The sequence below is a fragment of the Glycomyces artemisiae genome, from assembly GCF_003002955.1.
GTDB lineage: Bacteria > Actinomycetota > Actinomycetes > Mycobacteriales > Micromonosporaceae > Glycomyces > Glycomyces artemisiae.
The window spans coordinates 1-57,008 of the sequence record NZ_PVTJ01000008.1; the positions used below are offsets into that span (position 1 = coordinate 1).

50 protein-coding genes (1 of these 50 running past the window's edge) are annotated in these 57,008 nt (G+C 72.3%); 29 read left to right on the plus strand and 21 right to left on the minus strand.

From position 1 onward, the window contains the following. Positions 1-267: 267 nt before the first annotated feature. The 4 genes from B0I28_RS19325 to msrB form a co-directional block, all read right to left on the minus strand. Positions 268-1,332 (minus strand): TIR domain-containing protein, encoded by a 1,065-nt coding sequence (locus B0I28_RS19325; RefSeq protein ID WP_106365495.1) that lies wholly within the window; start codon positions 1,330-1,332, stop codon positions 268-270. 593 nt (positions 1,333-1,925) lie between these two features. Continuing rightward, positions 1,926-4,409, minus strand: a complete 2,484-nt coding sequence (gene hrpB / locus B0I28_RS19330) for an ATP-dependent helicase HrpB (RefSeq protein WP_106365760.1) — start codon at positions 4,407-4,409, stop codon at positions 1,926-1,928. 287 nt (positions 4,410-4,696) lie between these two features. Continuing rightward, positions 4,697-6,262, minus strand: coding sequence for a serine/threonine-protein kinase (locus B0I28_RS19335; protein ID WP_106365496.1), 1,566 nt, complete (start codon positions 6,260-6,262; stop codon positions 4,697-4,699). 133 nt (positions 6,263-6,395) lie between these two features. Continuing rightward, entirely contained in the window at positions 6,396-6,800 is a 405-nt protein-coding gene (gene msrB / locus B0I28_RS19340; RefSeq protein ID WP_106365497.1) for a peptide-methionine (R)-S-oxide reductase MsrB, read from the minus strand. Positions 6,801-6,902: 102 nt separating this feature from the next. On the opposite strand from msrB, the gene B0I28_RS19345 reads away from it, so the two are divergent. The 6 genes from B0I28_RS19345 (at position 6,903) to B0I28_RS19370 (ending at position 14,097) form a co-directional block, all read left to right on the plus strand. Next, positions 6,903-7,931, plus strand: a complete 1,029-nt coding sequence (locus tag B0I28_RS19345) for a lactonase family protein (protein WP_106365498.1) — start codon at positions 6,903-6,905, stop codon at positions 7,929-7,931. 71 nt (positions 7,932-8,002) lie between these two features. Next, entirely contained in the window at positions 8,003-8,617 is a 615-nt protein-coding gene (locus B0I28_RS19350; protein ID WP_106365499.1) for an acyl-CoA-like ligand-binding transcription factor, read from the plus strand. Between the two features lie 156 nt (positions 8,618-8,773). Next, positions 8,774-11,014 carry an MMPL family transporter gene (locus B0I28_RS19355; protein ID WP_106365500.1) on the plus strand — a complete coding sequence of 747 codons (2,241 nt, stop codon included), beginning with the start codon at positions 8,774-8,776 and terminating at the stop codon, positions 11,012-11,014. A gap of 71 nt (positions 11,015-11,085) precedes the next feature. Next, on the plus strand, positions 11,086-11,793 hold the full coding sequence (locus tag B0I28_RS19360) for a DedA family protein (RefSeq protein WP_106365501.1): 708 nt from the start codon (positions 11,086-11,088) through the stop codon (positions 11,791-11,793). A gap of 108 nt (positions 11,794-11,901) precedes the next feature. Beyond that, a complete protein-coding gene (locus B0I28_RS19365; protein ID WP_106365502.1) occupies positions 11,902-12,390 on the plus strand; it encodes a MarR family winged helix-turn-helix transcriptional regulator in 489 nt (162 codons plus the stop codon). Between the two features lie 45 nt (positions 12,391-12,435). Further along, complete coding sequence (locus B0I28_RS19370; RefSeq protein WP_181245864.1) at positions 12,436-14,097, plus strand: DUF2264 domain-containing protein; 1,662 nt, start codon at positions 12,436-12,438, stop codon at positions 14,095-14,097. A 10-nt stretch (positions 14,098-14,107) separates the two neighbouring features. On the opposite strand, the gene B0I28_RS19375 is transcribed toward B0I28_RS19370, so the two are convergent. Together B0I28_RS19375 and B0I28_RS19380 are read right to left on the minus strand one after the other, a co-directional pair. After that, positions 14,108-15,328, minus strand: a complete 1,221-nt coding sequence (locus B0I28_RS19375; RefSeq protein ID WP_106365504.1) for an ROK family transcriptional regulator — start codon at positions 15,326-15,328, stop codon at positions 14,108-14,110. Positions 15,329-15,367: 39 nt separating this feature from the next. Next, the gene (locus tag B0I28_RS19380) at positions 15,368-16,609 is read right to left on the minus strand and encodes an ROK family transcriptional regulator (RefSeq protein ID WP_181245865.1); all 1,242 of its coding nucleotides are present in this window, start codon (positions 16,607-16,609) and stop codon (positions 15,368-15,370) included. A gap of 139 nt (positions 16,610-16,748) precedes the next feature. Here B0I28_RS19380 and B0I28_RS19385 point away from each other — a divergent pair, with 139 nt between their 5' ends. The 8 genes from B0I28_RS19385 to B0I28_RS19420 all read left to right on the plus strand — a co-directional run bounded on the left by B0I28_RS19385 (position 16,749) and on the right by B0I28_RS19420 (position 26,240). Next, the gene (locus B0I28_RS19385) at positions 16,749-18,425 is read left to right on the plus strand and encodes an ABC transporter substrate-binding protein (protein WP_106365506.1); all 1,677 of its coding nucleotides are present in this window, start codon (positions 16,749-16,751) and stop codon (positions 18,423-18,425) included. Between the two features lie 34 nt (positions 18,426-18,459). After that, positions 18,460-19,449: an ABC transporter permease gene (locus tag B0I28_RS19390; protein ID WP_106365507.1), complete on the plus strand. Its 990-nt coding sequence runs from the start codon at positions 18,460-18,462 to the stop codon at positions 19,447-19,449. A gap of 12 nt (positions 19,450-19,461) precedes the next feature. Further along, positions 19,462-20,481, plus strand: coding sequence for an ABC transporter permease (locus B0I28_RS19395; protein ID WP_106365508.1), 1,020 nt, complete (start codon positions 19,462-19,464; stop codon positions 20,479-20,481). Further along, on the plus strand, positions 20,478-21,356 hold the full coding sequence (locus tag B0I28_RS19400; protein WP_106365509.1) for an ABC transporter ATP-binding protein: 879 nt from the start codon (positions 20,478-20,480) through the stop codon (positions 21,354-21,356). The genes B0I28_RS19395 and B0I28_RS19400 overlap by 4 nt, the downstream gene beginning before the upstream one ends. Next, positions 21,353-22,264: an ABC transporter ATP-binding protein gene (locus tag B0I28_RS19405; RefSeq protein WP_106365510.1), complete on the plus strand. Its 912-nt coding sequence runs from the start codon at positions 21,353-21,355 to the stop codon at positions 22,262-22,264. The genes B0I28_RS19400 and B0I28_RS19405 overlap by 4 nt, the downstream gene beginning before the upstream one ends. Positions 22,265-22,319: 55 nt before the next feature. Beyond that, a complete protein-coding gene (locus B0I28_RS19410; RefSeq protein ID WP_106365511.1) occupies positions 22,320-24,848 on the plus strand; it encodes a glycoside hydrolase family 2 protein in 2,529 nt (842 codons plus the stop codon). Positions 24,849-24,989: 141 nt separating this feature from the next. Beyond that, the gene (sigJ, locus tag B0I28_RS19415; RefSeq protein WP_106365512.1) at positions 24,990-25,874 is read left to right on the plus strand and encodes an RNA polymerase sigma factor SigJ; all 885 of its coding nucleotides are present in this window, start codon (positions 24,990-24,992) and stop codon (positions 25,872-25,874) included. A 12-nt stretch (positions 25,875-25,886) separates the two neighbouring features. Continuing rightward, a complete protein-coding gene (locus B0I28_RS19420; protein WP_106365513.1) occupies positions 25,887-26,240 on the plus strand; it encodes a DoxX family protein in 354 nt (117 codons plus the stop codon). 3 nt (positions 26,241-26,243) lie between these two features. On the opposite strand, the gene B0I28_RS19425 is transcribed toward B0I28_RS19420, so the two are convergent. Then, positions 26,244-26,984: a TetR/AcrR family transcriptional regulator C-terminal domain-containing protein gene (locus B0I28_RS19425; RefSeq protein ID WP_106365514.1), complete on the minus strand. Its 741-nt coding sequence runs from the start codon at positions 26,982-26,984 to the stop codon at positions 26,244-26,246. An 82-nt stretch (positions 26,985-27,066) separates the two neighbouring features. Here B0I28_RS19425 and B0I28_RS19430 point away from each other — a divergent pair, with 82 nt between their 5' ends. After that, a complete protein-coding gene (locus tag B0I28_RS19430; protein WP_106365515.1) occupies positions 27,067-27,738 on the plus strand; it encodes an SRPBCC family protein in 672 nt (223 codons plus the stop codon). On the opposite strand, the gene B0I28_RS19435 is transcribed toward B0I28_RS19430, so the two are convergent. Continuing rightward, a complete protein-coding gene (locus B0I28_RS19435) occupies positions 27,713-28,162 on the minus strand; it encodes a hypothetical protein (RefSeq protein WP_106365516.1) in 450 nt (149 codons plus the stop codon). The two genes, B0I28_RS19430 and B0I28_RS19435, sit on opposite strands and share 26 nt — an antisense overlap. Positions 28,163-29,827: 1,665 nt before the next feature. Beyond that, on the minus strand, positions 29,828-30,406 hold the full coding sequence (locus tag B0I28_RS19440) for a TetR/AcrR family transcriptional regulator (protein WP_106365517.1): 579 nt from the start codon (positions 30,404-30,406) through the stop codon (positions 29,828-29,830). A gap of 105 nt (positions 30,407-30,511) precedes the next feature. Here B0I28_RS19440 and B0I28_RS19445 point away from each other — a divergent pair, with 105 nt between their 5' ends. Beyond that, positions 30,512-31,711: an MFS transporter gene (locus B0I28_RS19445; protein WP_106365518.1), complete on the plus strand. Its 1,200-nt coding sequence runs from the start codon at positions 30,512-30,514 to the stop codon at positions 31,709-31,711. Here the strand turns inward: B0I28_RS19445 and B0I28_RS19450 are convergent. Genes B0I28_RS19450 through B0I28_RS27995 form a run of 4 tightly spaced genes read right to left on the minus strand, consistent with a single transcriptional unit; the run spans position 31,698 to position 36,533 of the window. After that, positions 31,698-33,200: a molybdopterin-dependent oxidoreductase gene (locus tag B0I28_RS19450; protein WP_219926865.1), complete on the minus strand. Its 1,503-nt coding sequence runs from the start codon at positions 33,198-33,200 to the stop codon at positions 31,698-31,700. The genes B0I28_RS19445 and B0I28_RS19450 overlap by 14 nt on opposite strands. Positions 33,201-33,256: 56 nt before the next feature. Then, complete coding sequence (locus tag B0I28_RS19455) at positions 33,257-34,402, minus strand: trans-sulfuration enzyme family protein (protein ID WP_106365519.1); 1,146 nt, start codon at positions 34,400-34,402, stop codon at positions 33,257-33,259. 47 nt (positions 34,403-34,449) lie between these two features. After that, entirely contained in the window at positions 34,450-35,229 is a 780-nt protein-coding gene (locus B0I28_RS19460) for an MTAP family purine nucleoside phosphorylase (protein ID WP_106365520.1), read from the minus strand. Beyond that, a complete protein-coding gene (locus B0I28_RS27995; RefSeq protein WP_181245866.1) occupies positions 35,226-36,533 on the minus strand; it encodes a glycosyltransferase family 2 protein in 1,308 nt (435 codons plus the stop codon). Before B0I28_RS27995 ends, B0I28_RS19460 begins: the two co-directional genes overlap by 4 nt. A gap of 113 nt (positions 36,534-36,646) precedes the next feature. Between B0I28_RS27995 and B0I28_RS19470 the strand changes: the two genes are divergently transcribed. Genes B0I28_RS19470 through B0I28_RS19485 form a run of 4 tightly spaced genes read left to right on the plus strand, consistent with a single transcriptional unit; the run spans position 36,647 to position 40,896 of the window. Further along, a complete protein-coding gene (locus B0I28_RS19470; RefSeq protein WP_219926866.1) occupies positions 36,647-37,336 on the plus strand; it encodes a response regulator transcription factor in 690 nt (229 codons plus the stop codon). Further along, on the plus strand, positions 37,336-38,571 hold the full coding sequence (locus B0I28_RS19475) for a sensor histidine kinase (protein WP_106365522.1): 1,236 nt from the start codon (positions 37,336-37,338) through the stop codon (positions 38,569-38,571). Before B0I28_RS19470 ends, B0I28_RS19475 begins: the two co-directional genes overlap by 1 nt. After that, entirely contained in the window at positions 38,568-39,845 is a 1,278-nt protein-coding gene (locus tag B0I28_RS19480; protein ID WP_106365523.1) for a hypothetical protein, read from the plus strand. Before B0I28_RS19475 ends, B0I28_RS19480 begins: the two co-directional genes overlap by 4 nt. Positions 39,846-39,864: 19 nt before the next feature. Beyond that, positions 39,865-40,896 carry an SDR family NAD(P)-dependent oxidoreductase gene (locus B0I28_RS19485; protein ID WP_106365524.1) on the plus strand — a complete coding sequence of 344 codons (1,032 nt, stop codon included), beginning with the start codon at positions 39,865-39,867 and terminating at the stop codon, positions 40,894-40,896. Here the strand turns inward: B0I28_RS19485 and B0I28_RS19490 are convergent. Genes B0I28_RS19490 through B0I28_RS19505 form a run of 4 tightly spaced genes read right to left on the minus strand, consistent with a single transcriptional unit; the run spans position 40,893 to position 45,557 of the window. Then, a complete protein-coding gene (locus B0I28_RS19490; RefSeq protein WP_106365525.1) occupies positions 40,893-41,945 on the minus strand; it encodes a hypothetical protein in 1,053 nt (350 codons plus the stop codon). The genes B0I28_RS19485 and B0I28_RS19490 overlap by 4 nt on opposite strands. A gap of 10 nt (positions 41,946-41,955) precedes the next feature. Then, positions 41,956-42,798 (minus strand): class I SAM-dependent methyltransferase, encoded by an 843-nt coding sequence (locus B0I28_RS19495; protein WP_219926867.1) that lies wholly within the window; start codon positions 42,796-42,798, stop codon positions 41,956-41,958. A 48-nt stretch (positions 42,799-42,846) separates the two neighbouring features. After that, on the minus strand, positions 42,847-44,601 hold the full coding sequence (locus tag B0I28_RS19500; protein WP_106365526.1) for a hypothetical protein: 1,755 nt from the start codon (positions 44,599-44,601) through the stop codon (positions 42,847-42,849). Next, positions 44,598-45,557, minus strand: coding sequence for an alpha/beta fold hydrolase (locus B0I28_RS19505; RefSeq protein WP_106365527.1), 960 nt, complete (start codon positions 45,555-45,557; stop codon positions 44,598-44,600). The genes B0I28_RS19500 and B0I28_RS19505 overlap by 4 nt, the downstream gene beginning before the upstream one ends. 87 nt (positions 45,558-45,644) lie before the next feature. Here B0I28_RS19505 and B0I28_RS19510 point away from each other — a divergent pair, with 87 nt between their 5' ends. Beyond that, on the plus strand, positions 45,645-46,313 hold the full coding sequence (locus tag B0I28_RS19510) for a TetR/AcrR family transcriptional regulator (protein WP_106365528.1): 669 nt from the start codon (positions 45,645-45,647) through the stop codon (positions 46,311-46,313). Here the strand turns inward: B0I28_RS19510 and B0I28_RS19515 are convergent. After that, positions 46,197-47,192 (minus strand): helix-turn-helix transcriptional regulator, encoded by a 996-nt coding sequence (locus B0I28_RS19515; protein ID WP_106365529.1) that lies wholly within the window; start codon positions 47,190-47,192, stop codon positions 46,197-46,199. The genes B0I28_RS19510 and B0I28_RS19515 overlap by 117 nt on opposite strands. A gap of 151 nt (positions 47,193-47,343) precedes the next feature. On the opposite strand from B0I28_RS19515, the gene B0I28_RS19520 reads away from it, so the two are divergent. Then, positions 47,344-48,360 (plus strand): zinc-dependent alcohol dehydrogenase family protein, encoded by a 1,017-nt coding sequence (locus B0I28_RS19520; protein WP_106365530.1) that lies wholly within the window; start codon positions 47,344-47,346, stop codon positions 48,358-48,360. 122 nt (positions 48,361-48,482) lie between these two features. Continuing rightward, positions 48,483-49,469: an aldo/keto reductase gene (locus tag B0I28_RS19525; RefSeq protein ID WP_106365531.1), complete on the plus strand. Its 987-nt coding sequence runs from the start codon at positions 48,483-48,485 to the stop codon at positions 49,467-49,469. Between the two features lie 7 nt (positions 49,470-49,476). Here the strand turns inward: B0I28_RS19525 and B0I28_RS19530 are convergent, their stop codons facing one another. Next, positions 49,477-50,391, minus strand: coding sequence for an NADP-dependent oxidoreductase (locus B0I28_RS19530; protein WP_106365532.1), 915 nt, complete (start codon positions 50,389-50,391; stop codon positions 49,477-49,479). Between the two features lie 77 nt (positions 50,392-50,468). Continuing rightward, positions 50,469-51,047 (minus strand): dihydrofolate reductase family protein, encoded by a 579-nt coding sequence (locus B0I28_RS19535; RefSeq protein ID WP_106365533.1) that lies wholly within the window; start codon positions 51,045-51,047, stop codon positions 50,469-50,471. Between the two features lie 313 nt (positions 51,048-51,360). Here B0I28_RS19535 and B0I28_RS19540 point away from each other — a divergent pair, with 313 nt between their 5' ends. From B0I28_RS19540 to B0I28_RS19550, 3 genes are all read left to right on the plus strand, one after another. After that, positions 51,361-51,765: a hypothetical protein gene (locus tag B0I28_RS19540; protein WP_106365534.1), complete on the plus strand. Its 405-nt coding sequence runs from the start codon at positions 51,361-51,363 to the stop codon at positions 51,763-51,765. A gap of 130 nt (positions 51,766-51,895) precedes the next feature. Beyond that, positions 51,896-52,525, plus strand: coding sequence for a ClpP family protease (locus B0I28_RS19545; RefSeq protein ID WP_106365535.1), 630 nt, complete (start codon positions 51,896-51,898; stop codon positions 52,523-52,525). Further along, positions 52,522-53,121 (plus strand): ClpP family protease, encoded by a 600-nt coding sequence (locus tag B0I28_RS19550; protein ID WP_106365536.1) that lies wholly within the window; start codon positions 52,522-52,524, stop codon positions 53,119-53,121. Before B0I28_RS19545 ends, B0I28_RS19550 begins: the two co-directional genes overlap by 4 nt. Before the next feature lie 3 nt (positions 53,122-53,124). On the opposite strand, the gene B0I28_RS19555 is transcribed toward B0I28_RS19550, so the two are convergent. Then, positions 53,125-53,514, minus strand: a complete 390-nt coding sequence (locus B0I28_RS19555; protein ID WP_106365537.1) for a helix-turn-helix domain-containing protein — start codon at positions 53,512-53,514, stop codon at positions 53,125-53,127. Positions 53,515-53,687: 173 nt separating this feature from the next. Here B0I28_RS19555 and B0I28_RS19560 point away from each other — a divergent pair, with 173 nt between their 5' ends. The 3 genes in view from B0I28_RS19560 to B0I28_RS19570 are tightly spaced (at most 27 nt apart) and all read left to right on the plus strand, a layout consistent with a single transcriptional unit that may run on beyond the window. Next, entirely contained in the window at positions 53,688-53,897 is a 210-nt protein-coding gene (locus tag B0I28_RS19560; RefSeq protein WP_106365538.1) for a heavy-metal-associated domain-containing protein, read from the plus strand. Continuing rightward, positions 53,897-54,883, plus strand: coding sequence for a heavy metal-binding domain-containing protein (locus B0I28_RS19565; RefSeq protein WP_106365539.1), 987 nt, complete (start codon positions 53,897-53,899; stop codon positions 54,881-54,883). Before B0I28_RS19560 ends, B0I28_RS19565 begins: the two co-directional genes overlap by 1 nt. Before the next feature lie 27 nt (positions 54,884-54,910). Continuing rightward, positions 54,911-57,008: the 5' portion of a heavy metal translocating P-type ATPase gene (locus B0I28_RS19570; protein WP_106365540.1), read on the plus strand. It continues 146 nt past the right edge of the window; 2,098 of the gene's 2,244 nt are visible here — the first part of the coding sequence; its start codon is at positions 54,911-54,913; the stop codon falls past the right edge of the window.

Here is a 57,008-nt window from a genome sequence, read left to right on the forward strand (position 1 = left end):
GACCCCTCCCCAAAGCCGACCGGACCCTGCAAACCGTGCTCAAACTCCAGATGTATCGGCGTCACTCGAAAGAGGCTTTTGCATGAGCTTTCAGGACGCCACCGAGTGGATCAGGCTCAGCGGCGCCGGGCTCGAAGCAGTGATGAAGGCCGCGAAGGCCGACTCGACCGCCCTCTACCGTGACCTATACGCCAAGCCTTTCGGATTACGAAGGCTCGCTGCGGCTCCCGCAAAAAGGTCTAAGCGCGGGGGACCGCTGAGGGCATCCTATCGAATCGAGCGCCTGAGCCGCCGCATAGCGGAATCAAACCTTGCGGTCGATTCGGGAGAGATCTCGAGTTTGATTGAAAGGGTAAGATGGATGCTCTCGCCAGCGATAAGTCGTGAATGCATTGTATCGGCAATCTCACGGAACTCGTAGACGAAGCTTCGGAGTCGGTCAATAGGCTGATCGGCGTAGAACGCGAGGGCTCTCAGTGCGTCTCGAGCTTCGTTGGACCTAGTAGCGTAGCTTCGAAGCCTCCATGCCCAGTCCATGAACTGCTCGTAGACCGAAACGTAGCGATCCGCCATGTGGATAATCTGATGCACATCCCCCGGTTCTCCTGGCGCACCAAATGCAGATTGCTGAATTCGGTTGCTTAGGACGTTTTCGAAGTTCTCCGTTGTGCTCAGTACGATGGCAGCTTCGTGATCGAGAATTCTCCCGACTTCCGATATCTCTATGAATTCGGTCGGTTTGGAATAGCCCATGGAATAATCGAGATACTTGCCGTGGAGACTTTCAATCCCTTTGACCAAGGAGTAGGAATAGAGAAGGAATTCCCATCCATCTGGACGTTCGCCTACAAGCGTCGCCGCTTCGTGCTCGTTTCGAGGCACGTATCCGTTGAATTGACCAGATCCACTTGCGGGGGAATCGCTCAGCTTCTGTCGGATGGCGTTGGCGATACCGTTTACACCAAGTCTTTCTCCATCAAGATAGCTAATTGTCGGTCGCACTCCGGGGAGTGTTGTTCGATCTAGCTGAACTGGAAGCATGTACGGCGTTGGCTGATCTAGAGCGCGAACAAGAACGCTTCTTCTCTCAAGTCGGGTCCACGGCTTTGCTGCGTAGTGTCGCGATACGAATACAACCGCGAATCGAGATCGCTCCTCGTAAATTTTCGGAAAGTACTCGGTAAGCTCCTCGCCCCAAAGTGAGACCTCTTCGTCTTGATCGTAAAATACCTTATATCCGGCATCTTTTACCTGAGCTACAACTTCCTGAACGAATTGACGGTCCTCTCCCGCGAAGGAGACGGCGATATCGTAGTCAAATTTCTGGTCCATCTCGCGATTATGGCCGATCCATCGTCGTGGTGGGGTACCGACCTTGCACTGAAAGACTTGGGGTGATTGAGGTTGTATCAGTTTAGTGAGATACAGGTTTCACGCGGTCTTGATGAGACCCTAGGTGCTTCGATGTGAGGAGGACACAGCGATGGTTGGAGGTGGCGGCGCAAACCATGAGAGTGAGGTCCGGGCTCGCGAGCGGGTTGAGACAGGGGGGTGGTCGGCGACTTAGAGCCTGCGCCGCAGGCTCTTGGGATCAAGCGGAAGGTTGCGGAACGGCTCGCTCGTGAAGGTGAGTTCCGACTCCGATCCGGAAGATCGGCGGGCAGTCCTGGGACAGTTAGGGAACTGCTCGACTTCCTTGATGGGGTCGAGCCGGAGGGTCGGGTTCTGGGGGAGATGGACGGGCGCTGACCGGAAATGGCAGTCGGTCCTGCTACCACGGTGCTATCACAGAGCCGGTGATTGACTCAGGGGCGAACCGGAGTTGGCCCCTGAGCTGTGTATCTATATGTACTCCCGAGCGGATTCGAACCGCCGTTTCCGCCTTGAGAGGGAATGAACGGGCTCGGGTGCTGTCGCGTTCTGATTCACCGGCCGGGGCCCGCCTCTCGGAGTCGCCGGTTCGTCCATGCGGTCGGCTCTGCGCCCGCCGGGTCCTCGGGCCACGGGTGCTTGGGGTAGCGGCCGCGCATCTCGCCGCGGACCTGCGCGTACGGTCCCGCCCAGAACGACGCCAGGTCGGAGGTCACCGCGAGGGGCCGCCCGGCCGGGTCGAGCAGATGGGCCTGGACCTGGACGCCCGCGATCTGCGGGATCTCCTTGGCGCCGAAGAACAGCTGGAGTTTCATCTTGAGGACCGGGGTGCCGCTCGTGTAGTCGACGGCGGCCTCGGAGCCGTTGGCGAGGCGCAGCCGGACCGGCGCGGTCCGGTCGAGGTCCTCGGACCACGGCACGAGGTTCCGCAGCGCGGCCGCGGTGTCGATCCGCTCCAGGTCGCGGCGGCGCCGCGCCCGGTCCCACCACGGTTCGAGCCAGTCGGTGCCCCCGAGCAGCGCCGCGTCGGACACGTCGGGCCACGGGTCGCCGACCTCCTTGCGGCAGAACGCCATCCGCTCCCTCATTCGCCGCGCCGCGTCGGACCACTGGAGCAGCCCGAGCCCTTCGCGCCGCAGCCCTTCGAGGAGAGCGGCGCGCACGAGCGCCGGGTCGGGGTCCCGCACAGGTTCCGAGGCGTCCTCGATGGCGCCGACCATGCGGACGGACCGCGCGGCCACGTCACGCCGCTCGGGGTCCCATTCGACCCGTTCCACCAGCTCCTCGCCGACGAGTTCGCGGGCCAGGCCGCCGTCGATCGGGACGGCCGCGCGGATCACCGCGGCGGCGCGGCCGGGGGAGCGGTCGGCGTCGGCGATGGCGAGCCATTCGCTGCCGGTGAGCGAGGAGCCCTCGGCCGCGACGGCGCCGGTGCCTCCGGCGGTGAGCCACTGGCCGCCGCTGCGCTTGGCGACCCGCTCGGGGAACGCGAGGGCGACCACCGTGGCCGCCGCCTCGTCGTCGCCCACGTGCCGGTCGATGTCCGGGACGGCGCGGGCGAGGCGCCTCACCTCCTGCTCCCACTGCCGGTCCCGGCCGCTGCGCAGCTGCCGCCACTGCGCGAGGAGGTCGTCCCCCTTGCCGCGCTTGTCGAGTCCGAGGAGCGCGGCCACCTCCGCGGCCTTCGCGGACCCGACTCGCGCGGCCCCGTCCACGAGTGCCCGCGCGAGCCGCGGGTGCAGCCCGGCCTTGGCGAGGACCCGCCCGCGGTCGGTCGCCGCGCCATCGCTGTCGATGGCGCCCAACGCGATCAGCGTGGCCTCGGCGGCCTCGACGGCCCCGGCGGGCGGGCGCCCGGGGAGGGCGAGGTCGTCGACCGCGGTGCCCCAGCACGCGGCCTGGAGCCGGAACGCGGTGAGGTCCGCAGCGGCCACGTCAGGGACGGGCTGGGCGGCCCGGCGCAGGTGCTCGGCCTCGCTCCAGGCCCGCCACACGGCGCCGGGTCCTTCGCGCCCGGCGCGGCCCGCGCGCTGATCCGCCGCGGCCCGCGAGGCGGGCGCCGTGGTCAGTCCGGGGAGCCCGCGGGCGTGGTCGACGACGGGGCGGCGCACCAGCCCGGCGTCGACGACGATCCGCACGCCGGGGACCGTGAGGCTCGACTCGGCGATGTCGGTGGCGAGGACGACGCGGCGGCGCTCGCCCGCGCGCATGGCCCGGTCCTGCTCCGCGGGCGGCACCGAGCCGTGCAACTGATGTATATCGGCATCGAGGTGCCCGAGTCGCTCCGCGACGCGGCGGATCTCGGCGGCACCGGGGAGGAACACGAGAGCGTCGCCGTTGTCGGCGGCGAGGGCCCGGTCCACGAGGTGCGCGACGTGGGCGAGGAACCGCGGGTCGACGCGCATCCCGTCCGGGGGCTTCAGGCGCTCGCGCGGGGGCTCCCAGTGCATGGCGACGGGGTGGCGCATGGGCTCGGAGGCGACGGCGGGCGCGGGGCCGGCGTCACCGGCGAGGAGGCCGGTCCACAGGTCCACGTCGGCGGTCGCGGAGGCGGCGACGAGGCCGAGGTCGGGGCGCAGGACCTGGCGGGACTCGATGAGGAACGCGCAGGCGGTGTCGGTTTCGAGGTGGCGCTCATGGCATTCGTCGAGGACGACGAGGTCGGTCCCGGGCAGCTCGGGGTCGGCGAGGAGCCGGTTGAGCAGGACCCCTGTGGTCACGACCTCGATACGCGTCTGCGCGGACCGGCGCGTCTCGCCGCGGATCTGGAACCCGACGCGTTCGCCGGTCCGCTCGCCGAGGAGCGACGCCATCCGCGCGGCCGCCGCGCGGGTCGCGAGCCGCCTGGGCTCGGCGACGAGCACGCGCCGCGGCGGCCCGTCCCCGATGAGCCCGGCCAGCGCGAGCGGCGCGAGCGTGGTCTTTCCGGTCCCGGGCGGCGCGGCGAGCACCGCGGTCCCGGTGCGCGCCACGGCATCGAGGAGCGCGGGCAGCGACGCCCGGATGGGCAGGTCGGGCAGGACGGGCGGTTGCGGCATGCCGCCCATTCTCGCCGAGCCCGCCGCGGCGGCGGGCCGCGGCCGGGAGGTGTGTGCGGTGCAATGTGAACGGAGGTTCCAGATAAATCGGACATCCGGAGGCGCCCCCGGTTCAACGGTGCCACGAGGGTGCGACGTTCGGGCCGAGCGTGGCGCGGCGCCGAATGTGAACGGAGGTTCCCGGGCAAACCGGGCGCGCGGAAGCGCCCCCGGTTCAACGGTGCCAGGGGGGTGCGACAACGGCCGCGACCTGCCTCGCAGGTCGCGGCTGCTGCGGTGGTCGGGGCTCAGCCCAGGTTGCCGTCGGGGCAGGAGTCGTCGTTGGCGACGTAGGCGAGCACGATCGGGGTGTCGTAGGTGATGTCCTCGCCGCTCTCGGGCTCCTGGTAGAGGACTTCGCAGGTGTCGTGGTCGGAGCTCTCGGGGGCGGTCGGTTCGGCGGTGGCGTTCTGGAAGCCGTCGCTCGCGAGCTGGTCGAGGGCGTCGTTGACGTCCCAGCTGCGGAAGTCGTCGAGTTCGACGAGGTCCTCCTCCTCGGAGGTCTGCTCGTCCTCCTCAGATGTCTGCTCCTCTTCCTGGTCCTCGTCGTTGTTGCCGGAATTGTCCTCTTCTTCGGCGGTGGTCTCCTCGGGGGAGTCCTCCTCCGAGGCCTCCGCCGTGGTGGTCGGGTCCTCCGCGGCGCCTGCCGGGTCGTCCTGGTCGCCCTTCCAAGGGGCCCAGAGGAGGACGGCGATGAGGATCACGGCCAGGCCCGCGGTGACGATGAGGATCGGGCCGGTCGGGTTGCGCTTGGCCTGCTCCATCTCGCGCGGGGGCGGCAGGGGCCGCTCGGGGGCGCCGCCGGTGCGGTACTGGCCGGTGCCCGCGCCGGGGCCGTAGTCGTCCTGGAACGACTGCTGCTGCATGGGGCTGGTGTGCGCGGCGACGACGCCCGCGCCCATGGCCGCGCCGCCCGCGGCCGGGGTCATCACGCGGGTGGACTGGGCGGGCGGCGGGGGCGGGGGAGAGGCGAGGAACGCGGTGGTGCCGCCGCCCGTGCCCCCGGCGCGGCACACGCGGGCGAGCTCGGCAGCGGACGCGAAGCGCTGGCGCGGGTCCTTCGCGAGGCAGCGCATGATGATGTTCGCGACCGGCGGCGGGACGTCGGGAGGCAGCGGCGCGGGCGTGCCGGTCAGGTGCCCGGCGATGGCCGCGGTCGGCTCGTTCCCGGCGAACGGCGGGCGCCCGGCGAGGGCCTCGTAGCCGACGATGCCGAGCGAGTACAGGTCGGTCGCGCCGGTGAGCTGCGCGCCCTGGAGCTGTTCAGGGGAGGCGTACGCGAGGGTGCCCATGACGGTGCCGGTCTCGGTGAGCCCGGCGCCGCCCTTCGCGGCGGCGATGCCGAAGTCGACGATCTTCACCGACCCGTCGGTGTCGACCAGGAGGTTCCCAGGCTTGATGTCGCGGTGGATGATGTGGGCCTGGTGCGCGACGTCGAGGGCCTCGGCGGCGGAGGCCATGATCTTCAGGGTCTCGTTGGGGGACAGGCGCCTGCGCTCGCGCAGGACGTTGTCGAGGGCCTTCCCGCGCACGAGCTCCATGATGAGGTACGACACGAGCCCCTCGGGAGCGTGCTCCTCGCCGTAGTCGTAGAGCGCGACGATCCCGGACGACTGGAGCTGGGCGACGGCCTGGGCCTCCTGGTGGAAGCGGGCCCGGAAGCGGTCGTTGCCCGACAGCCCGGAGTGGAGCAGTTTGACGGCGACGACGCGGTTGAGCCGGGTGTCGGTGCCGCGCCACACCTCGCCCATGCCGCCCGCGGCGAGGCGTTGCTCTAGGCGGTAACGGCCAGCGATCAGGTTCCCGGGTTCCACCCTCGGCCTCTTTCGTTCATCGGGAGCAGGGCACGAAGGTGAGCTTAGTCGTGCGCCGCCTCCCCGCCCGCACGCGGCCGGGGGCGCCTGAACGGAGGATGGATCCCGTTGGCGCCGAAGACGAACGGTCCTTCTACGCCTGGTCCTCCGCGGGCTCCAGGGTCAGGCTGATCGAGTTGATGCAGAAGCGGGCGTCGTCGGGGTTGTCCCAGCCCTCGCCGTAGAACACGTGCCCCAGGTGGGAGTCGCAGTTCGCGCAGCGCACCTCGGTGCGGCGCATGCCGAGCGTGTTGTCCTCCAGCAGCTTCACCTTGTCGCCCGCGAGCGGGGTCCAGAACGAGGGCCAGCCGCAGCGGGAGTCGAACTTCGTCTCGGAGGCGAACAGCTCGGAGCCGCACGCCCGGCACCGGTACACGCCGCGGCGCTTCTCGTCGACGTACTCGCCGGTCCACGGCGCCTCGGTGCCGCCCTGGCGCAGCACCTTGTACTCCTCGCGGGTCAGCTTCTCGCGCCACTGCGCGTCGTCCTCACGTCCCATGCGACCCAAGTCTAGGCCGTGGAATCCGTGTCGGCCCGGGACGCGCGACACCCGGAGCCCGAGCCCGCGCCGCCGCCCGGCGGGGCCGCTAGGATCGGGCCCATGCGGTACCTCCTTGGCGACTACACCACTGAAGGCGGCCCGGGCCTCGTCGCGGCCGGGCCCGACGGGCTCGGCGAGCCGGCGATGGTGGTGAACCCCTCGTGGGTCCACGTCGGCCCCGAAGCGGTCTACACCCTCACCGAGACCGAGCCCGGTTTCGCCGGGGCCTGGCGCATCGGCGACGACTTCGCGCTCGACCGCGCCGGGCAGGGCCGCTCCACCGGCGGCAACAACCCCTGCCACGCCACGGTCGACCCGTCGGGGCGCTGGCTCCTGGTCGCCAACTACGGCGCCGGGGACGGCTCGGGCGCCTCGGTCGCGGTCCTGCCGATCGGCGAGGACGGCACGCTCGGCGAGGCCGCCGACGAGTTCCGCCTCTCCGGGACCGGCCCGCACCCCGACCGCCAGACCGGCCCGCACGCGCACCAGGTGGTGTGCCACGACTCGCGCGTCCTCGTCGTCGACCTCGGCTCGGACCGCATCCACGCGCTCGACCTCGGCGAGGACGGGAAGCTCACCCCCGCCGCGACCACGCAGCTCGAACCCGGCTTCGGCCCGCGGCACCTCGCGTTCGTCGGCGACCGCGCCGTCATCGCCGGGGAGCTCGCGAACGCGTTCGCCGTCGGCTCCTGGGACTCGCGCGCCGCGACGTTCTCCTTCGGCCCGGCCGTGCCGCTCCCCAGCGGCGAGGCCGTCGACTACGCGGCCATGCCGGACATCGGCCTCGACGAGGCCGCCCCCGAGGCGCTCCCGGCGGCCGTCGTCCCCGACCCCGAGCGCGGGCTCGTCTACATCACCGTGCGCGGCCCCGACCAGCTCGCCGTCGTCGACCCGGCCGCGAGCGCGCTGGTGCGCTCGGTCCCGGTCGGCGGGGCCTGGCCGCGGGACGCGGTCCTCACCTCGGACGGGACGCTGCTCGTGGCGTGCCAGCACAGCGGCACCGTCACGAGAGTGGACCCGACCGGCGAGCGCGCCCCGGTGACCGAGTGGTCCGTGCCCGGCGTCACTTGCGTGGCCCCCCTCTCCTGAAAACTGCATGCTCTGCAAAATTTCACCTCGGGCATCTTGTAAACACTGAGCACCCCGGTTAGGGTTACCCCATGACCGCACCGACCGGGCTCCGCGAACGCAAGAAGGCCGCCACCAAGGCGGCCCTCTCCGCGGCGACCTTCCGGCTCGCGATCGCGAAGAACGGCATCGGGAACGTCACGGCCGACGAGATCGCCGCGGACGCCGGCGTCTCGACCCGCACCTTCCACAACTACTTCCCCTCCAAGGAAGCCGCGCTCCTCTACGACTTCAACGAGACCACCAGTGCGCTCCTCGACGACCTGCGCGATCGCGTGAAGTCCCAGCCGGTCTGGGACGCGATCCGCGACGCGGCCATCGCCATGCACTTCGACGAGAAGTTCGACATCGAGATGATGCGCTGCCGCGAGCAGCTCATCCACGAGTCGCCCTCGCTCATCAAGGAGCAGTCGGGCCAGTTCATGGCCCTGTTCAAGGAGGCGATCGGGATCGTCGCCGACGCCACCGGCACCTCCGTCGACGACCTGTACCCCCGCCTCGTGCTCGGCAGCGCCCTGGTCTGCATCAAGACCACGACCGAGCACTGGCTGGCCGACCCGGAGGGCCGGTCCCTCCCCGAGGCCATCGCCGAGGGCTTCGCCGTCCTCGAACGCGGCATCACCCGGCCGCCCGTCCAAGGGAACTGACACCGCCCGCGGACCCCAGAGCACAACTGAAGAACAGGCAATACCAGGAAACCCGCCGCCGACGACGCCGTCGGCGAACACCACCCGACCGGTCCCGCCGCCACACACCCGACTCCTAGGCGGGGCCGGCCAATCATCCGATTGGAGCACCCGACCGTGGCCACCTTCCTCTACCGTCTCGGCAGAGGGTCCTATCGACTGCGCTGGCTCGTCCTCGCCGTCTGGGTCCTCGTCGTAGGCGGCGTCGGCGCCGCAGCCGCCACCCTTCAGCAGGAGACGAACCCCGAGTTCGTGCTCCCCGGCACCGAGTCGCAGGAGGCGTTCGACCTCCTCGAAGAGCGCTTCCCCGAGATGGACGCCGACGGCGGGTCCGCGCAGATCGTCATCCAGTCCGAGGACGGGCAGGCCCTCACCGCGGAGGCGAACGCGGCGGCCATCGCCGACCTCGCCGCCGTCATGGAGGACTCCCCGCAGGTCGCGTCCGTGACCAGCCCCCTCGCCACCGGCCCCGACGGCACCCCGATCGGGATGCTGTCGGCCGAGGACCAGACCATCGGCGTCATGCAGGTGACCTACGCCGAGCCCTCCATGGAGCTCGACGAGGACACCGTCGCCTACCTTGAGGACGCGGTCGCCGACGCCGAGGACCAGGGCATCCGCGTGGAAGTGGGCGGCGACGTCCTCCAGGCGATGCCGGAGACCAGCGCCACCGAGCTCATCGGCATCGGCGTGGCCCTCATCGTCCTGGTCATCACGTTCGGCGCGCTCCTGGCCGCCGGGCTCCCGATCATCACCGCGGTCCTGGGCGTCATGCTCACCACCGCGGGCATCCTCGCCGCGACGTCGTTCATGAACGTCAGCGAGTCCACCGGCACGCTCGCGTCGATGATCGGCCTCGCCGTTGGCATCGACTACGCGCTGTTCATCCTCTCGCGCTACCGCGGCGAACTCGCCAAGGACGGCCGCGTCGAGGACAAGCGGGCCCGCGCCGAGGCCATGGGCCGCGCCGTCGGCACCGCCGGGTCGGCCGTGTTCTTCGCGGGCCTCACCGTGATCATCGCCCTCCTGGGCCTGTCGGTCGTGAACATCCCGTTCCTCACCGAGATGGCCGTGGCCGCCGCGGTCACCGTCCTCATCGCCGTGGTCATCGCCGTGACCCTGCTGCCCGCGTTCGCCGGGTTCGCCGGGAAGCGGATCTTCACCAAGCGCCAGCGGCGCCGCATCGCCGAGGGCGTGCACGGCTCGAAGCCGAACGGCGGCAAGCGCTGGGCCGGGTTCATCACCCGCCACCCGGTCCTGGTGGCCCTGGTCGGCATCGTGGGCCTCGGCGCGCTCGCCTACCCGGCGACCGACCTGGAGCTGGGCCTGCCCGACGCGGGCTCCTCCTCGGAGGACACCACGCAGCGGCAGGCGTACGACCTCATCAGCGAGGGCTTCGGCGCGGGCTTCAACGGCCAGCTCATGATCGTGGGCGACCTCGACGACGGGGTCGACGCGGCCACCGCCGCCGCGGACGTCACCGCGGAGCTGAACGAGATCGACGGCATCGCGATGGTCGGCCAGGCCGTCCCCAACCAGGCCGGCGACACGCTCCTGGTCACCGTGATCCCCGAGACCGCGCCCGCGGACGAGGCCACGAACCAGCTCGTGCACGACATCCGCGGCGTCCTCGCCGACGACGCGGACGCGGACTGGTCGGTGACCGGCGCGACCGCGCTGAACATCGACATCTCCGACAACCTGAACGACGCGCTGCTGCCGTACATGCTCATCGTCGTGGGCCTGGCCGCGCTGATCCTGCTGCTGGTGTTCCGCTCGCTGCTGGTGCCGGTGCTGGCGACGCTCGGGTTCATGCTCAGCGTGTTCGCGGCCCTGGGCGCGCTCGTCGCGGTCTTCCAGTGGGGCTGGGGCGCGGAGCTGTTCAACGTGGACCAGCCGGGCCCGATCATGTCGATGATGCCGATCCTCATGATCGGCCTCGTGTTCGGCCTCGCCATGGACTACCAGATCTTCCTGGTCACGCGCGTCCGCGAGGCGTACGTGCACGGCGCGAGCCCCAAGGAGGCCATCGCGGAGGGCTACGGGCACTCCTCGCGGGTCGTCGTGGCGGCGGCGCTCATCATGATCTCGGTGTTCGCGGCGTTCATCTTCAGCGCCGAGTCGCTCATCGCCTCGATGGGCTTCGCGCTGGCCGCGGCGGTCGTGTTCGACGCGTTCGTGGTCCGCATGGCGATCATCCCGGCGGTCATGGCCCTGGTGGGCCGCGGCGCCTGGTGGCTCCCGAAGTGGCTGGACCGGATCCTGCCGAACGTGGACGTCGAGGGGGAGCGGCTCCAGCAGCGGCTCGCCTCCGACGCGCCCGATGACGAGCGCGAGCTCGTCGGAGCGTCCAAGTAGCCGAAGCCCGGAGGGGACTCGGGCCGACCCCCGGCCCGGGTCCCCGCGGGTGTCGGTGAACGGGGGACCCCATGACGGTCTTCTTCTTGGCGCTGCTGATCCTCATCGGCATGATCACCGCGGACTTCTTCGCACCCGTGCTCCCGAGCGCGACGCTGGTGACGGCGGCGGCGGGGCTCGTGTTCGGGAACCCGTGGCTGATCGGCGTGCTCCTGGTGGGCGCGGCGTCCTCGTCGTGGTTCGGCGAGTTCATGGGCTACAAGGTGTTCCGCGCGGTGCGGGCCGGGCTGCGGCGGCGCCCGCCCCGGTTCGTCGCGCGCCTCGCGGAGCGCTCCGTGATGGGGGCGGTGCTGAAGCTGGAGAAGCTGCTCCAGGGCAGCGTGGCGAAGCACCCCTACCGCACGACGATCATCGCGCGCTTCCTCCCGGCGGGGCGCACGACGCTCGCGTGGATCGCGGCGGGGGCGGGCGGGGCGCCGTACGGGCGCATGGCCGCGCTCGGCGGCGTCCTGTGGGCGGTGTACACCGTCAGCCTGGGCCTGCTCATCGCGTGGATCGCGGGGCCGGGCCTCCAGTCGCTGCTGGGGTCGGTCCTCACGGTGCTCGCGGTCGGCCTCATCCTCGGCTGGGTCGCCAGGCACTGGCAGCAGTCCCACGCCGACGAGGCCGAACCCGAAGCGCCGCTTGCGATCGAGGCGGCCCCGGCGGCCGAGCCCGGGACGGTCGCGTTCACCGCGGAGGCCGAGCCGGGGGAGTGCCCTCCGGCGCAGGCCGCGTGACCCATGAGCCCTGCGGGCCGGTCCTGACGGACGGGCCCGCAGTGTGCTCTGTGGAGTGTGGCCGGCCAACAATACTGTTGGCCGGCCAACGATTGATACGCTGCCCGGATGGAACCCCTCCGCACCACCGCCGTGACGTCCGGCGCCGACGCGTGCGGCGACGAGCAGCCCGCCGGGCGGATCGGCCACGCCCTCTTCCGCGTCTCACGCGTCCACCGCGCCGCCGCGGGCCGCCTCCTGCGCGAGATCGGCCTCTACCCCGGCCAGGAGGTCATGCTCGGCCGCCTCGCCGACCACGGCGACACCCGCCAGTCCCGCCTCGTCCTCGAACTCGGCATCGACCCCTCCACCGTCACCAAGATGCTCCAGCGCCTCGAACGCACCGGCCTCGTCGAGCGCCGCCCCGACCCCGGCGACCGGCGCGTCTCCGTCGTCGCCATCACCGCCAAGGGCCGCGACCTCCTCGACCGCATCGAGGACTGCTGGCGGCGCCTCGACGAGATCACCTGCGCCGGATTCGACGACGCCGACCGCGACCGCCTCGCCGCCGTCCTCGCCCGCCTCGAACACAACCTCGGCGCCTGCCAGGAGGACTGACGCCGGGGTTGCAGGACCGCCCGCGCGTTGATAGCGTCTGCCAGCGTGACTTCACCGCAGCGCACGTTCGGGCCCTTGGACCAGACCCACGCCGGATGGGGCGCCGCGGCGCTGGCCATAGGAAGGCCCGCCGTCGAACTGGCCGTGCAGGGCCCGGGCGCGATGCCCGTCACCATGTCGAACCACTCCCACCGCGAGAACTGGTTCGAACTCCTCACCCGCCCCCTGTGGGGCCTCACCGCCGCCAAGGACCACGTCCCCGACACCGTGTGGGAGCCCCTCGCCGCGGCCCTCGCCCGCGCCCTCGACGACGAGGACGACTGGTACATCGGCGACGCCGCCCGCGGCGGCCAGCGCATCGTCGAGGCCGCCTCCGTCGGCTGGGGCCTCGCCGCCGCCCCCGAGAAGCTCTGGGAACCCCTCGCCCCCAAGGCGAAGGACAAGGTCGCCGCCTGGCTCGGCCGGGCGTACACCGCCGAGGTCGCCGACACCAACTGGCACTACTTCCCGGTCTTCGCCGGGCACGGCCTCGCAGTCGTCGGCGTCAAGACCGACCCGGCCGTCGCCCGCGCCCACCTGGAGCGCATGGGGGAGATGCTCCTCGGCGACTCGGTCTTCGAGGACGGCCCCGGCGGCCGCGTCGACTACTACAACCCCTTCGCGTTCCACACCTACGCGCTTCTGCACTACAAGCTCTCCGGCGACGACCGCTACGTGCCGAACGCCGCGGCCTTCGCGAAGCGCTTCGGCTCCTGGTTCGCCGCCGACGGCGCCTCCGTCCCCTACGGCCGCAGCCTCGGCTACCGCTTCGCCCAGTCCTCGCTGTGGGGCGCGCTGGCCGCCGCCGACGTCGAGGCCGTCCCGTGGGCCGAGGCCGCCGGGCACGCCCGCCGCCACCTCGACTGGTGGTGGCGCCGCCCGATGCTCGACCCCGAAGGGCGCCTGACGGTCGGCTACTCCTACCCCAACGACGCCGTCGTCGAGCAGTACCTCACCGCCGGGTCCCCGTGGTGGGCCACGAAGGCGTTCATCGGGCTCCTGGCCGGGCCCGCGCACCCGTTCTGGACCGCCGACGAGGCCGTCCCCGGCCCGGTGATCGAGCCGCACAAGGCCGCCCGCGCCGTCCATGTGCGCGACCGCGCCGGGCACGTGACGCGCCTGAACGGCCAGGCCTGGCACCCGTGGGCCCGGGGCGGCCAGGCGGCATACGGGAAGTTCGCGTACTCGACGCTCGCGGCGTTCTCCCACGCCGTCGCCGGGCCCGGCCTCGAAGCGGCCGTGCCCGACGGGGCCCTGCACCTCTCGGAGGACGGGCGGCACTGGCGGGGCCGCGAGGACTCCGACGACGGCGTGATCGACGAGAACGGCGTCCTCACCGTCGACTGGCAGCCGTGGGAGGACGTGTCGATCACGACCTCCCTCGAAGCGGCCGTGGACGGCTGGCACGCCCGCGTCCACGTGATCGACACCGGGCGCTGCTCTACACCGGGGAAGGCGGCTGGTGCGTCCCGAAATCGGGGCACGTCGCGCAGGTCGGGGAGTCGAAGGCCCTCGTCACCAGCCAGGGCCTGCGCACGGAGATCATCGACTCGGGGACCGGGCGCGAGGCGGGCCTCATCGAGCCGATGCCCGGCACGCACCTGTACTGGCCCGCAACGGTCCTGCCGGTCCTGCGGGGCGTCCTCGAACCGGGGAAGTACGTGCTGAAGTCTCTGATCTACCTCGGCACGGAGTGAGCGGTCGGCAGCTCCGGGTTCGGTGACTCCAGGAGGTTGCGCAGGACCACCGCGGCGCCGCCGAGCGCGGCGGCCTGCGCGACGTCCCCGGCGAGTTCGACCTCCACGGTGTGGACGTGCCGCATGAACACCGACCGGTTCAGCCACTCGTCCAACACGTCCCGGTAGGCCTGCCCCGACTCGGCGAACGCCTTTCCGGCGAGCACCACCCGGCCCACGTCGAACATGTTCACGAGCGTGACCGTGGCGACCGCGAGGCGCTGCGCGGAGTCGGCGATGAGCGCGGCCGCGGCCGGGTCGCCCTCGCGGGCGGCGCGGCCGACCCGGTTGAAATCGGTGAGCGTGTCGGTGCCCAGGCCGAGCCGGGCCGCGAGCTGCGGGTCCTCCATAGCGCGCTCCACGACGGGGCGCGGCCCGGCCACGGGGTCGAGGCAGCCGCGGTTGCCGCACGGGCAGTCCTCGCCGAGCGCGTCGACCGATATGTGGCCCAGCTCGACGCCGTTCGAGGTCACGCCCCGGTACGGGTGGCCGTCGAGGATGACGCCGCCGCCGATGCCGCCGGACATGAACACGACCGCGAAGCTCGACCCCGACCCGCCGAGGGTCTGCACGCCGATCCCTGCGGCGGTCGCGTCGTTCTCCAGCGCCACGGGCAGGCCCGTCGCCGCCGCGAGCGTCTCGGCCAGCGGGTAGCCGGTCCACTCCGGTGTCGGGTGCGGCGTGATGACCACGCCCGCCTCGCGGTCCTGCGGGCCGTACGTCGCCAGGCCGATGCCGAGGACCTTGTCGCGCGGCACCGCCGCGTCCTCCAGCATGGCCCGCACGTGCCCGGCCAGGTCGGCGACGACCGACGCGAGCGGCCGCTTCCCGGACCCGGGCATGTCGTGGCGCACCACGACCCGCCCGGCCAGGTCGACCACGACGGCCACGGCCGCGAACTGGTCGAGCTGGACGCCGACCATGTAGCAGGCGTCGTCGCGGATGCCGATGAGCCGCCTGGGGGTGCCGCGGTTGGCGGGCACGGTGCCGACCTCGTGGACCAGGCCGAGCGCGGTGAGCTTGCGGACCGCGTGCGTCATGGTCGCCTGCGTCATCCCGGTGGCCTCGGCCAGCTCCACGCGGCTGGCGGCCCCGCGCTCGCGGATGAGGTCGAGCACCACCGCCAGCGTGGGCAGGCGGGTGTCGGCGCCGAACGAGCGCAATGCGGGCTCCTTACTCGGGGTGCACGGGCGGGTATCACCTTACTGGACGGGTCCGGCCGGGGACGCGGAGAAAACGGCGGGCGGCGCGGGCGCCCCCTGCATGGTCCGCAGCACGTGGAGGGCCCCGCCGAGCGCCGCCGCCGTCCCGGTGTCGGCCGAGACGAGCACCTTCGGGCGGCTCAGGGTCCGGCTCAGCGCGAGCCGCTCCAGCTCGGCGGCGACCCGGTCGCGGTAGAGGGTCCCGGCCACGGTGAACGCCGGTCCCGCGAGGACGACGGTGTCGAGGTCGAACAGGTTCACGAGCGTGACCGCGGCCCGGCCGATCCAGGACGCCGACCGCTCCAGGATCGCCGCGGCCTCGGGATCGCCTGCGCGCCAGGCGCGGGCGATCCGGTCGAAGTCCGCGAGCGCGCCGTCCCGCGCCCCGACCAGTCCGAACCGCTCGGCCAGCGTGGGGTCGTCGAGGGCCCGCGCGACGACCGCCTGCGGCGCGGCCTCGGCCTGCACGCAGCCCGCGCCGCCGCACACGCACGGCGTCGCCCCGCCCGCGAGCGGCACGTGCCCGATCTCGACGGCGTTCGAGGCCCGGCCCCGGTAGACCTCGCCGTCGACGATGACGCCGCCGCCGATCCCCGCGGCCATGTACACCAGGCCGAACGTGTCGGTCCGCGCCTCGCCCGCCCACAGCTCGCCGACCGCCGCGGCGGTCGCGTCGTTCTCCAGCAGCACCGGCAGGCCGAGCCGGTCGGCGAGCGCGCCGGTGAGCGGGTACTCCAGCCAGTCGGGGCCGGGCTGGGCGGTGAGCAGCACGCCCCGGTGGAGGTCCTGCGGCCCGTGGGTCACCAGCCCGGTGCCGAGGACGCGCTCGCGCGGCACCCCGGCGCGGTCGAGCAGCGCGCCGACGTGCCCGGCGAGCGCCGCGATCGTCTCGTCGGGGCCGCTGCCGCCGGTGCCCGGGAGGTCCGCGGCGGCGATGCGGCCCCCGGCGAAGTCGAGGACCTCGATCGTGGTGGTGGTCCGGTCGATCTGGACGCCGACGGCGTACCAGGCGTCGGCGACGAGCTGGAGGAGCCGCCGGGGCTGGCCGCGGCCGGGCTGCGGGTCGCGCCCGCTCTCGCGAACGAGCCCGTCGGCGATGAGCGGCCGCACGGTGTTCGTGATAGTGGCCGCGGTGAGCCCGGTCCGCTCGGCGAGCTCGACGCGGCTGATCGTGCCCTCGGTCCGCAGGAGGTCGAGGACGCGCCGGGCCGCGTTCGCGCGGGCTCCGCCCCGGTGGCGCATCGGCGGCCTCCTTCGGAAGTTCATCGGATCTTATTCTTGACACCTTAAATTTAACAGGTTAATAATTAGCCCGACGCCCGAGCGGGCGCACCCCCTCCAGTTCCGCGGGCGACGGCGCCCCGGATCCGAAAGGACGACGATGTCACCCAACAACGGACTGCGGCGCCGCGCCGCCGCCGCCCTCGCGGGCGCGGCCGTGCTCGGCCTCGCGCTCACCGCTTGCTCAGGGGGCTCCGGCAGCTCCTCCTCCAGCGACACCCTCGTGGTCTACACCGGACAGGCCGGCGACTACCAGATCAACTTCAACCCCTTCTCGCCCACCAAGATCGGCGGCATGGGGACGATCTACGAATCCCTCTTCTTCTTCAACAAGGCCCAGGTCCAGGACCCGGTCCCGCTGCTGGGCACCGAGGAGGCCTGGAACGAGGACGGCACCGTCCTGTCCGTGACCCTCCGCGACGACGTCACGTGGAGCGACGGCGAGGCGTTCACCGCCGACGACGTGGTCTTCACCTTCGACCTGCTCAAGGCCACCCCCGCGATCAACGGCGGCGGCTACGACGGCACGGCCGCGGCCGTCGACGACACGCACGTCACCCTCACCTTCGAGACCCCGATGTTCACCAAGGGCCCCGACCTGCTGAGCACCCCGATCGTGCCCGAGCACCTGTGGGCCGACGTCGACCCGACCGCCGACGTCGTCGAGGAGCCCGTGGGCACCGGCGCGTTCACGCTCAAGGAGTTCAAGCCGCAGGCGTACACGCTCGCGGCCAACCCCGACTACTGGGGCGGCGAGCCGAAGATCAAGGAGATCCGCTACCTGTCCCTGTCGGGCAACCAGGCCGGGGCCGACGCCATCGCCGCGGGGACCATCGACTGGCAGACCGGGCCGATCCCCGACATCCAGAACACGCACCAGAACTTCCCGAACTACGACGCGTACACGCAGTGGCAGAACCAGATGGTCCTCGGCACCTGCTCCAACCCGGACCTCGGCTGCGAGGGCCCGCAGACCGACCCGGCCGTGCGCAAGGCCCTGTACTACGCGATCGACCGCGACCAGCTGAACTCGCTGGCGTTCATGGACACCGCGAACGAGGTCTCGCCGGTGTTCACCCTGACCCCGAGCCAGGACCAGTTCGTCTCCGCATCGATCGAGGAGAAGACCGCGCCGCAGACCGCGCGGGCCGACACCGCCACCCAGATCCTGGAGGAGGCCGGCTGGGCGAAGGGCTCGGACGGCATCTACGAGAAGGACGGCGAGCGCCTCTCACTCACCGTCGAGGTCGTCACCGGATGGACCGACTACATCACCGCCGTCGACACCATGGCCTCGCAGGCCAAGGAGGCCGGCATCGAGCTCACCGCCGCCCAGTCCTCCTGGAACGAGTGGACCGACCAGCGCCTCAAGGGCGAGTTCCAGCTCGCGATCGACTCGCTGTGGCAGGGCCCGACGGCCGACCCGTACTACCTGTACAACTACTTCTTCGTGTCCACCGCGACCACGCAGGTCGGGGAGTCCGCGGGCAACAACTACGCCCGCTTCAGCGATCCGGACGTGGACGCCGCGCTCGCCGCGCTCTCCTCGCTGCCGCTCGACGACGTGGCCGCCCGCCAGCCGTACTTCGACACCATCCAGGCCGCGATCTGGGAGGACATGCCGTACGTGCCGATCATGACCGGCGGCACCACGAGCGTGTGGAACACCGCCGAGTTCACCGGCTGGCCCTCGGACGAGGACCTCTACGCGTTCCCGGCGGTCTGGTCCGCCTGGGACTGCGCCGAGATCTTCAAGCACCTCGAACCGAAGGGCTAGCGGGCCTTCGCCCCCGAGGAGGAGTCGAGACACAGTGAACTACTTCCTGCGCAAACTGAGCTTCTACGCCGTGGCCCTGTGGGCGGCGCTGACGCTGAACTTCGCCATTCCGCGGCTGCTGCCGGGCAACCCCGTCGACATCCTGCTGGCCAAGCTCCAGCAGCGCGGCGAGACGGTGACCCCGGAGACCCGCAAGGCGTACGCGCTCCTCCTCGGGGGCGACTCGTCCGATCCCCTGTGGATCCAGTACTGGGACTACCTGAAGAACCTCGCCAAGGGCGATCTGGGCGTCTCGGTCAGCTACTACCCGGCCAAGGTCTCCGACGTGATCCTCACGTCGCTGCCCTGGACGGTGGTGCTGGTCGGGATCGCCACGATCCTCGCGGCGGTCCTCGGGGTCCTGCTCGGCGCGGTCGTCGGCTGGAAGCCCGGGACGTGGCTGGACTCGCTCGTCCCGTCGACCACGCTCCTGGCGGCCGTCCCGTACTTCTGGCTGGCGCTCATCCTCGCCTACCTGCTGGCCCGCGTCCTCGGCTGGTTCCCGCTCCAGGGCGGCTACGACGTGGTCCTCACCCCCGGCTGGAACGCCGAGTTCATCGGCTCGGCGATCCAGTACGGGTTCCTGCCCGCGCTGACGATCGTGCTCGCCTCGGTCGGCGGCTGGCTCCTGGGCATGCGCAACATGATGGTCTCGACGCTCTCGGAGGACTACATCCTCACCGCCGAGGCCAAGGGCCTGTCGCCGCGGAAGATCCTGCGCTCCTACGCCTCCCGCAACGCCGTGCTGCCGTCCGTGGCGGGCTTCGCGATCTCCCTCGGGTTCGTCGTCTCCGGCTCGGTCATCACCGAGCAGGTCTTCTCCTACCCCGGGATCGGCGGGCGCCTCCTCGGCGCGGTCACCAACAACGACTACGCGCTCATGCAGGGCGTGTTCCTGTTCATCACCCTCGCCGTGCTGGGCGCGAACCTCCTGGTCGACCTCCTCTACGGCCTCATCGACCCCCGCACCCGGGCGCGGACGTAAGGAGCGGCGACCATGACGAACCTCAAGCCCGCCAACACCACCCCCGTCGCCGACGCCGCGGCCGCGGACCCGGCGGCCCCCGCCGCCCGCGCCCGCTCCGGCTGGCGCTCCCTCCTGCCGACCATGACCCCCTGGCTCGCGATCGGCCTCGTCCTCGTCGCCGGGATCGGCCTGTTCGGGCTCCTCGGGCCCCTGTTCGTGGGCGACCCGCAGCAGATCCGCGACCAGGGCCTGACCCCGCCGTCGGCGGAGTTCTGGCTCGGCACCACCCAGACCGGGCAGGACGTGCTCGCGCAGCTCGCCTACGCGACCCGCGGCTCCCTCCAGATCGGCCTGCTCGTGGGCGTCCTCGCCACCGTGCTCTCGGCGTTCTTCGGGATCTACGGCGCCTACCGCGGCAAGTTCCTCGACGACGCGTTCTCCTTGTTCACCAACGTGTTCCTGGTGATCCCGGGCCTGCCGCTGGTCATCGTCATCTCCGGGTTCGTGCCCCGCGAGAGCCGCGGACTGTGGACGATCGCGGTGGTCCTGGCCGTCACCGGCTGGGCCGCCTCCGCGCGGGTCCTCCACGCCCAGACCCTCTCGGTGCGCCAGCGCGACTACGTGGCCGCCTCCCAGGTCTCGGGCGAGCGCCCGTGGCGGGTCATCGTGGTGGAGATCCTCCCGAACCTGCTGCCGGTCATCGCCTCCCAGTTCGTGTTCGCCGTGATCGCCGCGATCCTCGGCGAGGCAGGGCTCTCCTACATCGGCCTGGGCGCCTCCAACTCCGCGACGCTCGGCACGATGCTCTTCTACGCGCAGAACGGGTTCGCGCTCTCGCTCGGCGCCTGGTGGTGGTTCGTGCCGCCGGGCCTGATGATCGCCCTGTTCGGCATGGGCTTGTCGCTCGTGAACTTCTCGATCGACGAGGTCATCAACCCCAAGCTGAAGAACCTGCGCCAGCACCGCAAGCGCGCCCGCCGGGCCCTGCGCCTCGAACGCGACCTCGCCCAGCGCGCCCGCCGCACTCCCGTCAAGGAGACCGACCGATGACGACCGCCCCGACCGCGCCGCCGGTGCTCACCGTCGAAGACCTCACCGTCGTGTACGAAGTGGACGAACCCGTCACGGCCGTGCGCAACGCCGACCTCACGCTGCACCGCGGCGAGATCCTCGGCCTCGCGGGCGAGTCCGGCTGCGGCAAGACCACGCTCGCGTACGCCGTCAACCGGCTCCACCGGCCCCCGGCGCGCATCGCCTCGGGCCGCATCACCTTCCACGACCGCAGCGGCGAGGACGTCGACATCCTCGCCCTCGAAGACCGCGAACTGCGCGCGTTCCGCTGGGACAAGCTCTCCATGGTCTTCCAGGGCGCCATGAACGCCCTCAACCCGGTCGGCACCGTCCGCGCCCAGCTCGCCGACACCCTTCGCGCGCACCGGCCCCAGATGGGACGCAAGGAGATCCGCGACCGCTCCGAGGACGTGCTCCGCCGCGTCGGCGTCGACCCCCGCCGCCTCGGCTCCTACCCGCACGAGCTGTCCGGCGGCATGCGCCAGCGCGTCATGATCGCCATGGCCATGCTCCTGGAGCCCCAGATCATGATCATGGACGAGCCGACCACCGCGCTCGACGTGGTCGTGCAGCGCGACATCCTCCGCGAGATCGTGCGCCTGCGGGACGAGCTCGACTTCGCGGTCGTCTTCATCACCCACGACCTGCCGCTGCTGCTGGAGATCAGCGACCGCATCGCCGTGATGCTCGACGGCGAGATCGTCGAGCTCGACACCGCCGCCTCGCTCTACCGCGACGCGAAGCACCCGTACACGCAGAAGCTCCTGGGCTCCTTCCCGAGCCTCTCGGGCGACCGCGGCGCCTTCATCCGCACCGGCGTCGACCAGACCACGCAGACGGGAGAACCGGCATGACCGGCGTGCACGTCACCGACCTGGTGAAGGACTACACCATCCGCAACGGCCTCAAGCGGACCCGCCTGCGCGCCGTCGACCACGTCAGCCTCGACCTCACCCCCGGGCGCACCGTCGCCCTCGTCGGCGAGTCCGGGTCCGGCAAGTCCACGATCGCGAAGATCCTCACCCGCATGGAGTCCCCGACCTCCGGCGCGGTCGAGGTCGTCCGCGACGACGGCACGCACGTCGAGAAGGCCGCCTACCGGCGCGAGGTCCAGATGGTCTTCCAGGACCCCTTCGCCTCCCTCAACCCCTTCCACTCCATCGAACACCACATCGCGCGGCCCCTGCGCATCCACAACCGCACGGCCGCAGGCGAGGAGACCCGACAGCGCGTGCTGGAGATGCTCGAACGCGTCAACCTCACGCCCGCCGAAAGCATCGCGCCCCGGCGCCCCCACGAGCTCTCGGGCGGGCAGCGCCAGCGCGTCGCCATCGCCCGCGCGCTCGCCCCCGGCGCCAAAGTCCTCATCGCCGACGAGCCCGTGTCCATGCTGGACGTCTCGATCCGCCTCGGCGTGCTCAACCTCCTGGGCCGCCTCCAGCGCGAGGACGAGCTCGCGGTCCTGTACATCACCCACGACCTCGCCACGGCCCGCCACTTCTCCGACGAGATCACCGTGCTCTACCGCGGCCGCGTCGTCGAACGAGGCCCCGCCGACGCGGTCATCCTGGACCCGCACCACGAGTACACGAAGCTCCTCGCCGCCGCCGCGCCCGACCCCGAGCGGCCCGGCCGCGTCACCGCCGACGCCCCGGTCGACCGCGACGCGATCGACAGCACCGCCTGCTACGACCACTTCGCGGGCGAATGGCGCGAAGCGGGCGTCCCCGGCGCCGACGCGAAGCCGGTCGCCCGCACCTGACGACCGCGCGGGACCGGCGCTCCCGCGAGACCACCACCGACCATTGAGGACCCATATGACCTTCCTTCCCGACACGTTCCGCCCGCTCCACGAGGGCTGGACCCTGACCGCCGCCGCGCTCCCCGCGGACGCGCCCGTCGACGCGGCGGCACTGGCCGCGGGCGTCCCGGCCGCCGTCCCGGGCGAGGCGCACCTGGACCTGCGCCGCGCCGGGCTCATCGCCGACCCCTTCGACGGGGACAACGAGGCCGCGCAGCAGTGGATCGGCGACACGTCCTGGCGGTACGAGACCGCGTTCACGTGGACGGACGACGGGTCGGAGCGCCACGACCTGGTGGCGCTCGGCCTCGACACCGTGGCGGCGGTGGAGCTGAACGGGACCGAGGTGGGCCGCACGCAGAACCAGTTCCGGTCCTACCGCTGGGACGTGCGCGGGCTGCTGCGCGAGGGGGAGAACACCCTCGCGGTGGTCTTCGCCGCCCCGGTGCCCGAGGCCGCCGCGCGCGCCGAGCGCGACGGGGCCCTGCCGCACACGAACCACCACGCGTACAACCAACTGCGCAAGATGGCCTGCTCCTTCGGGTGGGACTGGGGCGTCGACGTCGCGGGCGCCGGGATCTGGAAGCCCATCGGCCTCGACTCGTGGTCGGGGACCCGCATCGCGGGCGTGCGGCCCCTGGTCGACGTCGTCGCCCGCGAGGACGGCGGCCACGACGGGCTCCTCCGCGTCCACGTGGACATCGAACGCGCCCAAGGTGACGGCGACGTGGACGTCCTCGCCGTCGTCACCGGCCCCGACGGCTCCCCACTGGAAGCGGCCGCCACCGTCCCCGCCGGATCGACCTCCGCGGTCGTCGACGTGACCGTCGAGGACGTGCGCCGCTGGTGGCCCGTCGGCCACGGCGACCAGCCGCTGTACGGCGTCGACGTCGCCGCGGGCCAGGGCGCCTGGCGGGGCCGCGTCGGCTTCCGCACCGTCGCGCTCGACACGGCCCCCGACGCCGCCGGAGCCCCGTTCGACCTGCGCGTCAACGGCGAACGCGTGCTCGTGCGCGGCGCCAACTGGATCCCCGACCACGCGTTCCTCACCGAGATCGACCGCGATCGGTACGCGCAGCGCGTGGCCGACGCGCTCGACGCGAACGTCAACCTCCTGCGTGTGTGGGGCGGCGGGATCTACGAGTCCGACGACCTCTACGACCTCGCCGACGAGACCGGCCTGCTCATGTGGCAGGACTTCCTGTTCGCCTGCGCCGCCTACAGCGAGGACGACCCGCTGCGCTCGGAGGTCGAGGCCGAGGTCCGCGAGAACGTGGCCCGCCTGACCCCGCACCCCTCGCTCGTGCTGTGGAACGGCAACAACGAGAACACGTGGGGCTCGGTCGACTGGTCCTGGGCGCACCGCCTCGGCGGCCGCGGCTGGGGCGACGCCTACTACAACGGGCTCCTCCCCGCGATCGTGTCCGAACTGGACCCGACCCGCCCGTACTCGCCCGCGAGCCCGTACTCCTTCGGCGACTACCGCCACCCCAACGACGAGCGCTACGGCACGATGCACATCTGGGACGTGTGGAACCGCGTCGACTACACCGTGTACGCCGACTACCGGCCGCGCTTCGTCTCCGAGTTCGGCTTCCAGGCCCCGCCCGCGTGGTCGACCCTCGCCGGGGTCGTCCACGACGAGCCCATGGACCCCTTCGGCCACCAGATGCTGGTGCACCAGAAGGCGAACCAGGGCAACGCGAAGCTCCAGCGCGGCTGGCAGGGCCACCTGCCCGACCCGCGGTCCATCGAGGACTGGCACTGGACGACGCAGCTGAACCAGGCCCACGCGATCCGCTTCGGCGTCGAGCACTTCCGGTCCCTCACCCCCCACAACACCGGCACGATCCTGTGGCAGCTCAACGACAACTGGCCCGTGGTCTCCTGGGCCGCCGTCGACTTCGCCGGGCACCGCAAGCCCCTGTGGCACGCCCTGCGCGACATGTACGCCCCGCGCCTGGCGACGCTCCAGCCCCGCCCGTCCGAACGGGCCTTCGCCGAGGCGTGGGAGGGCCTGGTGCCCGAGTTCGACACGCTCGCGCTGGTCCTGGTCAACGACACCGGCGAGGACTACGAGGGCGCGTTCACGCTCGTCCGCGAGTCCTTCGACGGAACCGTCCTCGCCAAAGCCGCCGTGGACGTCGCGGTGCCCGCGCGCGGCGCGGCCACCGTCACCGTGCCCGCCGAGGTCGCCGCCTTCGGCGACCCGGCCGCCGAAGCCGTGGTCGCCGTCGCCGACGACGGGGCCTTCGCACCCGCGTTCCGGTACGGCGCCGAGGTCGTCGACCAGCGCCTCGACCCGAACCCGCTGCGCGTCGAAGCCGCTGCGGCAGAAGGAATCGTGGAACTGCGCGTCACCGCCGCCTCCCTGGCGCGGGACGTGTTCTGCCACGCCGACACCGTCGACCCGCACGCCCGCGCCGACCGCGGCATGGTCACCCTCCGCGCGGGGGAGACCGCCGTGATCCGCGTCGAGACCCCCGCCGGGGGCGCCCCCGAAGCGTTCGCCGCCGCCCTGCGCTGCGCCAACGACCTGCTCTAGGCCCTGCGCGCCGCCCGGCCTCGCGGCCGGGCGGCGCGCCTCTACTGCGGTTTCGGTCACAATCCTCCTACGGTTGTCACACCACAGGTGCCCGTCCGGCTCTCAGATCGGCAACAGCACCCGCCGACCGAGGAGGCCCCCATGGACCCCGGCGCAGACACCGCCACCACGGTGTTCACCGACCACCGCGAACTGCTCTTCGGCATCGTCTACGCGATGCTCGGCACCGTCGCCGACACCGAGGACGTCCTCCAGGAGACCTGGCTCTCCTGGGAGGCCCGCTCGCACGGCGACCCGATCGAGCACCCCCGCGCCTACCTCGTGCGCGTCGCCGTCAACGCCGCGCTGGCCCGCCAGGACGCGGTGCGCCGCCGCCGCGAGACCTACATCGGCCCGTGGCTGCCCGAACCCGTCCCGACCGGGCCCGCCGAAGCGGACGGCGCCGACCGCGCCGTCCGCGCCGAATCGGTGTCCCTGGCGCTCATGGTGGTCCTCGAATCGCTGACGCCCGCCGAGCGCGCCGTGTTCGTGCTCGCCGACGTCTTCGGCTACGGACACAACGAGATCGCCGCGATGCTCGGGCGCACCCCCGCGGCGGTCCGCCAGACCGCGCACCGCGCCCGCGGCCACGTGCGGGCCCGCCGCCCGAAATACGAGGTCGACCCGGCCGTCCACCGCCAGGTCACCGAGCGGTTCATGGCCGCCGTCTCCGGCGGCGATCTCGATGCGCTCATCGCTCTGATGGCTCCTGACGTGGTCCTCACCTGCGACGGCGGCGGCCTCGCCCCCGCGGCCGGGCCGCGCCCCATGCACGGGCCCCAGCGCATCGCCGAGTTCCTGGCCGGGCGCTTCTACCGCCGCGGCGAGGGGCTGACCGTGGGCTTCCAGCCCGTCAACGGCTCCCCGTCGGCCCTCATGGTCCGCGGCGGCGCCGTCGTCGGCGTCCTCATGCTCGACCTGCACGGCGAGGCCGTCACCGGCGTCTACGCCGTCACCAATCCCGAGAAGCTCACCCGCCTCCACTGAACGGAGCCCGCAATGTCCACGCTCTACCTCGTCCTGGTCCTCGTCGGCGGCCTCGCCAACCTCGGCTCCGGCCTCGGCGCCGTCGCCCGCCTCAAGGTCATCCTGCCGCTCATGGACGGCGCGCACGTCCCGCAGTCCATGCTGGTCTTCCCGATCGGCGTCCTCAAGATCGCGGGCGGCCTCGGCCTCCTCGCGGGCCTCGCCTACCCGCCCCTCGGCATCGCGTCCGCCGCGGGCCTGGTCCTGTTCTGGACCTGCGCGGTCCACACGCACGTCCTCGCGAACTTCTGGCCCAAGGAGACCGTCGGGACCTTCTCGTTCCTCGGCCTCGCCATCGGCACGCTCGCACTCGGCCTGGCGCTGTAGGCCCTAGCCCTTCCGCGCGACGAGGTCGCCGATCCCGACGAGGAGCCGTTCGAGCCCGAACTCGAACGAGGAGTCGTGGTCGGCGTCCCCGTCGCGCCGCGCCTCCGCCGCGACCCGGTGCGCCGTGGGAAACCGCTCCGGGTCCAGCACCAGGTGCAGGAACGGCTCGTGCGCCTGCCAGAACCGCTCCTCGGTCCGCCCCGCCCGCTCGTCGCTCTCGGCCTGCCGCTGGAACCGCGCCGTGCCCGAGACGAAACTCGTCAGCGCCATCACCGCGGCGTTCATCTCCGCGGCGCTCAGCCCCGTCCCCTCCAGCGCAGCCAGATCCCGGTCGTACTTCGCGGTCACGTTGGGCCCGAACGCGGGCCGCGCCGCGGGCAGCTCCAGCAGCCACGGATGCCGCAGGTACCGCTCCCGGTCCCGCCGCGCGATCGCCGCGCACCGCTCCCGCCAGTCCCCTTCCCCCGCAGGCGCTTCGGCCGCATCGGCGAACACGTGGTCGAGCATGAGCGCATACAGCTCCCGCTTCCCCGGCACATGCGTGTACAGCGACATCGTGCCCGCCCCGAGCCGCTCGGCGACGCTCCGCATCGTCACCGCCCCGATCCCGTCGGCGTCCGCGATGGCCACCGCCGCCTCGGCGATGGCGCCCACCGTCAGCCCGCTCCCGCGGCTCGGACGCTCCGCCGTGCGCCACAGCAGCGGCAGCACGGCACTCGGATCGGGCCATCGTTGCGAGTTCACGCGCTGATTCTAATGCCTTGCCGTACCCGGTACGGCTGACGTACCTTGTACGGTACAACGTACGGCAACGAAGGGAAACCCCATGTCCGCCATCAGATTCCTGCGCTGGAGCGCCGACGGCCGCCGCAGCGTCCTCGCCATCGAGCCCGGCCCCGCGCCCCGCCTCACCGAGACCCCCGCCCCGGATGACGCGGTCGTCCCCGGCGCCGCCGGGATCGCCCTCCTCGACGCCCCCGCGGGCTGGCTCGGCTCCGGCGCGGCCCCGCTCGGCGCCCTGCTCTACACCGGACCGGGCCCCGACGATCTCCTCGCCGCCGTGGCCGAAGGCCGCACCGACGACCTCGCCCCGACTCGGGCCGCGGGGGAGATCCACGTCGACGCGGCGCCGGAGGCCGTCTGGTCCGTCCTCGCCGATGTCGAGCGCTGGCCCCAGGTCCGCGGCGACGTCGGCGACGTCCGAGCGGACGGTCCCGCGGCGCCCGGCGCGACCTTCACGTGGAGCGCCGGACCCAACCGCGTGACCTCCACGTTCGGCGCCGTCGAACCTGGGCGGCTCCTCACCTATGTGAGCACCAGCGCGGGTGCGCACTTCACGCACGTCTACTGCACTGAGCCCGCCGGGACCGGGACCCTGCTGTCCTGCAAGGAGACCCTCTCCGGCCCGGTCGTCGCCGCGCTCCTGCCGAGCGCGGCCCTCCAAGCGGGCGTGGACTCCTGGCTCGCGGGCGTCAAGGCCGCCGCCGAGTCCCGCTGAGTCTGGCGAGCGCCTTGACCAGCTCGGCGACGTAGCCGACGCCGATGACCGGCACCGCCATCACCCAGGCGCGGCCGGCCGCGTCGGTCGTCAGGGTCGTCGTGAAGGGCTGCTCCGGCAGGAACACCAGGCCGGTGACGCAGACGGCCGCGGTGCACAGGACGAACACGATGAGCCCGGCCCGGACCGGACGCAGGAGGCCCGGCCAGTGCCCGTCCGCCTGGCGCACCGCGTAGACGGTGCCGCCGACGAGCACGAACACGAGCCAACCGAAGTTGGTCGAGGAGAAGCCGGAGATGCCGTGGTACTCGCCGCGGGCGAGTCCGAAGGCGCCGGCCACGGTCGCGCCCGCGGCGAGGGACCACCACCACGGCCACAGGCCAGGTCGGAGGGATCTGCTGAAAAATCGCTTGAGGGTGGTCATGCCTTCGAGCTTCGTACGCGCCGCGACAGGGCACATCGGACTGAAGTACCCTGTCGCGGCCCGCAGGTACGACTCCGAGCCCGTGCCTGGGTGTGGTGCCGGGTTCAGAGGGGCGCCCGAGACCGACCGCATGCAGCGGTAGGACTGGTCCTGGTTGCGGTCGTCTGAGCGGGTTTGGGGTGGGGTGGTGGGTGGGGTTCTTGCGGGCGGCGACGTGGGGGTGGACGGTGGGGCGGGTTGCTTTGGGGCCGTGGGGGTCCGGGGGTGGAACGTGAGGGTATTGCCCACCTGTGGGTGATGACAGTGGCACCTGGTGCGAGGGATGATTGGGGTACGCACAGGGACAGGGAAATCGTACAGGTGTCGGGCGGTGCAAGCAGACTAAGCCAAGCCTCTGGCCGACCGGCAAACCAGATGATCTCCGAGGCAGCGCCCCCGCCGCGAGACGACGGGACCAGGCCGATCTCATCCCCGCAGTGCTATCGGGACCCGCAGCAGTCAACCACCCCCCTTGGCGGGGGCATGGTGATCGGGCGGGGGACCCGGGGAAGGGATCACCTCGACCCCGGGCGGTGTCCGCTACGAGGCACACGACCGGAACACCGAAGCGACCGACAGGCCGACCCACACACACGCCGCACGCAGCGACCGCGCACACGGCAGGCGGTGCCGCACCCGGCCGGGCATTAGAGGACCCGGCACCGCGACACCACCCCCGGGACGCACCCGCACCACTGCAGCCACGGCCACGCACCACCGCTCTCCACTGCGAGCGCGCACCGCAACCCGTCGCAGCGGGCCATCCCGGCCGGGCACCAACCATGCCCACTGGGACGCACCGTCCGAGGCAGTCGCGAGCGCACCGATGGGAGGGCACCATCCGCCGGGCATCCACGCTGCCCGCGGGAGGAGGGCATGGCGGGACCGGGAACCGGGGAACGAACCCCGGATCCCCGGACCCGAACCGATCCCGAAACCAGGACCGGGACCGGCACCCGAATTCGGGACCGGGACCGGGGGTGAAAGGCCGGAGGACCGGAGGACCGGAGGACCGGAGGACCGGAGGCGGGAGGAACAAGGGAGACAAAGGAAGGCCGCACCGCCGAGGACCGGCACGACACCGGCACCCGACGCCCGCAGAAAGGCCCCCGACCAGGGCCAGAGGCCAATGGGTTCGACGAGACCGCAGCCGCGAAGGAGGTGACACCTCATGCCCACCACGACCACACCGCACACGCACACCCATCCGCTGTCGGTGCCGCGCCCCCGCAATCAGGCCGCCACCACAGGCACCCGAACCCGCCCCACCCCGGTCGCGCACACCGAGCCGACCCCGCGCTCGGCCGTCGCTGCCGCACTAGCCTCAGCCCGATCACCGCCTCAACCCGGCAGCGCACCCCTGAGCCGACCCCGCGCCCCGCCGTCGTTGACCGCCCGAACCGCAACCTCATCGCCGCCCCAGCCCGGCGATACACGCCGAACCGATCCCACACCCCACCGTCGCCGCCCGCCCGAACCCCGACCCGATCGCGACCCCGCTTCGGCGGCACGCCCCGGGGCCGTTCGTCACCTCGTCGTCGCTGACCGGGTGAACCGCAACACCACCCGAACCCCACTACGGCAGCAGGCCATCGGACCCGACATCTACAGGTCCAGGTGCGGTGCTCAGTGCTCCTGAGGCTCCGGGTCGAGGGTGCCGACGATCGCGCGGACCGTGGCCGCCACGAGGCCGCGGTCCAGCGGGGCGCGCTCGACGGAGCGGTGGATCGGCCAGCCCTCGATGAGCACGTCGAGCGCGAGGCACACGTGCTCGGGGAAGTGCAGCTTCAGGCTCTCGCGGCTGCGCAGGAGCCACGCCCGCATGATCGCCATGGCCTCCGGGTGGTGGTTCGCGTAGGCGTACATCTCGAAGATGAGCGCCATCTCGCGGGAGGTCGCGTACTCGGGGCCGCAGATGAGCTCCACGACCGCGGCCTCGGCGTCCTCGCGGGTCGCGGCGCGCTCCAGCGTGGCCCGGTAGTGGGCCGACATGGCGTCGGCGAGGCGCGCGAACGCCTGCACGAGCAGGCCGTCCAAGCCCTCGAAGTAGTACGTGAGCGACCCGAGGGGCACCCCGGCGCGGGCTGCGATGCGCCGGTGGGTGGTCCCGTGGACGCCCGACTCGGCGACGACGTCGAGCGCGGCGTCGAGGATCCGCTCCCTGCGCCCGGGGTCGTTGGGGACCTCGCGCCGTGTTCCTGCCATGTGATCAATCTGCCACAGCCCGCGGGTCCGGCCGGGTTCCCCCGCCTCCGGAAGTGTGTACGGTTGTACAGACTTGTGTCCTCGTCCCCGAGAAGGCAGCCCTCCGTGACCGCTTCCGTCCGCACCCGCAGGAACGCCCTGTCCTCGCTCTTCTTCCTGCCGGGCATCACCATCGCCTCGTGGGTCACCCGCACTCCGGACGTGCGCGACCTCGTCGGTGCCTCTACTGCGCAGATGGGCCTCATCCTCTTCGGCCTCTCGATCGGCTCGATGACCGGCATCCTCAGCTCCGGGTCCTTCGTGTCCCGCTGGGGCACGCGACCGGTGATGATCGCCGGGACCCTCGCCATGGCCGCCGGGGCCGGGGTCATCGGCACCGGCGCGCAGCTCGGCTCCGGGGTCGCCGTCGCCGTCGGCCTGGGCCTCTTCGGCTGCGGCATGGGCGGATCGGAGGTGGCCTTCAACATCGAGGGCGCCGAGGTCGAACGCCTCCTCGGCCGCTCCGCGATGCCGCTCATGCACGGCTTCTTCAGCCTCGGCACCGTCGTCGGCGCCACCGCGGGCATGGTCCTCACCGCCGTCGCGTTCCCCGTCGTCGCGCACCTGTGGATCGCCGCCGCGCTCGTCGTCGCCGGGCTCGCGGTCGCGATCCGCCCCGTCCCCTCGGGCGTCGGCCGCGTCCTCGCCGCCACCGCCGAGCGCGCGCCGCGCCCGGCCGTGTGGAAGGACGTGCGGCTGCTGCTCATCGGCGGCATCATCCTCGCCCTCGCCATGGCCGAGGGCACCGCGAACGACTGGCTCCCGCTGGTCATGGTCGACGGCCACGGCTTCGACGCCGCCCTCGGCTCGGCGGTCTTCGCGGTCTTCGCCGCCGCCATGACGGTCGGCCGGTTCATCGGCGGGCGCTTCGTCGACCGGTACGGGCGCGTCGCGGTCCTCGCCGCCAGCGCCGTCGTCAGCGCCGCCGGGATGGCCCTGGTCGTGTTCGTGGACAACCAGATCGTCGCCGCGGCCGCCGCGATCCTGTGGGGCCTGGGCGCCTCGCTCGGGTTCCCCGTCGCGATCTCCGCGGCCGGCGACTCCGGCAAGCACACGGCCGCCCGCGTCGGCCTGGCCGCGACCGTCGGGTACGTGGCGTTCCTCGTCGGCCCGCCCGTGCTGGGCTTCCTCGGCGAGCACTACGGGCTGCGCTCGGCCCTCATCGCCGTGCTCGTCCTGGTCCTGGCCGCCGCGTTCATCACCCCGGCCGCCCGCAAGGCCGCGCCCGCGGAGCGGGAGACGGCCTCCTCGCTCAGCCGATCGTGACGTCGACGGTGTGGAGGCCGGTGGCGCCGTCGGGGATGACGCCCTGCACGGTGCTGGTCTGGACCTCGCCCTCGCCGTCGGTGGCCCTGACGGTGAGCGTGTGGTCGCCTTCGGGCGCGTCCCATTCGTAGCGCCACTGGCGCCAGGTGTCGCCGGTGGCGACGTCGGACAGCTCGCACGGCAGCCATTCGCCGCCGTCGATCTTCAGTTCGACGGCGCTGATGCCGCGGTGCTGCGCCCACGCGACCCCGGCGACGGCCACGGTGCCCGTCCCCGCCTTGCTCTTGGGCGTGTCGATGCGCGACTGGGTCTTGATCGGGCGCGGCTCGGACCAGCCGCGGGTGATCCAGTACGCGTCGTAGCTGTCGAATGTGGTGAGTTCGAGCTCGGTGAGCCACTTGGTGGCCGAGACGTACCCGTACAGGCCGGGGATGACCAGGCGTGCGGGCCAGCCGTGGTCGAGGGGGAGCGGCTGGCCGTTCATGCCGACGGCGATCATCGCGTCGCGGCCGTCGAAGACGAGCTGCGTCGGCGATCCGGCGGTCCACCCGTCGGTGGACCGGGACACGAGCTGGTCGGCGGCGGGGTCGGGCCCGGCCTCGGCGAGGAGGTCGGCGAGGGACACGCCGAGCCAGCGGGCGTTGCCGACGAGGTCGCCGCCCACTTGGTTCGAGACGCACGCGAGCGTGACGTCCCGTTCGATGAGCTCGCGGCCGAGGAGGTCGTCGAACGTGAACGTGAGCTCCTTGTCGACCATGCCGTGGACGCGCAGCGTCCAGGTGTCGACGTCGACCTGCGGGACGGTGATCGCGGTGTCGATGCGGTAGAAGTCGCCGTTGGGGACCCGGTACGGCGCGAGGCCGTCCACTTCGAAGTCGGCGACCGGCCCCGGTTCGACGGCGGGCACGTCGGCTTCGGGGAGCTTCACGGCGTCGCGCTGCGCCTCGACCCCGGCGGGCCCGGACCGCCCGGCCCACCACGAGGCCGCGAACCCGGCCGCGGCCACGCCGCCGAGCACCATGAGGAACCCGCGCCGCCCGGACTCCTCGGCCTGGGACCTGCTGCCCCACAACTGGAGGCCGAGAATCGTCACGGCCCCGGCGAGCAGCGACGGCACGACCGCTTCGACCCCGAGGCCGGGCCGCGTGAACGCGGCCGCGGCGCCGACGAGCGCGAGCACGGCGACCGCGATCCGCGCGGGCCACGGGCGCGTGCGCCACAGGACCCCGACGCCCGCGCCGACGACGGCGATGCCGACGAGCAGCCCGGCGATGAGCAGCGGCTTGTCGAGGGTGCCGACCAGCTCGATGAACCAGTGCGACACTTCGAGGGGGACCACGGCGACCACCGCGTCCGACAGGGCCGACAGGGGCGCCGACCGCGGCTCGTAGAGCGCGGCGGCGAGGTGCCCGATTGCGAGGCCCGCGACGGTGGCGAGCAGTCCGGCGGCGGCCCAGGAGCGCGGCGGTGCGTGATGCGTGGTGTTCACCCCTCCATCTTGAACCGCTTCGGGCCCGGATGCCCGGCGGCGGTGCTTACGTTCCGCTAAACAAGGGCCGCGGGCGACTGCGCGAGCGCCTGCGCGAAGTCCTCCACGAGGTCCTCGGCGGCCTCGATCCCCGCGGAGAAGCGCACGACCTCGCCCGACATGCCGTGCGCCGCGCCGTCGAGGCGGAGCCGGGTCACGAGCGACTCGACGCCGCCGAGGCTCGGCGCCGCGTACGGCAGCCGCAGCGCCTTGACGATCGCCTCGGCGGCGGGCGCGCCGCCGACCGGGCGGAACGTGACGACCGACCCGAATCCGTCGAACAGCGCCGCCGCGCGCCGGTGGTCGGGGTGCTGCGGCAGGCCCGGGTAGCGGACCGCGGCGACCGCGGCATGAGCGGCGAGGAGCTCGGCGACGGCCTGGGCGTTCTCGTTCTGGCGCTGCACGCGCAGCGCGAGCGTCTTGAGACCGCGCGCGAGCAGGAACGCGGCGTGCGGGTCGAGGCTCGCGCCGTAGGAGCCGAGCACGGCGGCGACGCGCGCGATCCGCTCGCGCGAGCCGGTGACCGCGCCCGCGGTGAGGTCGGAGTGGCCGTTGAGCGCCTTGGTCGCCGAGTGGCACACCAGGTCGAAGCCGACCGCGTGCGGCCGGAACACGACCGGCGTGGCGAGCGTGTTGTCGATGAGGGACGTCAGGCCGTGCTCGCGCGCGAACCTGGCGGCCCCGGCGAGGTCGCCGACCGCGGTGAGCGGGTTGGTGATCGACTCGGTGAGGAGCGCCTTCGTGGACGGGCGCAGGGCCCGGCGCCACGCGTCCGGGTCGCCGGGGTCGACCAGGTCGAACGACCAGCCGAGGCGCGCGGCGTGCTCGGTGAGGAACTGGAGCGTGCCGCCGTAGAAGTCGCCCGCGGCGATGAGGTGGTCGCCCGTGGCGAGGACGCTGTGGAGCGCGGTCGTGATGGCGCCCATGCCCGAGGCGGTCGCGACGGCAGCCTCCGCGCCTTCGAGGGCGGCGAGCCTGCGGTGCAGGTGCCGCTGGGTCGGGTTGGTGCCGAGCCTGGAATAGGGCGCGTCGCCGACGCCGCCGCCCGGGTCGGTCTCGAAGACCGTGCCCTGGAAGACCGGGAAGACCACCGAGCCGCCCGCGGCGGGCCGCGGCTCGCCGCCGTGGACGGCGAGGGTCGCGAACCTTCGTGTGTCGCTCATGCGGCTGAGGCTACGGCCGCGGGCGTCCTGAGTTCCACGATTCGTCCTTACGTTTCGCTTACGTCCGCCAGCGCCGGGATCGCGGCGTCGAGCAGTTCCTTCACCTTGTGCAGGTTCGCCTCGAACACCGCGAACACGGCGTCCTGGCTGACCGGCTCGACGCCGGGGTCCTCGTCCAGTCCGGCGTCGTAGTCGGTGACCAGGGCGATCCCCACGAACGGGATGCCCGCCTCCATCGCGAGCGGCGCTTCGGGGCACTGGGTCATGTTGACGACGTGCCAGCCGGACTCGCGGTGCCAGCGCGACTCGGCGCGGCTGGAGAACCGCGGGCCGTTGACGACCACGACGGTGCCGCCGTCGTGCGCGGTCACCCCGACTTCGGCGGCGGCGTCGAGGACGACGCGGCGCAGGCGCGGGTCGTACGGCTCGGCGAACGGGATGTGCACGGGCCCGTCCGTGAACTCGTCATGGAAGGTGGACTCGCGCCCCCAGGTGCGGTCCACGATCTGGTCGCAGACGACGAAGTCGCCGGGGCGGATCTCGGGCCGCAGCGACCCGGCCGCGAACGGCGAGACGAGGGCCCGCACGCCGAGCTGCCGCATGGCGTCCACATTGGCGCGGTAGTTGACCTTGTGGGGCGGGAGGCGGTGCCCGGCGCCGTGGCGGGGGAGGAACGCGACGCGGACTCCGGCTGTCTCCGCGATGGCGACGGGGGCCGAGGGCGGGCCCCAGTCGGTCGCGATGTCCCACGTCTCGGCCTGCGCCGCAAGGGTGTAGAAGCCGGATCCGCCGAAGACGCCGATATCGGCGCGGGGACGGTCGTTCACTGGTGACTCCTCTTCAGGTTCGCGGCGGCTCTGGCCCGTGCCAGTTGCGCGCGCATGTCCTTGACGGCGCGGAAGGTTCCGCCGACGGTGCCGGTGACCTTGCTGCGGCCGGTGCGGGGCCGGTAGGGGACCGGCAGTTCGGCGATCCGCCACCCGTCGAGCCCGGCCCGCAGGACCATTTCGAGGGGCCAGCCGGAGCGGCGGTCGGCGGTGCCGAGCGCGAGGAGGTCTTCTCTGCGGGCTGCGCGCATCGGCCCGATGTCGGTGACGGCGGCGCCGCAGGTGCGCCGGACCTGCCGCGCGAGGTACCGGTTGGCGAGGCGCCCGTGCAGGGGCATCGCGCCTCTGCTGGCTTTCCTTGCGCCCAATGCCAGGTCGGCGTCGCCGTTGAGGACGGGCCCGCACACCGCGGGCAGGTCCTTCGGGTCCAGGGACGCGTCGCAGTCCATGAACGCCACGACCGGCGCGGTCGCGGCGGCGAGCCCCGCGAAGCACGCGGCGCCGAAGCCGCGGCGCGGCTCGGCCACCACCCGCGCGCCGAGCTTCGCGGCGACCTCCGCGGACCCGTCCGTCGAGCCGTTGTCGACCACGATCGGCCGGTACCCCTCGGGCATCCGCTCCAGCACCCACGGGATCGCGTCGCGTTCGTCCAGGACCGGCAGGACCACATCGACTGCGTTGGCGCCCAGCAGGTCCCGGATGCGCCCGGCCGTGCGCGTCCGCGGCGCGAGCACGGCGACCGCGCGGGCGTCCCCGGCGTCGTCGAGGTCGCGCAGCACCGGCAGGTCGGCGACCTCCAGGCCGAGCGCCTCCAACTGCTTGCGCTGGAGCCGGCCCGTGTCGCCGGTGCTCATCGGCACGTCCGCGAACGCCTCAGGGTGCGGCCGGGCCAGGCCCAGCGCCCACCACCCGCCGTCCTCCGCGAGGCCCAGCGCCGCGTCCGCGCCCTCGGCGACCACCGCGAGCGCCGCGTCCAGGAGCTCCGGCGTCACCTGCGGGGTGTCCATGCCGATCTGGAGCCCCGGCCCCTCCACGTGCGCCCACGCCGCCGCCAGCCGCTCGTTGAACGTGCCGTCGACCTGCGCGAACACCTCGAACCCCGGGGGCAGCCACGGGCCGGGCTCGCCGTCGAGCGCGAGCAGCAGCCGGTCGGCCCCGCACCCCGCGGCGGCCTCCAGCGTGTCCGCGAGCGCGGCCTCCGCCACCTCCGCGGCCCCCTCGGGGGTCAACGGCGGCGTGAGCCGGGTCTTCGACCGGCCCGGGACCGGGGCTTTCGCCACGACGAGGAGATGGGTCCGCTGCATGGGGCCGATGCTAGTGGCGCGCGGGCCCTCCCAGGCCCGCTCGATCCTTACGGTTCGCGAAAGTCTCGGCAGGTCGCATGACGGACCGCCGCGTGATCGGGCATCGTTGCACCATGACCTCCCGAGTGGACCCGCGCGTCCTCGTCGTCGACGACGACCCCGCCCTCGCGGAGGTCGTCGCCCGCTACCTGCGCCGCGACGGCTTCGACGTCGACTACGCGCCCGACGGCGCCACCGGCCTCGAACGGGCCCTCGCCACCCTCCCCGACCTGGTCGTCCTTGACCTGATGATGCCGGGCATGGACGGCTTCGAGGTGTGCAAGCGCCTGCGCGAGGCCACCGCGATCCCCGTGGTCATGCTGACCGCCCGCGGCGAGGAGACCGACCGCATCACCGGCCTCGACCTCGGCGCCGACGACTACGTGACCAAGCCGTTCTCCCCGGGCGAGCTCGCCGCCCGCGTCCGCGCCGTCCTGCGCCGCGCCGCGCCCCAGGCCCCGGCGCCCGCGGTCCTCACCGGCGGCGGCGTCGCCGTCGACACCGTCGCCCACCGCGCCGTCCGCGGCGGCGCCGAACTCGACCTCACGGCGAAGGAGTACGACCTGCTCGTGTGCTTCCTGACCAACCCGGGGCGGGCCTTCCGCCGCGAGGAACTGCTCGAAACGGTGTGGGGCTGGAGCATCGGCGACACCTCCACCGTCACCGTCCACGTGCGGCGCCTGCGCGAGAAGATCGAGGACGACGCCTCCGCGCCCCGCCACCTCACCACCGTCCGCGGCGTCGGCTACCGGTGGGAGCCCTGATGCGGCGCTTGACGAACCGGCGCGCGGGCTCGCTGCTGATCCTCGCGGTGGCGCTCGCTGCCGCGACCGCCCTCGCGGTCGCCTTCGACTTCCCGCCGCGCGACATCGCCGTCCTCGTCGCCACCGCCGCGGTCGCCTCCGCGGTCGCCGGGGCCGTCGGCGGCGTCGTCCTCCGCGCGCTCCGCGGCCGGGGCGCCCGCGTCCAGACCATGACCGTCGCGCTCTCCTCGGTCCTCGTCGCCGCCACCGGCGTCGTCACCGCCGCGCTCGCGATGTTCATCTCCTACCACGACCTCGTGCTGCTGTTCGTGGTCCTCATCGTCGCCTCCGGCGTCGCGTTCGGCGCCGCCTGGCAGCTCGGCGACGACATCGGTGCGGGCGCCGAGCAGGTCGGGGCGTACGCGCGCACCATGGTCGACGGCGACGGGCACGCCGCCGCCGGCCTCGCCCCCGCGGTCACCGGCCCCGGCGAACTCGCCGCGCTCGCAGGAGAACTCGCCGACGTCTCCCGGCGCCTCGAAGAGTCCCAGCGGCGCGAGCGCGCCCTCGAATCCTCACGGCGCGAACTCATCGCCTGGGTCTCCCACGACCTGCGCGCCCCGCTCGCGACCATCCGCGCGATGGCCGAGGCCCTCGACGACGGCGTGGTCGACGACGACGCCGCCGTCAAGCGCTACCACGCCCAGATCCGCACCGACGCCGAACGGCTCTCCGCGCTCGTGGACGACCTCTTCGAGCTCTCCCGCATCAACAGCGGCTCCCTGCGGCTCGGCCGCGAGCAGGTCGACCTGCGCGACGCCGTCGCCGACACCCTCGCCGGGGCCAGCGCCGCCGCCGACCTGAAAGGCGTCCGCGTCGTCGAACGCCTCGCCGCCCTCCCGGCCGCCGAGGTCTCGGCCCGCGAATGCTGCCGCGCCCTCGACAACCTCTTCGACAACGCCATCCGCCACACCCCCGCCGGAGGGACGATCCTCATCGAGGCCGCCGCCGCCCCCGGCGCCGCCGTCCTGTCCATCCAGGACCAGTGCGGCGGCATCCCCGACGCCGACCTGCCCCGCGTCTTCGACATCGCGTTCCGCGGCGACGAGGCCCGCCGCCGCGACGAGCGCGGCGGCGGACTCGGCCTCGCGATCAGCCGCGGCCTCATCGAGGCCCACGCGGGCACCGTCACCGTCGCCAACACCGCGGGCGGCTGCCGCTTCACGATCAGCCTCCCCGCCGGGGCGCGCCGGTGACGGCCAAGGCCCGGACCGCCGCCGTCCTCACCGGCTGGGCCCTGCTCCTCGCCCTCGCCTGGGTCCTCGGCCAAGTGAAACTCAACGTCACCGAAGGCCGCCACCAGCTCGGCGCGATGCCCCTGTTCGGCAGCTGGGAGCCCCACTTCGACGCCACGCTCCTTGCCCCGGTCGCCGTGGGCGCCCTGCTCATCGCGTTCCTCCCGGCTGCCGCGGCCCGCTGGCGCTGGCGGTGGACCGCGCTTGCGACCGCTCTCGCCGCGGTCGCCTTCAGCCTCTCCCTGACCGTCGCCCACTCCCACCCCCGCACCTGGACCGACCTCGACCACCATTACGCGAGCAACGCGCACCTGGTGGACGACGCGGGCGGCCCCGGCGCGTTCCTCGCGCACTACACGCAGCTCCAGCTCGACGGCGTCTACCCGGTCCACCTCCAGTCCCACCCGCCCGGCCTTGTCCTCTTCTTCTGGGGCGCAGAGAAACTCGGCCTCTCCGGCATCCTGTTCCAGAACACCGTGATCCAGCTCGGCGTCGCCGCCGCGGTCCTCGCCGCACTGGCGATCGGCCGCGACGTCGCAGGCGAGCGCCTCGCCCGCCGCGCCGCCCCGTTCCTCGTCATCGCCCCGGCCGCGTACTGGCACAACACCGCCGACCTCATCTTCGCGGGCGTCACGCTCGCGGCCGTCGCCTGCCTGATCCTCGCCACGAACCGCACCGGCCCCCGCGCCGCCGCCCTGACCGCGGCCGGAGGGCTCCTTGCGGGCGCCGCCCTCATGCTGTCGTTCTCCGCTGCGCTGCTCGCTCTCCCGGTCCTGGTCGTCGCCGTATGGCGCCGCCGCTGGGGCGTGCTCCTCGGCGGCGGCGCGCTCGCGGCCGCCGTGGTCCTCGCGCCGCTGCTGTGGGGGTACTGGTGGCTCGAAGGGCTCCAGACGACGCGGGTCCGCTACTACGCGGGCGTGGCCGCGATCCGCGGGTACTGGTACTTCCTGCTCGCGAACCTCGCGGTCTTCGCGCTGGCACTGGGCCCGGCAATCGCGGTGGCTCTGTCGCGGCTGCGCGACCGCCGCATGTGGATTGTCGTCGGCTCGTGCCTCGCGGCCGTCGCGGTCGCGGACCTGTCGGGCATGTCCTCGGCCGAGACCGAGCGGATCTGGCAGCCGTTCATGCCCCTCGTCCTCCTCGCCGGGTGCGCCCTCCCGCGCCCCCGCGCGTGGCTGGCGGTCCAGCTCGGGGTCGCCGTCGTCCTCGCCGCCGCACTGCGGGTGCAGTGGTGAACCACCGAAAGGCTCATCAATGCGCGTACTGGTCACCGGCGGCGCCGGGTTCATCGGCGGAGCGGTCTGCCGCCACCTCGCCGCCCGCGGCGACGACGTGGTCGTCCTCGATTCCCTTGCGGCCCACAAGCACACCCCCGACTACCTGCCCGACTCGGCGGAGCTGATCGTCGGCGACCTCGCCGACGAGGACGCCGTCCGGCGCGCCGTCGAGGGCGTCGACGCGGTCTGCCACCAGGCCGCCCGCGTCGGCCTCGGCGTCGACTTCGACGACGTCTCCGCCTACGTCGCCGACAACGACGGCGGCACCGCGAACCTTCTGCGGGCCCTGTGGCGGCGCTCCTTCGCCGGCCGCCTCGTCGTCGCCTCCTCGATGGTCGTCTACGGCGAGGGCCGCTACCGCTGCCCCGCGCACGGCGACGTCCGCGCCGCGCCCCGTACTGCCGCCGACCTCGACGCGGGCCGCTTCGACCCCCGCTGCCCCGCCTGCGCCGCCGCCCTCGCCTGGGCCCCGGTCACCGAGGACGCCCCGCTCGACCCCCGGAACGTCTACGCCGCCACCAAGGTCCACACCGAGCACCTGTCCACCCTGTACGGCCGCGAATCGGGCGCCACCGTCTGCGCCCTGCGCTACCACAACGTCTACGGCCCCCACATGCCCCGCGACACCCCCTACGCTGGGGTCGCCAGCATCTTCCGCAGCGCCCTCGAATCAGGCCGGGCCCCGCGCGTCTTCGAAGACGGCGCCCAGACCCGCGACTTCGTCCACGTCGACGACGTCGCCCGCGCCAACCTCGCCGCCCTCGACTCCACTTGGACCGGCGCCTGCAACATCGCCTCCGGCGAACCCCACACCATCGCCGACATGGCCGCCGCCCTCACCGCGGGCTTCCCTGACGCCCCGGCCCCTGTCGTGACCGGCGACTACCGCCTCGGCGACGTCCGCCACATCGTCGCCTCACCCGACCTCGCCGCCGACCGCCTCGGCTTCCGCGCCGCCATCGGCTTCGCGGAGGGCATGGCCGCCTTCGCCCACGCCCCGCTCCGCTAACGCGCGACCTGCTGCGGCACCGCCGCCTCGCGGAAGACCAGCACCAGCTCCGCGGGCGGCGTCCAGCGCCGCACCCCGGTCGTGAACATGAGCCCGAACGCGATGCACGCCAGCACGAACCCGAGTCCGAACGACAGCGCCACCGCCATGCCCGCCTGCATCTCGACCCCGCCGACTCCGAACGTGCCGGTCGCCAGCAGCACCCCCGGCACGATCGCGCCGCCGCTCGCTATCCCGACTGCGCTGAGCCACACCAGCGTGAACACACGCGCCCAGAACCGCCCCCGGTTCAGGCCGATCGACGACGTCAGCGCCAGCGCCGCGAGCGCCGCAGTCGCAGCGACCGCCCACACGCCCGTCACGGCCCAGGCCAGCGGCATGAGCGCGACCATCCAGAACACCACTTGCGCCCACGAGAGTGAGCGCGGCCGCTCGATCGTCCGTTGAGGGCTCCGGTACACGGCGCTGAGCGCCATGCCCGGCCCGGGGGCGCCCTCCATCCGGGCCTGACCGCGCTGCGCGCGGTGCATGAGCATCCACTCGCGCAACGGCTTCGAGCACAGCAGCAGGATGAGCACCAGGTAGAGCACGCCGACGACCGCCGCGAACGGAACCACGCCCGGCGCCATGCGGACCAGCGTCATCCCCGCCATCGTGGTCCCGACCGCCAGCACGAATCCGATGACGGCGCTGGTGAGGGCCCAGACCCAGGCCCAGCGCTTGCCGCGGCCGATCTGCATGGGGGTGACCAGCGATTGGATGGTGGCGTACAGGGCGTAGGCGAGTCCGGCGAGGCTCAGCGGGTGGAAGTCGCGGGTCATCACGATCGCCGTCAAGAGGTCCACGACGGCGGTGACGGCCGCGAAGACCCACAGGAGCGTCTGCACCCACGCGACATTGCGCGGCTTGCGCATCGTGAACGCCATCGGCGACGACCCGCCGGGCACCGGCGGTGCGTAAGCGCCGCCCGGCCCCGCGGGCACGGGTACGGCGCCGTACCTGAGCTGCATCCAGTCAACCGGGGGCGGGAGGAGCTGCTGCTGCGACAAGGCTTCCCTCTCAAGGGGTGTCGGTGGGGCGATTCGACCGACTTGAGCGTACTTCGAGCGCCCCGTCGCCCGCGCCCGCCCGCAGTCGTAACCCCTTGCGGCCGAACGGTGTCGCCACGGTGATGATCGAACCCGAGGAGTCCGGGTCGAAGGCGGCCCCGGTGAAGGTCCCGAAGCGCGCCTCGACCGCGAGGCCCGCCGCCTCCAGGAGCCGGTCGAGGTGGTCCGGGGCGGTGAACCGCAGGCCGCAGCTCGCTCGCAACGGCTCGTCCCAATATGAGGCGCTGAAGTACGCGTCGAGCCGGACCACGCCCTCGCCGTCGGGCTCGCCCGCCTCCTGTACGACGCTCATCGGCTCCCCGAGCGGATCGGTGAACCGGTACGGCTCGGCGCTCGTCCAGGTCCGCCACGCCTTCGCCGCCGGGTTGCGGGTGTCGAAGACGAACCTGCCGCCGTCGGTGAGGGCGCGGCGGACCGCGGTCAGCGATGCAACGGTGTCAGCGTCGTCCAGCAGGCACTGGAACGCGTTGCCGCTCATGATCGCCAGGTCGAACTCCGCGTCCCATGCGGCCGCCGAAGCGGGCGCGAGCACCCATTCCGCGGCGTCGGACTCCTGCGCCTGCCCGAGCATTGCCGGGTCGGGGTCGATCCCGACCCGCCGCCCGGCATGGCCCCCGGCGCGGGCGCGGCGCAGGATCGTCCCCGTGCCGCACCCGACGTCGAGCACGCGTTCGGCGGCCATGACCAGGTCGAGGTAGAACTGGTCGCTCTGGCCCCACTCGTTGAGGTGGTCGTAGAGCAGCGCGTCGAGGGTCTCCCCGTCGAGCGCGGGCGGGTCGTAGGCGATCGTCACCGGGCCAGTCTGCTCGGGCACCGGCCCGGCGGCAATCGCATTAGGGCGCTAAGGCGGCCAGGGGAAGCCGAGCGCTTCGGCATACTCCTTCGATCCGCCGGAGAGGCGGGCCGTCGACTTCGGATCCGTGGCTTTCAGGTCCGCGATGATGCGGTCCACGACCCCTGTCACGGCAGCGTCGTCGACCTCGGGAACGTACGGCACTGCGCACGACGCGGAGAACTGCACCCAAGGGCCGTCTTCGGACGGCCGCTTCGGGTAGTAGAACGAGTACTGCATCTCGGATCGATCCGGTGACCATGAGCCGGTCCACGCCAGCTCGCACTCCCAGCGCGACATCAGCTCCGGCTCGGCCCCGATCCGCTCCCGCAGCAGCCGCGCGGCTCGTTTTGCGGGCCACTCCCAGTCGAAATCGGCTGCGGCCCTGGCGACCTCGGCGTCGTACTGGTCGGCGTCGAAGGCGAACCGGGCCGTCAGCGGATCCTTCAGGCCGGTGTCGCGGACCTCCCACTCCACCAGGCCGTCATGGCGGCTGATCACCGCCCGGAACGCTCCGCAGCACTCCTCGACGCAGCCCGTGTCGCCGATCTTCACGTCGCGCGGCTCCGCGAGCGCCGTAAGACCGAGCCCGTCGTGCAGCACCGTTTCCGGCCTGTCCGAGTGGCCGCGTTGGAAGTGCGCCTCCACGAGCGGCACGCCGTCGAGCAGCAGGTGCGTCCGCGGCTGGGCGGCAGCGCTCGGCCGCGGCACACTCACCCGCACCGCCAACCCCCGGGGCAGCGGCAGGTCACTGTGCCCCGCCCGGTTGAGCTGCGTACGCAACCAGACCAGGTCAGGATCGTCCGGTGTGGCGGCCAGTGCGGCATCGACCGAAGCAGACGCCTCCGGCGACACCAGCAGCGCCTGGATTCCCGCAGCGGTCATTTCCCGCTCCCCGGGCGCGAACCCGAGCAGGGCACAGCGGCCGTACCGCACCTCGTCCCACAGTTGCGCCGCGAGCGCGAGCGTCTCCGGCTCGACCCCGAGCGCACCCGGCCGGGCCGCGTCGCGCAGGATGCGGGCGAACCGCTGGTCGCCTTGGAACCCTTCGGGTCTGCGGTCAAGCGCGCTGAACATCTGCACCAGGTCCGCGGACTGCTTCACTGGCAGAGCATAGAGCAGCTCGCTGAATTCCTGCTCCGGCAAATCCCGGATCGCCCGAACCGTGTGCCAGCGGCGGTACACCGGAGTCCGCTCGGCCGCCCAGGCCAGATGCGGCCCGGACCGCCCGATACGCTCCAGCGCCTTGATCGCGGTCCCTTCGATCCTTCGGCCCAGCGGAATGAAGATCCGGATCCGTTCGCCGTCCCCGTCGCGAGGTGCGAGCGACAGCAGGTTCACACCGATGCAGATCTCAGCGATGCTCGTGCCGGTGTCGAGCAGGTGCTCGGCAATGGCCCGGATCGTGCCGGGTGCCATCGTGAACTCCGCGGCCTCCATATCGGAGGCGAGGGTGGCCGGGCCGACGCTGTTCCTGACATGCTTGCCGAAGTCCCGCAGGCCGTCCGGTGTCGCATCGGTGGTGCGGATCGACTCGATGAGTTCTGCTCGCGCTGCTGCGTACTCGGCTTCGCGCTGCCGCGCCCGCTCTTTCAGCGTTCCGGTCGACGGAGGTCGCGACCTGTACTTAATAGCGATCGAGGCGCGGATCTCGCGGAGTGCCGCATCAGGGAGCGGTCCGTCGGAGTGGTGCTCGAGCAGCGCCCGGAGGCGGCTCTGGATGGGCTCGGGGTCGAGCGCATTGCGCTCGCCGGTCGCCGTCATCGGATGGTGGGGCTCGTTTCGTTGTATCCCATAGCCGCAGAGTATAACGCCGCATGCAACCGGGCCTCATCCGCGTTTCTCTTCACCTCCTCCGCGTAGCGGCCGTACATGGGGCCGGGGATATCGTGGCCGACTCCCGGGGTCAGGACCAGGCGGGCGTGCGTGATCGATGCGGCGAGGTCCCTTGCCGTGCTGGTGCGCAGGAGCTGGTCGCTGTCGCCGTGGAGGACCACTGTGGGCACGTGGATCGCGTCGAGCCGGGGCCCGGACCAGTGGGCGCCGAGTTGGCGGCCCATCGAGTTCGGGTCGCGGACGGGGCTGCCCGCGTCCTTCTCGACGCGGGAGCGGGCCTCGGCCTCGTCGAAGGGATAGCCGGGGGAGGCGAGGGCGCGGGAGACGGCCATGCTCAGGGCGAGGTCGCCCTCCGGAGTGTCGGGGAACTTGAGCTTGGACATCTTGGCGACGAACCCGAAGCGGATGTAGCGCAGGAGCTTCAGGTTCCCCGCGTCGGAGGACACGCTCGCCGACAAGGCGAGGCTGCGGACCCGGGCCGGGTGGCGCAGGGCGATCCGCTGGGCGCGCAGGCCGCCGTTGGAGTGGCCGAACAGGTGCGCGCTGTCCCAGCCGAGGGCGTCGAGGACCGCCGCGGCGTCGTCGGCCACGTCCTCGCCCGTGTAGGCCGGGACCTCCTTGCGGAACAGGGCGGTCACCGGCTTCGCCTTCGCGGCCGGGAAGTGGGTGGACTGGCCCGAGTCGCGGTTGTCGAAGGCCGCCACGTGGAAGCCGCGGTCGATGAAGGCCCGCACCAGGCCCTCGGGCCACCAGAACCTGGTGACCGCCGAACCCATGACGAGGAGGAGCGGCTCGCCGCCCGCCCCTCCGAGGTCCTCGTAGGCGATCCGGACGCCGCCGTTGTCGGCGTATCCGGTGGGGGCGGGGGACTGGGACTGGTTCATGGCTCCTCCTGTAGATCGGGGTTCGCGAACGGTGTTCCCGAAGTCTAGGCCTTCGGGTACACTGTTCGCAAACGACGAAGGAGTGATGTGGCCGACTACGACGAGCCGATCTGGCTCCGCCCCGAACGGGCCGCCACCGGACGGCCCGCCGTGCGCAGCCGCCCGGAGATCACCGCCGCCGCGCTGGCGGTCGCCGACCGGGGCGGGCTCGACGCGGTCTCGATGCGCAACGTCGCCGAGGAGCTGGGCACCGGCGCGGCCTCGCTGTACCGCTACGTCTCCGGCCGCGACGACCTGCTCGACCTCATGGTCGACGCCACCGCCGCCGGGATCGAGCTGCCCGAGCCCACCGGGAACCTCGTCGACGACCTCGTGGCCGTGGGGGAGGGCCTGCACGGGGTGATGGCCCGGCACGAGTGGCTGCCCGAGCTGGTGCTCACCCGCCCCTCGCTCGGCCCGAACGCGGTCGCGGTCCTGGACCACGTGCTCGGACTGCTCGCCGACCGGCCGGGCGACGGCCGCGCCAAGCTGGAGGTCTACGCGCTGCTCAACGCCGTCGTGGCCACCTTCGCGATGAACGAGCGCGCCGCCGGCAACCGGGCCCGGCACGCCGCCGCCTACCTGGGGCACGTCGCCGCGTCAGGGGAGCGCCCGCGGATCACCGAGCTGCTGGGCGACCTGGCCGAGCCCCCCGGGTCCGCCGAGGAGCGGCGGACCGCGGCGCTCGCCAAGCTCCTCTCCGGACTGGTCGGCTAAGGAGGCCTGCTCCTCCACCCGCGGCTGCGCTTCGGTCCCGGTCCAGCTCGCGAGGAGCTGCAGCCGCTCGTACGAGGGCGAGGCGGGCTCGGCGGTGTAGACGAGCAGCACCAGGCCGGGTTCGGCGATGAGTTCGAGCTCCTCGTACGTCATGTCGAGGTCGCCCGCCACGGTGTGGTGGACGCGCTTGCGGCCGCTGCCGTGGATGCGCACGTTCCTTGCGGCCCAGCGGGTCCGGAACTCCTCGGAGCGGGTGGAGAGTTCGCCGATGAGGTCCTGGAGGCCTTTGTCGTGCGGGTCGCGGCCCGCCTCGGTGCGGAGCATCGCGACGTTGATGTCCGCCGCGGTCGTCCAGTCGGGGTAGAACCGCTGGGACCGCTCGGTGTCGAGGTAGCAGAACCGCGCGAAGTTCGGCGGGTGCTCGGCGCTCGCGAAGATGTCGTCGTAGAAGGCCCGCCCGAGCCGGTTGGCGGCGACGATGTCGAGCCGTCCGTTGCGGACGATCGCCGGGGACCCGATCGAGTCGAGCAGCTGGACCAGGCTCTGCCGCGGCGTCCAGTTCTTGGTCGCGCGCCGCCGCGGCCGCGCCTGCGGGGCGCGCCCGGCCGCTTTCGCGAGGTCGAACAGGTACGAGCGCTCGGCCTCGTCGAGCCGCAGCGCCCGCGCGAGCGAGTCGAGGACCGTGTCCGAAGCACCGGCGAGGCCGCCGCGTTCGAGGCGCGCGTAGTACTCGACGCTCACGTTCGCCAGCACCGCGACCTCGGCGCGCCGCAGTCCGGGCACGCGGCGGTTCGATCCGGCGGGCAGGCCCGCCTGCTCGGGGGTGAGCTTCGCTCGCCGCGAGGTCAGGAACTCGCGCACTTCGTCCCGGTAGTCCACGGGACCGACGCTACGCCGCCCCGCGCCCCCGAGAGGTGCCCTCTCAGTACACCTCTCGATAGTGCGTTCCACCAGGCGCGCAGCCGCGCTTTGATCGATGATGTGCGGGTCGGCCGCGGCCGACCCGATCCGAGACCCGAGGAGATCGAACATGTACGGCACCGTCATCCACGCGCCCGGCGACATCCGCTTCGAGGAGCGCCCCGACGCCGCGCTCACCGCGCCCACCGACGCCGTGATCCGCCTGGCCGCGACCTGCGTCTGCGGCTCCGACCTGTGGCCCTACCGGGGCGTCGAGCCCGTCGGCGAGCCGCACCCGATGGGCCACGAGTACGTCGGCGTCGTCGAGCAGATCGGCGCGGACGTCCGCAATGTCGAAGTCGGCGACTTCGTCGTCGGCTCCTTCGCCACCTCCGACAACACCTGCGAGATCTGCAAGGCCGGGTATCAGTCCCACTGCGTGCACCGCGAGTTCATGGGCACCGCCCAGGCCGAGCTGACGCGCGTCCCCAACGCCGACGGCACGCTCGTCGCCACCCCCGGGACGCCCGACCCGGACCTGATCCCGCACCTGCTGGCCGCCTCCGACGTGCTCGGCACCGGCTGGTTCGCCGCCGACGCCGCCCAGGCCGGACCGGGCAAGACCGTGGCCGTGGTCGGCGACGGCGCCGTCGGGCTCCTCGGCGTGCTCTCCGCGAAGCAGATGGGCGCCGAGCGGATCATCGCCATGTCGCGCCACGCCGACCGCCAGAAGCTCGCGCTCGAATTCGGCGCCACCGACATCGTCACCGAGCGCGGCGCCGACGGCATCGCCCGGGTCAAGGAGCTCACCGGCGGCCTGGGCGCCCACTCGACGATCGAGGCCGTGGGCACGCAGGAGTCGATGATGCAGGCCATCCACGCGACCCGCGCGGGCGGGCACGTCGGCTACGTGGGCGTCGCCCACGGCGTCGCCCTGCCCGGCGACGAGCTGTTCTTCTCCGGCGTCCACCTCCACGGCGGCCCCGCCCCCGTGCGCCGCTACCTGCCCGACCTCATCGACCTGATCTGGCGCCGCGAGATCGAACCGGGCAAGGTCTTCGACCTGACCCTGCCGCTCGCCGACGTCGCCGAGGGCTACAAGGCCATGGACGAGCGCCGCGCCATCAAGGTCCTCCTCCGGCCGTAGCCGGACGCGAAGGGGCGCAACCGCACGGCACTGACCTGATGCGCCGGAACATCGGCGGCCCGGCACCGGGGGCGACGGGTCCGCCTGGTACTCATGGACAACCGCAACGGAAAGGAACCGCGATGCAGGAGCGCGCACTCGGCGACGGACTGACGGTCTCGGCGATCGGCTTGGGCTGCATGGGCATGAGCGACGGCTACGGCACCTCGGGCACCCGCGAGGACCACATCGCGCTCATCCGCAGCGCGGTCGACCAGGGCGTGACCCTGTTCGACACCGCCGAGGTCTACGGCCCCTACGTCAACGAGGAGCTCGTGGGCGAGGCGCTCGCGCCCGTGCGGGACCGGGTCGCCGTCGCCACCAAGTTCGGGTTCGACATCGGGCCCGAAGGGGACTCGAACGGCACCGACTCCCGGCCCGAGCACATCCGCGAGGCCGTCGAGGGCTCGCTCCGGCGGCTCGGCACCGACCGGATCGACCTCTATTACCAGCACCGGGTCGACCCCGACGTCCCCATCGAGGACGTCGCCGGAACCGTCAAGGAGCTCATCGCCGAAGGCAAGGTCCTCCACTTCGGACTTTCCGAGGCCTCGGCGGCGACGATCCGCCGCGCCCACGCCGTGCAGCCCGTCGCCGCCGTCCAGAGCGAGTACTCGCTGTGGTGGCGCCGCCCCGAGGAGGAGGTCCTGCCGGTCCTGGACGAGCTCGGCATCGGACTCGTCCCGTTCAGCCCCCTCGGGAGGGGCTTCCTCACCGGCGCCGTCGACGCGGGCACGACCTTCGCCGAAGGGGACATCCGCAACAGCATCCCGCGTTTCGGAGCCGAAGCGCGCGAAGCGAACCGGGTCCTCGTGGACCTCCTCGCCGGGATCGCCGCCGCCAAGGGCGCGACCACCGCGCAGATCGCCCTCGCCTGGCTCCTCGCCCAGCGCGAAGCGCTCGCCCCGATCCCGGGCACCCGCAGGCCCGAGCGCCTCGCCGAGAACCTCGGCGCCGCGTCGGTCGACCTCACGAAGGACGACCTCGACGCGATCGAACGGGCCGCGTCCCAGGTCCGCATCCAGGGAGGGCGCTACTCCGAGGCGATGGAGAAGATGACCAACCTCTGAGGGCGCCTCACCCGATCGTGATGATGGTCTTCCCGGTCGGGCGCGCCGTCGGGTTGAACGCCTTGACGGCGTCCTCCAGCGGGTGGACCGCGCCGATGCGGGTGCGCAGGCGGCCGTCGCGGACGCGGGCGGCGAGCTCGGCGAGCTGAGCCCGGTCCGCCTCGACGACGAAGAACACCGCACGGCCCTCCGCGGGCCGCACCTCCGGCGGGGCCGCGATGGTGACCAGGACGCCGCCGGGGCGCACCAGCGCGGCCGAGCGCGCGCCGATGTCGCCGCCGATGACGTCGAACACGAGGTCGACCTGGCCGACGTCGCCGAGGTCGTCGGCTTCGAGGTCCAGGAACTCGTGGGCCCCGAATTCGAGCGCCGCCGCCCGGTCCGCGGCGCGGCCGGTGCCGATGACGTGCGCGCCCGCCTCACGGGCGAGCTGGGAGACCACGGACCCGACGCCGCCCGCCGCGCCGTGGACGAGGACGCTCTGCCCGGTGTGGAGGCGGCCGTGGTCGAACAGGCCCTGCCACGCGGTGAGCCCGGAGATCGGCAGGCTCGCGCCGGTCGTGAAGTCGACGTCGGCCGGGAGCGGCGCGAGGTTGCGGGCCTCGACGGCGACCAGCTCGGCGAGCGTGCCGTCCCTGGTCCAGTCGGCGAGCCCGAACACGCGCTGCCCCACGGTGAGCCCGGTCGTCCCGTACCCGAGCGACGCGACGACCCCGGCCAGCTCGTGCCCCGGAATGCTCGGGGTGCGGTCGCGCCCGGCCCGGTCGGTCCAGGTGCCCGGCCAGGTCAGCTCGCCGGGCGTGAACCCGGAGGCGCGGACGCGGACGACCACGTCGTTCTCCGCGGCGTGCGGCTCGGGCCGCTCGCCGAGGGTCATGCCGGCGGTGCCGGCGTTCGGGTCGGTGACGGTGACGGCCTTCATGCGGGCCCCTCTCACTCGGGTAGGTCGCTCCATTAAACGACTTGAAGCGAACGCCCGCAGGCGGACCGCCCCGACTTTCAGCGGTGCAGGGTCGGCCGGTACACCAGCTCCTGGGTGCGGCCGTCGAACGTGCGGGTCCCGATCAGGTCGAGGTCGAAGTCCTCCGCGCCCGCGAAGATCGCATCGGTCCCGGTGCGGCCGCTGATGACCGGGAAGACCGTCACCTGCACGCGGTCGACGAGCCCCGCGGCCATGAGCGCCCGGTTCATCGACAGGCTCCCGTGCGAGCGCAGCGGCACCGCCGACTCCTCCTTGAGCCGCGCGACGACCTCGACCGCGTCCCCGGGCACGACGGTCGCGTCCGGCCAGCCGAGCGTGCCGTCCAGCGTGGAGGACACCACCGTGGTCGGCATGCTGCGCATCCGGGCGTTCACCGGGTCGAGGTCGGCCTCCGGGATCGGACCCAGCAGCTCCACGAACTCCCGGAACGTGCGAGCCCCGAGCACCATCCGCTGCTCGTCGCCGAGCGCGGCCCGGCGCCCTTCGAGGAACTCCGGCCCGTGCTTGCCCCAGTAGCCGCCCCAGTCGGCGTCAGGGCCGAACGAGCCGAATCCGTCGAGGGTGGTGAAGACGTCCCAGGTGTAGAGGGCGGTCATGGCGTGCTCCCAGCTTGCTGTCGTCGGCATGTCGCCTGTAGGGACGACGCGCGCCGACCGGACTCATCGCACCCGGGGTCGCGGATCGCGGGCCGGCCCTCCGCTGGTGGACGTCGGACCGGCCCGCTCACAAGAAGAACGCACCGGGATGTCGTCCATGACGGACAACGGGTGAAAAATCCCGATCGGCTGACAGACGCGGCCCGCAGGCCCGAACCGGTGTCAGGCTCGCGTCAGCTGCGCGTCAGGGCGCCCCCCGATAGTTGCTCCATCAACGGGAAACGCCCGGTGAGACACACAAGGAGCAAGAACAATGAGCGTCAACCTGACCGCCCAGGACAAGACCGTCATCCGCACCGCCGCCTTCGGCGCCGTCACCCTCCTCTCCTACGCCGGGATCGCCGGGTCGGCCCACCGGGTCGCCACCGACGGGACCCTCGCGTACGCCTCCGCCACCGGCGAGGTCGGGCACGTGCTCGCCTCGAAGAAGGGCGACTTCAAGCTCAAGGCCAAGTCCGCTGCGTCCCTCGCCGAGCAGGTCCTGCCCGCGCTGGCCGAGTCCGTGCGGATCCTCAAGGCCCAGGACCCGGCCGAGGCGGAGAACTTCCGCACGGTCGTCGGCGTGGCCGTCGAGGCCGCGAACCGCGCCCACAAGGGTGCGCCGAGCCCCGTCATGGCCGAGATGACCCGCAAGATCACCGCGGCGGTCAACGGGTAGCCGCACCCCGATCCGAACCGCCGCGCCGCGGGAGCCCTCAGGGCTCCCGCGGCGGCCGCGCTGCTCAGAGCAGATCCGCTCAGGGCGGATTCGATTGCGGGGGAGGGGCGCGGGTGGCGATCGTTGGGACATGAGCGAAGACAACAGGCCGCAGCAGTTCTCCGAGCGCGTGCGGCGCGAGCTGTACCAGCAGCGCGTGCTCGTGCTCGACGGAGTGCTCGACGACGACAACGGGACGCTCCTGGCGACGCAGATGCTGTCGCTGGCGATCGACGACCCCAACAGCGATATCTCACTGTGGATACATTCGCCCGGCGGCTCGGTCCCGGCGATGCTCGCGATCCGCGACACGATGCGGCTGGTGCCGTGCGACGTCGCGACGCTGGCCCTCGGGATCGCATGCAGCGCAGGGCAGTTCCTGCTCTCGGCGGGCACGAAGGGGAAGCGCAAGGTCCTCCCGCACGCGCGCATCCTCATGCACCAGGGCTCGGCCGGGATCGGCGGCGGCGCCGTCGACATCGAGTTGCAGGCCAACGACCTGCGCTACACCAGGGACACCGTCCTCAAGCTCATCGCCGAGGACACCGGCCAGACCGTGGAGCGGATCTTCGAGGACTCGCTGCGCGACCGCTGGTACACCGCCGACGAGGCCCGCGAGTACGGGTTCGTCGACGGGACCGTCACCTCCTTCGAGGAGATCACGCCGAAAGAGCGACCGGGCATCGGCCTGCGCGTTGCGGCCGAGAGGGGCGCCAAGTGAGCAGCTACATGATCCCGAACGTGATCGTCGACCAGGGCCGCGGCGAGCGCGTCATGGACGTCTACTCGCACCTGCTGTCGGGCCGGATCATCTACCTGGGCACCGCGATCGACGCAGGGGTGGCGAACGCGCTCGTCGCGCAGCTCCTGCACCTGGAGGAGGCGAACCCCGACAAGGACGTCAACCTCTACATCAACTGCGAGGGCGGCGACCCCAGCGCGATGCTCGCCGTCTACGACACGCTCCGCTACATCCGGCCGAAGGTCGCCACGCTCTGCGTCGGCCAGGCCGTGGGCGTCGGCGCGGTCCTGCTCGCGGCCGGGTCCGAGGGGATGCGGTCGGCGCTGCCGCACGCCCGCATCGTCCTCGACCAGCCCGGCGGCCAGGGGCGCGGCCCGATCCCGGACCTCATCATCCAGGCCGACGAGCTGGTGCGCGTGCGCGACAGCATGGAGCAGATCCTCGCGCGCCACACCGGCCAGACCGCCGAGCAGCTGCGCATCGACACCGACCGGGACCGCGTCTTCACCCCCGAGGCCGCCAAGGCCTACGGCCTGGTCGACAACATCCTGGAGGTGCAGGAAGCGGCCAAGTAGCGGCTAGGCCGCCAGCGCGTAGGCCGCCCGGCAGACGGGCCCGTTCCCGGTGCCCGCGCGGTCGATGGCGGAGCGGTCGAGGAGGATGCGTTCGGCGACCTGGAGGACCAGGTCGCCGAGCGTCGTCTCCAGGGCTCCGGCGACGGCGGCGATCATCTCGCTCGACGGTTCCTTGACGCCGCGTTCGATCTCGGAGAGGTACTGGGGGGAGATGCCCGCGCGGTCGGCGGTCTCGCTCAGGGTCTCGCCGCGGTCGCGGCGGGCGGAGCGGAGCTGCTCGCCGAGGGCGTCGCGCCACAGGGGCTCGCTCGGCGCCGGGCCCGGCGCGGTGCTCGGGGCCGTCGGTCGGTGCTGTTCCGGCGCGGTGACCGGGTTCGGGGAAGTCTCAGCCATGCCCCACCGTATTCCGCCGCGCGCGGGGTTTTCCACCGGTTCCGCTGAAGGCGCAATCCGAGGGTTTCTTGAAAAACTGGGACCCGCCTGTTGACTCGATACCCCCAGGGGGTATAAATTCAGATCAAGGAGATACCCTCCAGGGGTATGATCGAGCGAGAGAGGAAGCCGCCATGAGCGTCATCGAGTACCAGGTCACCGGAATGACCTGCGGCCACTGCGAGATGTCGGTCCGCGAAGAGGTCGGCAAGATCGGCCCCGTGGGCAAGATCGACGTCAGCGCCGCCACCGGCAGGCTCGTCCTCACCACGGACGCCGCCGTCGACGACGCCGCGGTCATCGCCGCCGTCGACGAGGCCGGCTACAAGGCGGTGCGGATCTGATGAAGACCCCCGTCCGACTCGGCGCCTTCGGGCTCGGACTCGCCGCGCTGTTCGGGGGCGCGTACGCGGTCGCCGCGAACGTCGTCCCCGACAGCGCCGTCGACCAGCGCCTCGAAGACACCGACACCGAGCACGACATGGACATGGGAACGGAGACCGACATGGAAGACCACGGCGGCCACGAGGCCGACCCGGTCCGCGGCCTCTCGATCGAGCAGGACGGCTACGTCCTCAGCGAAGTCGCCGCCCCCGCCGAAGTCGGCGCCGACGGCGTCCTCTCCTTCGGCATCACCGCCCCCGACGGCGAGCCGCTCAAGCAGTACACCGAGTCCCACGAGAAGGACCTGCACCTCATCGTCGTGCGCGCCGACGGCGCCGAGTTCCGGCACGTCCACCCCGAGTTCGACGGCGAGACCTGGTCCCTGCCCTGGTCCTGGGACCAGCCCGGCACCTACCGCGTCTTCGCCGACTTCGTCCCCGGCGACACCGGCGAGGAACTCGACGTGACCCTCACGCGCACCGTCGAAGTCGCGGGCGACTACACGCCCCGCGCCGAGAACCCGGTCACCCGCACCGCCAGCGTCGACGGCTTCGACGTCACCCTCACCGGCGACCTCGCCGCAGGGACGACCACCGAACTCACCGTCGAGGTCGCGAAGGACGGCGCGCCCGTCACCGCCCTGGAGCCGTACCTCGGCGCCTGGGGCCACCTCGTGGCCCTCCGCGAAGGCGACCTCGGCTACCTGCACGTCCACCCCGAAGGCGACGAGCCCGAGCCCGGCACCACCTCGGGACCGCAGATCGTGTTCGCCACCGCCGCACCCACCGAGGGCCGGTACCTGCTCTACCTGGACTTCCAGGTCGACGGCCAGGTCCACACCGCGCCCTTCGTCCTCGACACCGACGGCACCGAGCCCGCCGGGGACGCGACGAGCGAGGAGCCCCACGGCCACGACGCCGACGAGCCCTCGCACGACGACAACTAAGCCGCACGAGCAGAAGGAAGGACGACCATGGCATCGGCCCCCGCCGCCGCGAACCGCATCGAACTCGAAATCGGCGGCATGACCTGCGCCTCCTGCGCCATGCGGATCGAGAAGAAGCTCAACAAGCTCGACGGCGTCACCGCCAGCGTCAACTACGCCACCGAGAAGGCCCAGATCGAGGCCCCCGCGGGCACCGACCCGGCCGAACTCATCGCCGTGGTCGAGAAGACCGGCTACACCGCCGCCGTCCCCAAGGCCCCCGAGCCGGAGGCCGACGAGACGGACCGCCCCGACCCCGAGCTGACCTCGCTGCGAGGCCGCCTCATCGCCTCGATCGTCCTGTCGGTCCCGGTCATCGCCATGTCGATGGCCCCGGCCCTCCAGTTCGAGTACTGGCAGTGGCTCTCGCTCGCGCTGGCGTGGCCGGTGATCCTGTGGGGCGCCTGGCCGTTCCACAAGGCCGCCTGGACGAACCTGCGCCACGGCGCGGCCACCATGGACACGCTCGTGTCCGTGGGCACCCTCGCCGCGTTCGCGTGGTCGATCTATGCACTCTTCTGGGGGACGGCCGGGACGCCGGGCATGAAGCACCCGTTCGAGTTCACCGTGGAGCCCAGCGACGGCGCCTCGAACCTGTACCTCGAAGTGGCCGCGGGCGTCACGATGTTCATCCTCGCCGGGCGGTACTTCGAGAAGCGCTCGAAGCGCAAGGCCGGCGCGGCCCTGCGGGCGCTGCTCGAAATGGGCGCCAAGGACGTCGCGGTGCTCCGCGGCGGCGCCGAGACGCGCGTGCCGATCGCGCAGCTCGCGGTCGGCGACGAGTTCGTGGTCCGGCCGGGGGAGAAGATCGCCGCCGACGGCGTGATCGTCTCCGGCACCTCCGCGATCGACGCGTCGATGCTCACCGGCGAGTCGGTGCCCGTGGAGGTCGCCGAGGGCGACCCGGTCACCGGCGCCACCGTCAACGCCGGAGGCCGCCTCGTCGTCAAGGCCACCCGCGTAGGCTCGGACACGCAGCTCGCGCAGATGGCGCGCCTGGTCGAAGAGGCCCAGTCCGGGAAGGCCGAGGTCCAGCGCCTCGCCGACCGGGTCTCGGGGATCTTCGTGCCCGTGGTCATCGCGATCGCGGTCGGCACGCTCGGGTTCTGGCTCGGCGCCGGGTTCCCCGCGGCCTCGGCGTTCACCGCCGCCGTCGCGGTCCTCATCATCGCGTGCCCGTGCGCCCTGGGCCTGGCGACGCCGACCGCGCTGCTCGTCGGCACCGGCCGCGGCGCCCAGATGGGCGTGCTCATCAAGGGCCCGGAGATCCTGGAGTCCACGCGCAAGGTCGACACGATCGTCCTCGACAAGACCGGCACCGTCACCACCGGGAAGATGACCCTCGTGGACGCGGTCGCCGCCGAGGGCACTGACCGCGCCGAGCTGCTGCGGCTCGCCGGGGCGATCGAGCACGCCTCGGAGCACCCGGTGGCGCAGGCGATCGCGAAGGGCGCGGCCGCCGAGGTCGAGCTCCCGGCGGTCGAGGACTTCCAGAACGTCGAGGGCAAAGGCGTCCAGGGCGTCGTCGACGGGCACTACGTCGTCGTCGGCCGCGACAGCCTCCTCGCGGACTGGAAGCTGGAACTGGCCCCGGCGCTCGCCGAGGCGAAGGCCGAGGCCGAGCGCGGCGGCAAGACCGCCGTGGCGGTCGCCTGGGACGGCGAGGCCCGCGGGGTCCTGGTCGTCGCCGACACCGTGAAGCCGACCAGCGTCGAAGCGGTCGCCCAGTTCAAGGCCCTCGGGCTGACCCCGGTCCTGCTGACGGGCGACAACAAGGCCGTCGCCGAGCGCATCGGCGCCGAGGTCGGGATCGACGAGGTCATCGCCGAGGTGCTTCCCGCGGACAAGGTCGCGGCCGTCGCGAAGCTCCAGGCCGAGGGCAAGGTGGTGGCGATGGTCGGCGACGGCGTCAACGACGCCGCGGCGCTCGCCAAGGCCGACCTGGGCCTGGCGATGGGCACCGGCACCGACGTCGCGATCGAGGCCGCCGACCTGACGCTGGTCCGCGGCGACCTGCGCGGCGCGGCGGACGCCATCCGCCTGTCGCGGCGCACGCTCGGCACCATCAAGGGCAACCTGTTCTGGG

Coding starts and splice junctions, on each gene's coding strand:
- B0I28_RS19325 (WP_106365495.1), bottom strand. CDS start 1,332: ATGGACCAGAAATTTGACTACGATATCGCCGTCTCCTTCGCGGGAGAG.
- hrpB (WP_106365760.1), bottom strand. CDS start 4,409: ATGCCGCAACCGCCCGTCCTGCCCGACCTGCCCATCCGGGCGTCGCTG.
- msrB (WP_106365497.1), bottom strand. CDS start 6,800: ATGGGACGTGAGGACGACGCGCAGTGGCGCGAGAAGCTGACCCGCGAG.
- B0I28_RS19345 (WP_106365498.1), top strand. CDS start 6,903: ATGCGGTACCTCCTTGGCGACTACACCACTGAAGGCGGCCCGGGCCTC.
- B0I28_RS19350 (WP_106365499.1), top strand. CDS start 8,003: ATGACCGCACCGACCGGGCTCCGCGAACGCAAGAAGGCCGCCACCAAG.
- B0I28_RS19360 (WP_106365501.1), top strand. CDS start 11,086: ATGACGGTCTTCTTCTTGGCGCTGCTGATCCTCATCGGCATGATCACC.
- B0I28_RS19365 (WP_106365502.1), top strand. CDS start 11,902: ATGGAACCCCTCCGCACCACCGCCGTGACGTCCGGCGCCGACGCGTGC.
- B0I28_RS19380 (WP_181245865.1), bottom strand. CDS start 16,609: ATGCGCCACCGGGGCGGAGCCCGCGCGAACGCGGCCCGGCGCGTCCTC.
- B0I28_RS19385 (WP_106365506.1), top strand. CDS start 16,749: ATGTCACCCAACAACGGACTGCGGCGCCGCGCCGCCGCCGCCCTCGCG.
- B0I28_RS19395 (WP_106365508.1), top strand. CDS start 19,462: ATGACGAACCTCAAGCCCGCCAACACCACCCCCGTCGCCGACGCCGCG.
- B0I28_RS19400 (WP_106365509.1), top strand. CDS start 20,478: ATGACGACCGCCCCGACCGCGCCGCCGGTGCTCACCGTCGAAGACCTC.
- B0I28_RS19405 (WP_106365510.1), top strand. CDS start 21,353: ATGACCGGCGTGCACGTCACCGACCTGGTGAAGGACTACACCATCCGC.
- B0I28_RS19410 (WP_106365511.1), top strand. CDS start 22,320: ATGACCTTCCTTCCCGACACGTTCCGCCCGCTCCACGAGGGCTGGACC.
- sigJ (WP_106365512.1), top strand. CDS start 24,990: ATGGACCCCGGCGCAGACACCGCCACCACGGTGTTCACCGACCACCGC.
- B0I28_RS19420 (WP_106365513.1), top strand. CDS start 25,887: ATGTCCACGCTCTACCTCGTCCTGGTCCTCGTCGGCGGCCTCGCCAAC.
- B0I28_RS19430 (WP_106365515.1), top strand. CDS start 27,067: ATGTCCGCCATCAGATTCCTGCGCTGGAGCGCCGACGGCCGCCGCAGC.
- B0I28_RS19435 (WP_106365516.1), bottom strand. CDS start 28,162: ATGACCACCCTCAAGCGATTTTTCAGCAGATCCCTCCGACCTGGCCTG.
- B0I28_RS19440 (WP_106365517.1), bottom strand. CDS start 30,406: ATGGCAGGAACACGGCGCGAGGTCCCCAACGACCCCGGGCGCAGGGAG.
- B0I28_RS19455 (WP_106365519.1), bottom strand. CDS start 34,402: ATGAGCGACACACGAAGGTTCGCGACCCTCGCCGTCCACGGCGGCGAG.
- B0I28_RS27995 (WP_181245866.1), bottom strand. CDS start 36,533: ATGCAGCGGACCCATCTCCTCGTCGTGGCGAAAGCCCCGGTCCCGGGC.
- B0I28_RS19470 (WP_219926866.1), top strand. CDS start 36,647: ATGACCTCCCGAGTGGACCCGCGCGTCCTCGTCGTCGACGACGACCCC.
- B0I28_RS19475 (WP_106365522.1), top strand. CDS start 37,336: ATGCGGCGCTTGACGAACCGGCGCGCGGGCTCGCTGCTGATCCTCGCG.
- B0I28_RS19485 (WP_106365524.1), top strand. CDS start 39,865: ATGCGCGTACTGGTCACCGGCGGCGCCGGGTTCATCGGCGGAGCGGTC.
- B0I28_RS19500 (WP_106365526.1), bottom strand. CDS start 44,601: ATGACGGCGACCGGCGAGCGCAATGCGCTCGACCCCGAGCCCATCCAG.
- B0I28_RS19505 (WP_106365527.1), bottom strand. CDS start 45,557: ATGAACCAGTCCCAGTCCCCCGCCCCCACCGGATACGCCGACAACGGC.
- B0I28_RS19520 (WP_106365530.1), top strand. CDS start 47,344: ATGTACGGCACCGTCATCCACGCGCCCGGCGACATCCGCTTCGAGGAG.
- B0I28_RS19525 (WP_106365531.1), top strand. CDS start 48,483: ATGCAGGAGCGCGCACTCGGCGACGGACTGACGGTCTCGGCGATCGGC.
- B0I28_RS19530 (WP_106365532.1), bottom strand. CDS start 50,391: ATGAAGGCCGTCACCGTCACCGACCCGAACGCCGGCACCGCCGGCATG.
- B0I28_RS19535 (WP_106365533.1), bottom strand. CDS start 51,047: ATGACCGCCCTCTACACCTGGGACGTCTTCACCACCCTCGACGGATTC.
- B0I28_RS19540 (WP_106365534.1), top strand. CDS start 51,361: ATGAGCGTCAACCTGACCGCCCAGGACAAGACCGTCATCCGCACCGCC.
- B0I28_RS19545 (WP_106365535.1), top strand. CDS start 51,896: ATGAGCGAAGACAACAGGCCGCAGCAGTTCTCCGAGCGCGTGCGGCGC.
- B0I28_RS19555 (WP_106365537.1), bottom strand. CDS start 53,514: ATGGCTGAGACTTCCCCGAACCCGGTCACCGCGCCGGAACAGCACCGA.
- B0I28_RS19560 (WP_106365538.1), top strand. CDS start 53,688: ATGAGCGTCATCGAGTACCAGGTCACCGGAATGACCTGCGGCCACTGC.
- B0I28_RS19565 (WP_106365539.1), top strand. CDS start 53,897: ATGAAGACCCCCGTCCGACTCGGCGCCTTCGGGCTCGGACTCGCCGCG.